Origin of the sequence: Mannheimia haemolytica (assembly GCF_004342115.1) — a bacterium.
In the GTDB taxonomy this organism is placed as follows: Bacteria; Pseudomonadota; Gammaproteobacteria; order Enterobacterales; family Pasteurellaceae; genus Mannheimia; species Mannheimia haemolytica.
The window spans coordinates 1-57,671 of sequence record NZ_SMAC01000005.1 but is presented as its reverse complement, the minus strand read 5'-3'; the positions used below and the strand labels follow the sequence as shown (position 1 = coordinate 57,671).

The window sequence follows — 57,671 nt, the reverse complement described above, 5'->3', positions numbered from 1 at the left end:
AATTTATTTACCGCTGATACCAATCTATTTGCGGAAATTAAGGCATTACACTCAAACAAAGCGTTACACTGTATCTTGATTGATGAGGCTCAGTTTTTAACTAAAACACAGGTTTATCAATTAAGTGATGTGGTCGATAAACTCAAAATTCCGGTGCTTTGCTACGGGCTACGCACCGATTTCCAAGCTGAATTATTTGAAGGTAGCAAATATTTGTTGGCTTGGGCAGATGAGCTGGAAGAACTCAAAACCATCTGTGATTGTGGCAAAAAAGCCCATTTCGTCGTTCGATTAAATGAAAAAGGCGAAGCCATTAAAGACGGTGAACAAATACAAATCGGCGGCAATGATAGATATCTCTCTGTTTGCCGTTATCATTACAAACAAAAGTTAGGTAAGCTATAAGCTACAAGAAGCAGCAAGCGGTTAAATTTTCGGGAATTTTTGCAAATTTTCAGCGAAATTTAACCGCTTTTTTGTGTTATTTACCTCTCTTTACTTTCCTGCAAACCGAATTTGCTCACTCATTTGTCTCATCACACTCGAAGTCTCGGCAAAAAACTGTTGGTAAGAGGGGCAAAGGTAGTTGTGGTTTTCGCTGTTTGCTTGGGGGACGATGCGGTGTTTGGGGCAGCCGCCGTGGCAAAGTATGCGGAATTTGCAGTTTAGGCAGGCTTGCGAGAGTTTTGCCTGTTTATTCTGCCCGAATTGGCGTTGGGCGGCTGATGAGACGATCTCTGCCAACTGCTGTTGGTTGAGGTTGCCGATGTGGTAATCGGGATAGACGAAATGGTCGCAACTGTACACATCGCCACAGGCTTCCACCACCAGCGAGCTGCCACAGGTCGGGCGGAATACACAGTTGTTGGAGGGATAGCCAAGCCATTGCCCGAGCAGGTTATCAAACTCGATCACAAAAATCTGCCCACGGTCAGGCAGCCATTCGTGAAAAACATCCACTAAAAATTGCCCGTAGCCTTGGGGCGGAACGGAAAAGGGTTGTAATTCCCCCTTGTGGCTTTCCACCACCGGAATGAACTGCATATAACGGCTACCGAGGGCTTTGAGGGCTTGATAGGTTTCTCTGCCCCGTTGCCAGTTGCGGTCGTTCACCACCGTGAGGGTGTTAAATTCCACGCCAACCTCTTTCAATAAATCGACCGCACTTTTCACCCGTTCAAAGGTCGGTTTACCGTTGGTGGAAATGCGGTAGCGGTCGTGAATGTCGCTCAGTCCGTCAATGGATAAGCCCACCAGAAAATGATTCTCTTTGAAAAAGCTCGCCCACTGACGGTTTAGGGCAATGCCGTTGGTTTGGATTGCGTTGGTGATCTGCTTGCCGTTTGCAAATTTTTGTTGATATTTGACCGCTTGTTTGTAGAAATCTAAGCCCAGCAGGGTCGGCTCGCCCCCCTGCCACACAAAATCCACCCGTTGGCTTTGGTTGGCTTCAATGTAATGACGAATGTAGTTTTGCAGCGTTTCATCGTTCATAAACTGCGATTTTTCTGGCGGAATGGTCTGTTCCTTGCTCAGATAAAAACAGTACTCGCACTGAATATTACAGTGAAAACTGCTGGGTTTTGCCATTAGGTGGAAGTAGGTGGTGGTCATTGTATCTCTAAATTGTAGGGGCGGACTTTATGTTCGCCCATTGTTTACATTAATTTTCGGGCGGGTATAAAACCCGCCCCTACAAACAATTATATCTCATCAATAATCCGATACACCCAATTTTCCAGTGGGTCGTTGAGGCGTTTCATTTCCTGTCGCATTTCTTCCAACATCTCTTTTTTCACGGCTCGGTAGGCTTCGTCATAAAAGAGGTTGTGCATCTCTTCGGGGTCTTTTCTGACATCGTAGAGTTCACAACGGTCGGTGGCGTTGAAGACTAATTTGTAATCCTTACGCCGCCACATTCGCTGTTCAAAATAGACAAAATGCCCTGCCAGTTGGCACAACAAGCCTTTACGGTCGTTGTTTTGGCTTTGTCTGGTTATCGGCAGAATACTCTCGCCTTGGAAAGCGGTCGGGATCGGTTGATTTGCTACATCATACACGGTGGAGGTGAGATCGTGCAAATAAACGAGGTTGTCATCGACTTCGTTCACCCTTGTAGAGTGTGGATCTTTGATAATCAGCGGAATGTTGTAGGTGGTTTCAAACATAAACTCGCCTTTTTCGATCATCTTATGCGCCCCCATCGCATCGCCGTGGTCGGCGGTAGCAACGAGGAAGGTATTTTCATAGAGATTGTTCTCTTCCAAGAAACGAAACAGCTCGCCAATGGCATCGTCAATCAGCGTGATGTAGCCCCAGAATTTAGAAATCACCTCTTTCCAACGATCTTCGCTCGCCTCCCACATTCCCCACATTTGTGAAATGGTGCGGAAGTGGTTCGGTTTGCCCTCAAGCGGTTTGAAGAAACTCTCGTCCAATACCACTTGGCTTGGGTCATACATTGAATAATACGGCTCCGGCACTACACACGGAGTGTGCGGCCCCCAGAAGTTGATCCACGCAAAGAACGGTTTTTTCTCATCAAGGGAGGCTTGAATGTATTTTTTCGCCTCGTCAATGATAAACCACTCTATTGTCTGCTCGCGACTGCCGGAAAGCAAACCACAGAGTTCCTGCACACGCAGGTGTGGATTGTCGCCAAAATAGGCTCGACTGACTTCAGGTGCGTCATAGCCTTTTTCCGCCAGCCATTCACGGTAGCGGTTGGAGTGCGTTGGCGGCTGATTGAACACGAGGTTTTTATACACTTGGCTACCCGGGTAGCCATAGCCGTCAAAGTTATGACCGGCGATGCCATAATCTTCGGGAACGGATTTTGTACCAACGTGCCATTTGCCGATCACAAAGGAGTTATAGCCCTCCACGCCGGCAATATTAGGGTTTTGTTGTGGAATTTCGCCTGTGCCGCCTTTTTCGCCGTTTTTGATAATCCCGTGGCTGGACGGCATTAAGCCGGTAAACAGCGAGGTGCGAGCCGGCCCGCAGACCGAAGCCGGCGTAAAGGCGTTGTTAAACCGAATGCCGTCTTTCGCCAAGCGATCCAAATTTGGGGTTTTCACCACCTGATGCCCGTAAGTGCCGAGCATATCTTTACGCACTTGATCTAACAAAATATAGATGATGTTATTCATAAATGACCTCTTTGTTAGGGCAAGAGCCCTGATGAAATAGTCTTCCAAATATACACTCCCCTCTTTAGAAAAGAGGGGAGTGTATATTTGGTTAATTCACAACCTTTTTACCTTTACATTTTGCAAAAAACACAACACAAACCACCGCTTGTAGCACCGCATACACCGCCAGCACCATCGCTGGGTTGCCGTCTGGCGAGGCTAAACCGAGCGGAGAAAGGAAAGCGTATAGCGTGAATAAGCCCAATACGATAGAAGCCACTGCCAGTGGGGCGTATTCCCAACCGGTTAAGTCCACATTAGCGTGGTTGATTTTGTTGTCTTCGTATGGGGTCGCACGTTTTAAGAAAGTGCCTAAAATCAGCATTAACGCCACATCGAACACGAACAAACCGGCTTGCACATACACGAAGTTGATTTTTACATCAAACACCCAAACGATGCAGAAGTAGAGAATAACGTGTGCGAGCAAGGCAATGCGTGCGGCTTTTCCTGAGACGGTTTTGTTGAATAACCCCACAGCGAAAAGTGCCACAATCGGAATGTTCACAAAACCGGCGAAGCGTTTGGTCAGCAAGAAAATACCGTCTGAACCGAACATCAGTAACGGTCCGAAGATCATCGTAATCACCGCCATTACCGCAGAGACTTTTTTCGCATAGCGGATAAGTTCCGCATCTGTGAACTGTTTTTTGCTGATAGACGGTAGCAAGTCTTTACAGTAAATGGTTGCCGCTGAGTTTAAGAACGAGTTGAAGGTACTCAAAATCGCCCCGAACAGTGCGGCAATAAAGAAGCCTTGTAGCACGGTTGGGAAAGTTTTATTCACCAATTCAGGGTAAGACACATCAATCGGTTTCAAGCCCTCACCTAAAATATGGAAGCTGAGTAAGCCCGGTAAGTTTAAGATAAGCGGTAGCAATAATAAGAACAGTGCCGCAATTAAGATCCCTTTTTGACCGGCTTTTAAGTCTCTCGCCCCCAAGGCACGTTGCACAATGGCTTGGTTGGTCGTCCAGTAGAAGAAATGCACCACCATAATACCGGTGAAAATGGTCGGCCACGGCACTGCATCGGTGGCACTACCCACCGCATTCCATTTTTCAACGTGAGTAGTGGTGATGATTTTCACCCCTTCTGCCATACTGCCATTACCTAAATAGATAAGTGCAAACACCGGCACTAATAATGCCCCAATGACTAACAAGACCGCATTCCAAGTGTCTGACACCGCCACCGCTTTTAAGCCACCGAAGATCGCATAAATCGCCCCAACAATACCAATCGCAATCACCGTGTAGGTAATCGCCGCCCCGTAGCTTAAGCCGAAAGCGGTTTCAAGGTTGAAGATTTTATTGAAGGCAATCGCACCGGTGTAAAGTGCGGTCGGAATGACGATGAAAAGATAGAACACCAAAAACAAGCCCGACATAATCAAACGGGTTTGGCGGTCGAAACGGTTTTCAAAGAACTCCGGAATGGTGGTGTAACCGTTGCGGATATATTTCGGCAACAGATAAAGTGCCAAGAAGCAAAGCGGAATGACCGCCGGCACAGTCCACGCAATAATCGAGAAATTACCGGCATAAGAGTTGGCATTCACGCCGATAAGTTGCTCGGTAGAAAGGGAAGTTAAGACCATTGAACAGCCGATAATCGTAGCACTCAAGCCACGCCCTGCCAAGAAATAACCTTTAGATGTTGAAAGATCGTCATTTCTGGTTTTTTGCCAGGATATATACCCGACTAGTCCAGTCACAACCAGAAAAGTAATTATTGTTAATAACATATTCTTCACCTCAATATGACTATATAAATGACATATCCCATTAGAGACGGCAATAGCATAAATCTTATTTTTAACGATAGAATATGATGTTTGTCATAATAGATATGTGATGGTGATCACAACTATGAATAATTTATGACAATTTAACTGATTTTCTTTAATTCCCGCCGTAACCGAATTGCTGTTTCGGTTTCACAACCTGCAAATTCAGCGATTTCACGGTTAGTCCAGTGATAATTGGGGTAACGTTGATGTAAATAGTGGATGCTGCTTATTACCCGCTCTTGCGTTTTTTGATAGGACACCATCGATAAACGATGTTCTGCATCTTGTAATTCTGTAGAGAGCTGTTTTAATAGGGAGATAATTAAGTCAGAATTGTTTGCCCAAAACTCCATAAAATTTAATGGGGTAATTCGTATCAGTTCTGCCGGCTGCAAAACTCGGGCTGAACAATGGTAAGTGCTGTTACCAAAAAAGGTCCGAAAACCAAAGTAATCACAGGCTTTATAAACCCTTACTAAGCTCTCTTTACCATTTTCCAGCATATGATACAGCCCTATCAAGCCACTCTTTAAAAAATAAAATTCTCTGGCGTGATAACCCTGAGAATAAATGACGACTCCTTTTTCTAGATCAGACATTACACTTAATTGGCAAGACATCAATTGTTCGGGGGTTGGCATATTGTTCATTGATTATCCTTATTATTTTATTTTTGCCATATATGATTGCGATCATAATCCTTTATTTAGAAAATTTTGCATACTTATCGCACTTTAGGAGATGGATTATGACAATGGCCGTGATAATTATTTTGATCATTTGTGGTGTTGTAGTCAATATCACTTCTGCACTATTTGGGATTGGCGGCGGTGTTTTAATGATGCCGATTTTACATTCACTGTTTCCTGAACTGCCTCTCCAAGTGATTTCCGCCTGCTCTCTTACCATTGTGATTGGTTCAGCCACTATCAATTTATGCTTATTCCACCATCAACAGATAAAAATCAATCGAAAAAATGTGTTGATTTGGTCACTTGCGATGATGTTAGGCGTACAAATTGGGTTTGAACTCAGTTTTCTTTTCTCTGATAACAGCATTATCGCTATCTTTATTCTAACCCTGCTGACACTTTCATTTAAAACCCTATTTCACAAACCAAGAGTTAAACCTAAACCAAAAGAAGCAGTATCTAATGCCACAATGTGCAGTTTAGGCGGTTTAATTGCAGGTATTACCGGCATTGGCGGCGGTTCGATTATGGCTCCGATTGTCACGCAAATACGCTCGGTTTCACCGAAACAGGTTGCAGTTTATACTAACTATATGATGGTGATTGGCGGAATCGGCAATTTATATGGCTACTTATCCCGCCCTTTTGTGTTGAATTCAACCTTAGCAACTTGGCAAATCGGCTATGTGAATTTTGCGATTGTCGGCATTGTGGTAATGAGTTCGCTTTTTACGGTCTATTTTTCAATGAAATTGCGCAATATTTTAAGCCCCGAATTAACCACGAAGCTACTAGGTATGATCTTATTTGGCATTGCTTGTTATACGGGGTTCTTGCAATACTTCTTTATTTAGCAAAAAGCGTAGTGTTATTGCTTATGCGGTAATTTTTCCCAAGTGACTTCATTACGCAAATACACCGGTTCTATTTCAAGGGCAGATAGAGTATTCCCTTTTAGGATTTCAGTTTCAGCAATCGAAAGCATATATCGACTGGAAGGCAAAGTGATATCGCTAATAACAAGCGGTAGATTTTGCTCAGAAAATTGCAAATATGCCGCCCAACCTGTGCCAACCACCACAGTCTCTTCACTTACTTGAAATTGGCCTATTGCAGCTTCGGGCGAACAGACTTGTTCAGCCACTACTTCATTCCATTCTGCACCCTTTCGTTCAAATTGAGCAAAGTAAACTTCATTCATTCGGGCATCAATTAAGGCAATTACCTTTGTTGCCCCTAATTTTTGATATGCCTCTTCTGCCATTGCTTTTAAGTTGGAAACAGCGACCACCGACAAATTCGCCCCCATCGCTAACCCTTGAGCCACACTTACACCTACTCTCACGCCGGTAAAACTGCCCGGACCACGTCCGAATACTAAATAATTTACTTCTTTGAGTTCGATATTGGCTTGATGAAGTAATTCATCGACCATCGGCAAAATTCGCTGGGTATGGGAACGAGGGCTGATTTCTTCTAAGAAAGTGATATTTCCGTTATGTTGTAACGCTACAGAGCAAGCCTCTGTGGCAGTATCTAAAGCAAGAATAGTAGATTTCATCATATTTTTAGTTTGAACAAATTGAATTTGCTTTAAGGTTAAACAAAGAAAGGGCGAATTGTATTCGCCCTCAATGAAAAGATTATTTTGCAAATTGTCGGCGTTTTTCGACCGCTTGTGCCAGTGCAAATAACGCTTTTTCGCTATCTTCCCAACCAATACAACCGTCTGTAATACTTTGTCCGTAAACTAACGCCTCTAAACCTTTGCCTTCAATTAAGTCTTGGCGACCTTCTACCAAGTGGCTTTCAATCATCACACCTGAAATAAAGTCTGATCCACCTGCAATTTGGTTGCACACATCAGCACAAACGTCCATTTGGCGTTTGAACTGCTTCTGGCTGTTAGCGTGGCTGAAATCGATCATCACGTGTGGACGTCCGCCGGATTTCTCAATCGCAGCACAAGCCGCTGCAACGGAGTCAGCATCGTAGTTGGTTGCGCTATCGCCACCACGCAAAATAATGTGACAGTCAGGATTTCCTGCTGTTGAAACAATCGCAGAATGCCCGAATTTAGTGACCGATAAGAAATGGTGTGGCGATTTTGCGGAAGAAATTGCATCTAATGCAATTTTCACACTACCATTCGTGCCGTTTTTAAAACCTACCGCACAGGATAAACCAGAGGCTAATTCACGGTGGACTTGAGATTCAGTCGTTCTCGCCCCAATTGCTCCCCAGCTCATAAAGTCAGCCACATATTGTGGTGTAATCATATCCAAAAACTCGCCGGCAGTCGGCACGCTTAAATCATTAATATCAGATAATACTTTACGGGCAATGCGTAAACCATCGTTTAAGGCAAAGGTTTCGTTCAAATAAGGGTCGTTAATTAAGCCTTTCCAACCAACGGTTGTACGGGGTTTTTCAAAATAGACACGCATCACCACTTCTAAGTTTTGGTTAATTTTCGGATCAGCACGCATTGCTTTAATTTTTTGTGCATATTCTAATGCCGCTTTCGGGTCGTGAATGGAGCAAGGTCCAATCACCACTAATAAGCGATCATCCGCACCGTGTAAAATTTTGTGGATTGATTGACGGGTTTTAGCAACGGTTTCCGCTGCAACATCACTTGCCGGATAGGCTTCCAGTAATGCAATAGGTGGTAGTAATTCTTCAATACTGGTAATTCTGACATCGTCATTTTTGATATAAGACATTGTGTTCACTCTCTAAATAAAATGAAAATAAAATCGTACTATCATAGTAGTACGATAATAAAAAGATTTCAAATAATTTAATTATTTTTTAATTAAATGTATTACAAACTGCAGGATTTCCTGTGGTTAAACCTTTTCTAAACCAAGCCAAACGCTGTGCAGATGAGCCGTGGGTGAAGCTATCCGGCACGACATAGCCACGACTTTGTTGCTGTAATCGGTCATCTCCAACTGCTTGGGCAGCATTAAAGGCTTCTTCCACATCGCCTTCCTCTAATCGGTTGGCTTTTGCGAGTTGGTGTCCCCAAACGCCGGCAAAACAGTCAGCTTGCAATTCTACATTGACTGAAATTTGGTTTGCTTCGGCTTTAGATGAGGCTTTCATTTGAGCCCGTTGGGTTTTGCTTGTTATGCCCAATAAATTTTGGACGTGGTGGCCAACCTCGTGTGCAATCACGTAAGAGAAGGCAAAATCGCCCGATGCTCTTAATTTTTTACGCATATCATCATAGAATGATAAATCTAAATAAACCTTTTGATCGACAGGGCAATAGAAAGGACCCATTGCAGATTGACCGGTGCCACAGGCAGTTTGAATTGCCCCACGGTAAAGCACCAAAGACGGCTCTTTATAAGTTAGACCATTTTGCTGGAAGTAGGAAGTCCAAATATTTTCTGTGGTCGTTAATACTTTAGCGGATAAGGTTCTTAGCTGTTTTTCTTCACTTTCATTTAATGCTGATGTCTGCTCCTCATATTCTACGCCACCGCCCATTAAACCTGTTAAGTCAACACCATAATAAGCTCCAACAAGCACGATAATAAAGGTTAATATTCCACCTTTCCCTCTACCAACCTTAGTTCTACCCACATTGTTGAATCTTCTGTCTTCAACATTTTTACTTTCTTTAATATCATCTAATCGCATATATTCAACCTTAAAAGATGTAAAAATTGCGTTAATTTTAGCCCAAAGACTAGCCTTATACTATGCTTATTTAGCATTAGATAAATACAAGCGGTTAGATTTTTGTCAAAATTTGCAAAATTTCACAGAAATCTAACCGCTTGTATGTGTTTTACCTCGCCAGCACTTCTCGTTTGCCACCTTTAAGTGGCTCAGAAACAATGCCTTGAGCTTCCATTTGATCCACAATTCTAGCCGCACGGTTAAAACCAAGCGAGAAGCGGCGTTGAATATTACTGATAGAGACCGAACCGGTTTCCGTGATATATTCAACAACCTCATCAAATAGCGGATCTAAATCGCCCGTTCCGCCATCGTTTTTGCCATCAGCCTCTTCCGAGCGGGATTCCACAATGCTTTCCAAGTAGTTTGGTTTTCTTCTTGCCCGCCAATTATCCGCCACGCGTTGCACTTCTTCGTCTTTCATAAACGCACCGTGTATCCGAATAATATCCGGGCTGCCAGCTCCTGAATAGAGCATATCGCCTCGCCCTAATAATGCCTCTGCTCCACCTGAATCTAAAATAGTTCTTGAGTCAATTTGGCTCGCTACTGTAAACGCAATCCGGCTTGGAATATTGGCTTTAATCACGCCGGTAATCACATCGGTTGACGGACGTTGGGTAGCAAGAATTAAGTGAATTCCCACCGCTCGGGCTTTTTGAGCAATTCGCATAATGTACTCTTCCACTTCTTTACCGGCAGACATCATTAAATCCGCAAACTCATCGACAATCAGCACAATATAGCTTAATTTTTGTAGCGGAGGCGGAAGGCTATCCATTGAATCGCCCGGTCGCCACGTTGGATCTGGAATCGGCAAATTCATCGCTGCCGCTTGGTCGATTTTCGCATTATAGCCTTCAATATTACGCACCTGTAAATGGCTTACCAGCAAATAACGGCGTTCCATTTCCTCCACCGCCCAGCGTAGTGCGTTGGCAGCTTTTTTCATATCGGTTACTACCGGCGTTAATAAGTGAGGAATATCGTTATAAATGGAAAGCTCCACCACTTTAGGGTCAATCATAATAAAGCGGACTTGTTCTGGTGTAAGTTTGAACAATAGACTTAAAATCATCGTATTCACCCCAACCGATTTACCCCCACCGGTCTGCCCTGCCACCAGTAAGTGTGGCATTTTCGCCATATCGACCACCACAGGCTCACCACTGATGTCTTTACCTAGTGCCATTGGCAATGTTGCAGTGGTATTGCGGAATTCATCGCTGTCTAGCACATCACGCAACCACACTGTTTCACGGTGTTTATTCGGAGTTTCAATACCCATATAAGGTTTGTTTGGGATAACTTCAGTAATCCTAATCGCTTTAAACATTAAGCCACGAGCTATATCGCTCGCTAAATTGGTAATTTTGGAGGCTTTTACCCCGGCAGCCGGTTGGATTTCATAACGGGTCACTACCGGACCGACCAATACATCTTCAACGGTAGCTTTTACGCCAAAGTTTGCTAATTCTGCTTCTAGCCGCACAGAGGTTTCTCGTATTTCCTGTTCGGTAATTTGCTGGCTTTGAATCGGTGCTTTATCCAACAAATCTAGCGTTGGCAATGGTGTTGTCGGTTTTTCGGTTATCACTTTTCGTTGTAACAACGGGTGAATTAACGTATCACCATAGCCTTTTGGATAGGCTGGCTGCTCAGACACATCTTTCATCGCCTTGGGCGGCGTTACCATAAATTCCGGTGTAATTTCACGCACATCGTCAATAGCTTCTTCAGTATCTTCAATATCATTATCAAGCTGAGTTTGAGGTAACATAGATTCTGCTATTTTCAGGTCTTCCAATGATGAACTGTTTTCGATTGTATCCACCTCGTTTTCGATAGCGGTATTTAAGCGAATGGTCGGCATTTGCAATACATTGGATTCTTCGTTTGGTAACTCATAGCCCGATGTAGCTTGTTCCGCAACTTGGTTAACCATATCAGGCTGTATTAAAATATTAATAGTCGGTAGCTCAAGATCTCTTTCAATTTCATACATTTCTCGGTTATCTATCTCTACATTTTCCGAGTGTCTTAAACCACCAATGTTTGGGCGTTTAAAGGCGGAGATATCGGTAAATTGCGGTTTATGGTCATCTACAACTTCCACCGCTTCATTTTCAGTTACAAGCGGTTGTTTTTGCTCAGTATTTTGCAAATGCTGAAGAGATTCAGCTGTTTTGCTCTCTTCTGATTTTGCCATTATCCACTCATAAAATTGCGTTAATATTGGCAATAATGATTGAACAGAGCAAAAATATAAGCCAGCTATAGTAAAAAGCATTGCAATCAATAAGGCACCAAATTGTCCGATAGTATCAGATAATATTGTCTCCCAAACTCCACCGACAAAGCCACCCGACAGATAATAAGCTGAGTTTGAAAAAAGCACGCTAAATAACCCGGCAAGACCGACCATCAATAATAAGAAACTGGCTAGGCGAATGAAGACAGTTTTCCATTTCATATCGACACTTAAACCCATTCCCAAGCTATAAATTGAGAAAATAATTAATGCAATAGGTACTAAAACTGCAACCTTACCAAACATTGCATAGAGCATATCAATACTCCAAGCACCAAAGTGACCTGTTTTATTCAAGGTTGTTTGTGTAATGCTGCTTGCAACAGACCAAGCATTATCTAATGGACTATAACTTGCCCAAGCAATTAGCAAATAAACGCCCAAAAAGCCGGTCAACAAAAGCATAAGTTTGATCAAGTTCTCTTTGCCTTTTAGGTGTGGTTTAAGTTGTTCAATCACCCAATTCTCCTTACTTTAACAACAAATAGTTGGTTTGTTTTACTTCTTCCATCACCACATAGGTTCGAGTGTCATTTACGCCGGGCAAACGAAGCAATGTTGTGCCTAATAACTTACGGTACGATGCCATATCCGCCACACGGGTTTTTAACAGATAATCAAAATCCCCCGATACCAGGTGGCATTCTTGAATTTCATCAAGTTGTTGAATCGCTTTATTAAATTCTTCAAATACATCAGGCTTACCACGCACCAAAGTAATTTCAACAATCACCAGTAAAGGGGCATCAAGTAATTCAGGGTTAAGTAAAGCTTTATAGCCCATAATTACGTTATTTTTTTCTAGCCGTTTTACCCGTTCTAAGCAGGGCGTTGGAGAAAGCCCAACTCGCTTTGATAATTCAATATTAGAAATTTTCCCGTTACGTTGTAGCTCGTTTAAGATTTTTAAATCAATCGCATCTAATGCTTTTGGTGGTTTTTTATTTTCCATATAAACTCCTTTTTAGGCAATTATACTGTACATAGTCTATGTAACCCGAATGAAATTTAAGATAAAACCGATAGCAGCTGTTCACCAAAAGGTTTTCGCCAACCGATTAATAATTCAGGAATTTTTTCTGATGGTTTTCCATCAATATACCATTTAAATAGCTGATTTAATTGACGTTTACTTGCAACCAATTCCGGTACGATATCAAGCGGTTGAATTTCTAATAATTTTTGCAACATCGCTTGCATATAATATTTATAACCCTTTTCATCCACCAAGCGCTGAATGAGTTCAGGATAATCATTCGATTCTATTGCTTTTCCTTGCTCAACCAACCATAGTATTTTTTTTCCGTGAATTCTGACTTCATTTGGGTGCATAAATTCTAACAGCGAAGAAGTGTGTTTAGGACAGCTTTTTGCGATTTGAACTAAACTTGCCTCCTTCACGACAAAATTTAAGGCAAGATTGCGCTTTTGTGCTTCTTCAATCCGCCATTTCGCTAATACTTGTAATATGGCTAACTCTTCCCGATTCAATCGCCAAGCATTGGCAATATTTTTATAGGCTTTTTCCTTATTGATAGGCTGTTTCGCTTTCTTCAACAAAGCGACACACTCCTCTGCTACAGCACTTTGCCAAGTGCTTTTTGTTAATGCTTGTGCCAATTTCTCATAAACTGGCAATAAATACCAAACATCAGCTGCCGCATATTGTAATTGTTCAGCGCTTAGCGGTCTGGCAAGCCAATCGGTTCGGGAAGCGCCTTTGTCTAGTTCAATATTTAAGTAGTGGGAAACCAATTTTGCAAACCCCATCGAAATACCAATGCCGGCAAAGGCTGCCATCACCTGAGTATCCAACATCGGCTCTGGCAATTGCTTAAATTGATACTCAAAAACTTCTAAATCCTCACTACAGGCATGTAATACTTTTATGATATTTTTATCGGCTAATAATGACACAAAAGGCGAGAAGTCAGAAATCGTATTTGGATCAATAAGGCTAACCTGTTGGCCATCAAAGAGTTGAATTAAACCCAATATCGGATAATAGGTACGTGTACGGATAAACTCTGTATCTAAGGCAACTACTTTTGTTTTTCTGGCCTGTTCACATACGGCCTCTAATTGCTCATTTGTTTCAACCCATTGGTAGTGAATCAAAGACTCCATATACTTTTCCTGAAATATTTAAACGTAAAAAATAATTATGTGATCTGTCTCTCATTATAAACAAAAAAAGATTGTTATTTTTTTCATATCAAAAAATAATTGTCATCTAAAAATTCTAACATAAGGATTTTAAATGTTTTCTGACAACAAAGCCCTTCATTTGGGTAAAATATACCATTTAATTGAGCAATTTGAACTCATTTCAAGAACAGATTTAGCTAAACTATCGGGGTTAGCCCCAGCTTCAGTAACAAATCTGACTAAAATACTAATAGATAACCACTTCATTTTAGAACGTACGGTTCAGACTACTTTATCCAGAGGTCGCCCCTCCGTTGGATTAGCTGTTTCTAATTTTTTTTGGCAACTACTTTGTGTTACTGTTTCATCTCATAAAATTGAAATTTCACTTTGTAAACTCAATGGTGCAGAAATTTATAAGCAAGATTATACAATCTCAGCAGAAAATTATCCTAGGCTAAATGATTTTATTCTTAACTTTATTACAAAGTTCCGCCAACTATATTGTGTCAATACTAGTCAGATCCTGGCTGTATCTATTAGTGTGATCGGTAAAATTAATGCAGAAAAAGACAGTATTACTCAATTGGGGAACAAAAATATATTCTGTAACATTACATCTAAACTCTCTCCACTGTTTCATTGTCCTATTTTATTAAGTGAACATTTTCAGCTGTGGTTGCTTGCAGAATCTACGGTTGGCTCATTAATTAACCAAGATAATGCTATTTTTCTACAATTAGATGATACTGTGAATCTAAGTGTATTGCTTAGTGGTAGTTTACTGTCTAAACACTCAAAGATGAATGTTGATAATATGCTTATGCCTAGATTTAGCCATCTCAGTGATGAAATATTCCCTGAACTAGATGAAATTCATCGCTATAAATTAGTCAATCAGGTGACGTTCCCAGCTATTGTGAGACTCATTGATCGTTATTTGCCTAATAATTTAAAAAGTCAGGAACAGAAAATCAGCTGGCTTTGTCAAAAAATTGATGAAAATCAACCGCTTGCATTAGCTATTTTATCGCATATTACCGATAATTTAGCTTATGCATTAATGAATTTAGTTAATATATTCTCTAGTGAAAAAATTATGCTAAACTCGCCATTGATCAAAATAAAAGAGCCGTTATTTACGCAAATTTCAGAAAAATTGCATAAAAATTTGTTACAAACAAACCTAAAAATCGATTTAGTTACCAGCCAATACGATTGGAATAGTCCATTAATTGCCTGTTCAGCAATAAAACAAGGAATTTATGACGGAAATTTGATCAAAGACAGAATAAATTGATCTATTTTTGGTTAAACTACCAGCCATATTTTCGAAAGGAGCCATTTATGCCCTCATTATTTATTACCGGAACAGACACCAACGTAGGGAAAACTGTGGTTACCCGAGCCATCATACAGACACTTACAAAACATAGTTTTCCTGTAATTGGCTATAAACCCATTGCTTGTGGCGGTGATGATTCATTACCCACAGAACCTACTCAATATGATTATGCTACTGAAGATAATTCAGACGTATTAACCATACTAGATAGCTGTCCAACTAATGTTAGCTATCGTGATATTAATAGCTATACTTTTATTCATTCCAGTACCCCTGTATTTGCAGCTTTAGATGCAGTTCATCATATTCAACTGGAAAAATTAAACACAGATTTAAAACGACTAGAAAATGCCTATCCAAATGTTGTCGTAGAAGGAACCTATGGCTGGCTAACTCCTATTAACAAGGATTACTATTTTGCTGATTGGGTAATGCAAAACAATATGCCGGTTGTTTTAGTGGTGGGAATTAAGGAAGGTTGTGTTAACCATGCACTACTTACTGCGAATGAAATTTTGCAGCGTGGTGTAAAATTAGTAGGTTGGGTCGCAAACAGAGTAAATCCAGGGCTACGGCATTATCACGAATTAATTGAACTACTGACACAAAAAATTAATGCGCCTTTACTTGGGCAAATTTCCTATATGGGTCACCCAGAGCATAAAGAACTTTCTTCTTATATTCAAAATCCAGAACCGTTGTTGGCCTATTTCAGTAAACCATAGTGTTTATCAGGCTTATAAAACTACAATAAGCTACAAATAAAACCCCATTTAAAAAGACTCTAACCGAATATTTTTAAATGGGGTTTCTTTTTGCCCATAGATAGTTTTTTTGTGTTTTTCTTGTCTGCGATAGCTCCCTTTCCCTTTACGATTTCTTTCTACACGTTGTCTAAAAAGTGGATCAGTCACTAATGCTTTTACTGCACTTTCTTTAATTTGACCTCGCTGGTGGAGGTAATCATTCTTTTGCTTACTCATTCTATTTTCCTCATATCAAAATGAGGTTGTATTCTGGCAAAATCTGTTGATGTTGTATATAAGAAAATGAAAAAATTGAGTATAATAACGAACATAGATCACAATACAAGCGGTCATATATTTAACGTATTTTGCAAATCCAGAGGTTTTTATGAAAAAAGAAGAAGTTGGTCATCATTTTTTAGCTCGTTTAGGCAAAACTCGTTTACGCCCCGGGGGGAAATTAGCAACTGATTGGTTAATTGCAAACGGGGATTTTGATAAAAATAAAAAAGTGCTCGAAGTTGCCTGTAACATGGGGACTACTGCAATCCAATTAGCTCAACAATTTGAATGCCAAATTGTTGGTATTGATTTAGACGAAGATGCGCTTGAAAAAGCACGTAAAAATATCAAAGAAAACCATGTTGAGCATTTAATTCAAGTACAGCGCGCCAACGCAACAAAACTGCCATTTGACGACGAAAGTTTTGATATTGTAATTAATGAAGCCATGCTGACAATGCTTCCTCTAGAAGCGAAAGAAAAGGCAATACGTGAATATTTTCGTGTATTAAAACCAAATGGCTTTTTATTAACGCACGATATTGTTATCCAAGATAAAGACTCCGATACTTTATTAGCCGAGTTGCGTGATGCAATCAATATCACTGTCTCTCCACTTGCTAAAGCAGACTGGAAATCATTATTCCAACGTTGTGGTTTCCGTAATGTTGATACCTTTTCCGGAGAAATGTCTCTACTTTCCCCTAAAGGTCTGATTCATGATGAAGGTGTTTTAGGCGCCATGAAAATTATCGGCAATGCATTAAAACCAGAAAATCGCGAAACCTTTAATAAAATGTACAAACTATTTAATGACCCGGACAAAAAGCTAGGGTTCATTGCAGTCTGTAGCCAGAAATAATTTTCATCGCATAATTTAAAGGCAATCCATATGTTTCAAATGTTGCAAGATTGGTATCGAAAAAAATTTACCGACCCGCAAATAGTTGTGCTGTTTAGTATTCTATTGATCGGTTTCGGTATTATCTATTTTTTTAGCGATCTGCTTATGCCCCTTCTGGTTGCACTTGTGTTTGCCTATTTATTGGAATGGCCAATCCGTTTTTTGTCGAGCAAACTCAAATTACCTCGAACTTTGAGTGTCATTCTAGTACTAGGAGGTTTCATCGCTTTATTATCTTTTTTAGGCGTAGTACTACTACCCAGCCTTTGGAATCAAGCAGTTACCTTTATTCAAGATTTACCTTCGATGTTTAATCTGCTCAATGCTTGGTTACAAGCCCTACCGGAGCATTACCCTGAATTAGTAGATTATGCGACCCTAGATTCCATTGTGAATACCGCTAAAAGTAATATTTTGAGTATGGGAGAATCACTTCTAACACTCTCGATTAACTCTATCATCAGCTTAGTTGGCTTAGGCATTTACACCTTCTTAGTCCCACTCATGGTCTTTTTCTTACTGAAAGATAAAATCGTTTTAATGCGTTCTTTTAGTAAAGTATTACCGCAAAACCGTCGACTTGCAACACGAGTATGGTTTGAAATGCAACAACAAATTGCCAACTATATTCGAGGTAAATTTTTAGAAATTCTAATTGTTGGGGTTGTCACTTATATTATTTTCCTCTTTTTTGATTTACGCTATCCGTTACTACTTTCTGTAGCGGTAGGGATTTCAGTGTTAGTTCCCTACATCGGTGCGGTTTTAGTCAGCATTCCGGTAATGTTAATTGCTCTATTCCAGTTCGGGTTATCGCCGGATTTCTACTATTTAATGCTCGCATTTATTATTAGTCAGTTGCTAGACGGAAATTTACTCGTACCCTTTTTATTTTCTGAAGCAGTAAATCTACACCCTCTGACAATTATTATTGCCGTACTCATCTTTGGTGGTTTATGGGGCTTTTGGGGAGTGTTTTTTGCGATTCCTTTAGCGACTTTGGTTAAAGCTGTATTACAAGCATTGCCTTCAGCCCAGTCAGATGCCATTATTTTAGAAAAATAAACGAAATCCCAAGATGGAAAATACAGATATTATTCCTTTTAAACCTACCCGACATCACTATTTAAACCAACTCAATGCAGTTGTTGCACTAGGTGGGGGCCACGGCTTAGGTCGATTGCTCTCCGCGCTCTCTTTTTTAAAGGAACGGCTTACCGGCATTGTTGCCACTACCGATAATGGAGGCTCAACCGGTAGAATACGTTCACAACAAGGGGTGATTGCTTGGGGAGATTTACGCAACTGTTTAAATCAAATTATCGTTAAACCAACGATAGCTTCTCGGTTGTTTGAGTATCGTTTTGCTGGCACAGGCGAACTCGCTGGACATAATCTAGGCAATTTAATTCTCACCGCCCTTGAAAATATGCAAATCCGACCGCTAGAAGGGATTAATTTGGTGCGAGAATTATTGCACGTAAGATCGCAACTTATCCCAATGTCTGAAATACCGGTGCATTTAATTGCACAGTTGCATTCAGGCGAATCAGTATTTGGTGAAGTGCAAATTGATTCTTTAGCAGAAACACCACAACATTTAGCGTTAGATACTATGGTTGTTGCTACACCAGAAGCCATTTCAGCTATTCAAAGTGCTGAGTTAATACTGCTAGGCCCAGGTAGCTTTTTTACCAGTATTATGCCGAATTTGCTGGTGGCAGGCATAGCAAACTCTATTGCTCAAAGCAAAGCCCGAGTAGTATTTATTGACAATATCGGACAAGAACATGGCCCAGCTGGGCAACTATCACTTAATCAGCGAATTGAATGGATGGAGAACTGTATCGGACAGGCTAGAATTAATGCGGTAATTACGACTGATGATGCCGGTTCTGAACTTCCCGAACATATTCAAATCTTGCGAAAAAACTTATCTGCGAATGACGTTTATTACCGACACGATCGCAATAAATTAAGTAAAGCAATTGATGAACTACTCGCTCAGAACATCTAAAAGCAAGCGGTAAAATTTTTAGAAAATTTTACCGCTTGTCTTTTAAGCTTTATTTCTTACGCTCAACCCATTTACCGTCTAGATAATCAACAATCCATTTGGTGGCTTTGCCGTTTTTCTCAGAAGTCACATATTGGCGTTTCTCTTTACGACTAAAACGGATAATTGCCTCGTTTCCTTCCGGATCTTGCTGCGGAGCATCGGCAAGATACTGCAATTTCTCCGGCAAACGTTCACGATATTGAGCTAACTCTACCACTTTTGGTGCACGGCTTTCACGCACTTTCGGGAAGTTATGAGCTGACATAAACACCCCACTTGCTCCGTCTCTTAATACAAAATAGGCATCGGCTTTTTCACATTTTAATTCAGGAAAAGCAATAGGATCTTCTTTTGGCGGAGCAACTTCCCCGTTTTTCAGAATTTTACGGGTGTTATCGCAGCTTGTGCAGCCCATATATTTGCCGAAACGACCCAGTTTTAAGTGCATATCTGAACCGCATTTATCGCATTCCACTACAGGTCCGTCATAGCCTTTAATTTTGAAGGAACCTTGCTCAATAATATGACCATCACAATTTGGATTATTACCACAAACGTGTAATTTACGTTCAGCATCAATCACATAACTATCCATTGCCGAATCGCATTTCGGGCAACGCTTGCGAGCCATTAGGGCTTTGGTTTCAGAATCCGAATCTAACACATTGAAAAATTCCGCCTCTGGAATTAAATTCATTGTCGTTTTGCAACGCTCTTTTGGCGGTAAAGCATAGCCGGTGCAACCTAAAAATACCCCTGTGGAAGCGGTGCGAATTGCCATTTTTCGTCCACAAGTCGGGCAATCAATATCGGTTGGCACAAGGCTGTTTGGTTTCATTCCGCCTTCAAGTTCATCTAATTCTGCTTGGCTCAACTCTTCAGAGAAATGTTTAAAGAAAGTATTCAACTCTTCTTTCCAATTTTTAGACCCCTCTGCAATTTGGTCGAGCACCTCTTCCATATTGGCAGTGAAATCATAATTCATTAAATCTTTGAATGATTCGTTGAGGCGATCCGTCACTACTTCACCGATTTTTTCCACATAAAAACGCTTGTTTTCGGTGCGAACATAGCCACGTTCTTGAATCGTCGAAATAATTGAAGCATAGGTTGAAGGGCGGCCAATTTTTCGCTCTTCTAACTCAGCAACCAAAGACGCCTCATTAAAACGTGCAGGCGGTTTAGTAAAATGCTGACTTGGCACAATTTCATCAAGCGTTAATTTTTGATGCAGTTCAACCGCCGGTAATTCCTGATCTTCCGGATTTTTGCCTTGCACCGGCAGTACTTTCGTCCAGCCGTCAAAACGCAGTACACGCCCGTTTGCTTTGAGTTCATAGTCTCCGGCAGACACTGTGACTGCGGTAGAATCATAACGAGCAGGCAACATTTGACACGCCAAGAAACGACGCCAAATTAAATCGTATAAACGCTCGGCATCTTTATCCATTCCTTTTAAATCCGCCATTTTGACATTCACATCCGACGGGCGAATGGCTTCGTGAGCTTCTTGGGCATTATCTTTACTGCGATACACATTTGCTTTTTCCGGCAAATAATTCGCCCCGAAATTATCCTGAATATAACCTCGAGCCATTGCTAATGCTTCACGGCTAAGGTTGGTTGAATCAGTACGCATATAGGTGATGTAACCCGCTTCATATAACCGTTGGGCTAACATCATCGTCTTTTTAACCCCAAAACCTAAACGAGTGCTAGCGGCACGTTGTAACGATGAGGTAATAAATGGTGCAGCAGCTCGAGAGCTGGTTTCTTTGGCTTCAATATTAGAAACAATAAAATCGCTCTGCTCCAAAGCACGCACTGCAACATTTGCTTCAGCCTCATTGCTTGCCGAGAATTTTTTACCTTTATAAGTAGTTAATTCAAGCGGTAATTTTTTACGATTAATTTGCGTATTGGCAAGAATAGTCCAAAACTCCTCGCTTTGGAACGCCTTGATTTCACGCTCACGCTCAACCAGTAATTTTACGGCAACCGATTGCACACGCCCTGCCGATAAACCACGAGCTACTTTTTTCCATAATAATGGCGACACCATAAAGCCCACTACACGGTCTAAAAAGCGGCGGGTTTGCTGGGAATTTACACGGTCAATATTGAGCGGTTGCGGATCGTCAAAAGCCTTTTTGATCGCATCTTTGGTGATTTCATTAAATACCACTCGGCTAAAACGGCTGTCATCACCACCAATGATTTCACGCAAATGCCACGCAATCGCCTCCCCTTCTCTATCCAAGTCGGTTGCCAGATAGATATGATCTGCTTTCTTTGCCAACGATTTTAGCTCGGAAACCACTTTCTCTTTATCCGGCATAATCTGATAGTTAGCTTTCCAGCCATTATAGGGGTCGATACCCATACGTTTAACCAATGCAACACGCTCTTTTTCTGCTTTGATTTTAGCTTTTTCGGCAGCGGTCAGCCCTTTGGTTGAAATCGGTTTCGCTTTTTCCGTTTTTTCATCACTACCACTTTTCGGTAAATCACGAATATGCCCCACACTCGATTTCACCACATAATTACTACCAAGATATTGGTTAATTTTTTTTGCCTTAGCCGGAGACTCCACAATAACTAGTGATTTTCCCATAATTTATTACCTAATTTTTAATAATTATTTTAAATTGTTTGAAATTATTTCTTTTTAAGTTGATTTTTTTATACACTATTTTTACGATAGCAAGCCTTAACACAAATTACAATATAAAGAAGAGAGAAAATGGATAAACTAAACGCAATCAGTTTATTTTGTAAAGTAATTGAAACCCAAAGTTTCACTCAAGCAGCACAACAAGCTCAAATTTCGTTACCCATGGCAAGTAAATTGGTGGCTCAGTTAGAAGAACATCTCAATGTGCGTTTACTACAACGAACCACTCGAAAAATTACGCCAACTGAGGCAGGGTTGCTCTACTATCAGCAATGCTTGCCTATTTTAAATGAACTAAAAGAGGCCGATGCCAGCGTAAGTAATATTAACTCAACGCTACAAGGGAAAATAACAATGTCTGTACCAATGGATTTTGGCTCTCGCTTCATTGCCCCTTACCTTGGGAAATTTATGGAAGATTACCCTAATTTAGCCCTTCATATTGAATTTAGTGACCGTCGGGTAGATGTGATTGCAGAAGGCTTTGATTTGGTGCTGCGTATTGGTAGCCTTGCAGATAGTTCCATTGTAGCGAAAAAAATTGCAGATTCCCATTTGGTTTTAGTTGCTTCTCCAGATTATTTAGCTCGATTTGGCGAACCTAAAGGCTTAGAAGCATTAGTGGAACGAGGCTGCCTACTCTATGAATACCATCCTCAATGGCAATTTTCTCAACAAGGACAAAAAATGCAAATTAAACCACAAGGTAAAATTTACAGTAACAATGGTTATGCGTTAGTACAAATGGCAAAAGCTGGTTTGGGCATCATTAACATTCCAAAGTTTTTAATAAAACACGAGCTAAAAAACGGAGAGTTGATTCCTATTATGCCTTTTTTGACACAGGAACCTCTACAAATCAGCTTACTCTATCCAAACCGTCGTTATCTCTCTCCTAAAGTGCGAATCCTAATTGATTTTTTCACACAACTGATGCAAGAGCAAAAAGAGTATATTTAACAAAAAAGAAGCAGTAATAAAACAACTGCTTCCTTTCTGAAATACGAAATTAGTTAATTATGCTTAATTTTCTCAAAATGAAAATCAAAAGAGCTGCCCCTAATACACCAAAAAAGATACCGACTATATTAAAGTCTCCGGCACTATAAGCGGAACCAATACCTAATACATCACCAAATACCCAGCGTCCAAGTGACGAACCCACAATACCAATAATAATATTTTTGCAAAGTCCGCCTTCACTTTTCATTACAGCCGAAGCTATCCAACCAATTATAGCGCCAACAATAATTGCAGCAATCCATCCCATAATATTCTCCTTAGCTGAGTTGAAATGAATTTTTACTCTACAAGATTATGACAAATAAAACAAATTTTTATTTTTTACACTAAAAAGTTTGTTTAGCTTCTTTGATTAATACCTCTGGTATAGTAATGCCCAATTCTTTTGCCGTTTTAGTATTAATTGAAAGCTCTAATTTGCTGACTTCTTGGATTGGAATTGTACCTGCTTTTTCCCCTTTTAATACACGAGCAGCAACTTTACCGGTTGCCACACCAATATCATATTGATTAACCGCATAAGCTGCCACTGCACCACGTTGTACTGTATCACGGTCAGCAGCAATCACCGGAATTTTTGCTTCTAAAGCCGCTTTATGTAAGGCTTCATAAGCCGAAACAACTGCATTATCTTCAGAAATATAAATAGCCTGCACTTTTCCGTTTAGGCTGCGAGCAGCAGTGCCAATATCGGCACTGCGTTGAACAGCAACCGGCACTATAGTAAAGCCCTGTTTTTGAGCCTCTTGTTTTAACTCTTCTAACACAATCGCAGAATTAACTTCACCTGCACTATACACATAACCAACAGCTTTCAAATCCGGTACTAATGTTTGAATTAATTTCACTTGTGGAGCCATCGCTTTGTGGTCTGAAATCCCCGTCACGTTAGTGCCACTTGGCTCCCACGATTTTACTAATTTTGCAGCAACCGGGTCTGTCACGCCTGAAAACACAATTGGGATAGAACGTGTTGCAGCAACAACAGGTTGTGCCGAAGGTGTGGTGAACGGGATAATAATATCTGCTTTATCCCCAACAAATTTACGCGCAATTTGTGCTGCTGTTGCAGTACTACCCTGTGCAGACTGATAGTCGATTTTAATGTTTTTACCATCAACAAACCCTTCTCGGGCTAATTCTTCAATCACACCTTTACGAATTGAATCTAATGCAGGGTGTTCCACAATCGCTGTAATTGCTACATTTTGAATTTTATCTTGAGCTAATGCCGCTACAGAAAGTGAACTTAACAAAGTCACTAATAAGGTTTTATGGAATTTCATTTTCTCTCCTTAAGATCATTACTGTACTATCACAACAGTACAAACACAAAACAAAGATAAGCAATTTTTAGTCGGAGTGCAAGTGGAATTTGATTATTTCCGTCACAAAACAAACAAGCGGTTAAATTTTGACTGATATTTGCAAATAATCAGAAAAATTTAACCGCTTGTAATGTGTTTTGATGAAATAGATCTCTTATTTCACCAACTTTAAGGTAGATGTTTTCTTCGCCTTGATTTTTTTAGGCTGCTCTACTGCTCTAACTCGAGCTTGATAAGCCTCTTCAGTGTAGTAGGCTTCTTCTTGGAACATAATACCATCACCGGTTTCTTGCGCATAAATCGCCACCATTGCCCCAAAAGGAATATAAATATCTCTTAACATTCCCTGAAAACGAGCGCTAAAGCTAATGTATTCATCAGCCACAATATACTGCCCGATGGAACGAGGCGAAATATTTAAAATAATCTTCCCTTCTTTGACAAACTCTACCGGCACATCTACGTCTGGAAATTCTGCATTCACTAATAAGTAAGGCGTGTTATCGCTATCAATAATCCAGTTATAGTAAGCATTATAAAGATAAGGTCTTAATGGTTTCATTAGTCTTTATCGTCCATTAAATGTTTTGGCGCTTCGCCGCCAACAGACTGGATAAAACTATCACGTTGGAATACACGGGTCATATACGCATTAATTGGTTTTGCCGTTGCACCGCTGAATTTAACGCCTAAGATTTGCATACGCCATAATAACGGTGCAATATAGCAATCAACCAAGCTGAAATCATCGCTCATAAAATAAGGTTTAGCGGCAAAAATAGGCGCTAATGCCAATACATCTTCTTTAAGCTGTGCTAACGCTTTCTTGCCTTCCGCTGATTCAGGATTTTTATTCACAATATCAATTTGCGAATACCAATCTTGTTCAATACGATACATATTTAAACGGCACTGACCACGAGAAACAGGGTAAACCGGCATTAATGGTGGGTGAGGGAAACGCTCATCTAAATATTCCATAATAATACGAGGGTTAAACAGCACTAATTCACGATCAACCAATGTAGGAATATTACCGTAAGGATTCAATTCTAATAAATCTTCAGAAATACTGCCTAGCATAACGTTCTCTATTTCATAAGGCACCCCTTTTTCTGCTAACACAATACGCACTTGGTGGCTGTAAATATCGTTTTTATCCGAAAAAAGAGTCATTACCGAACGTTTGTTTATACTACTCGTCATTTATATCTCCGATGATTAAATTTATAAAAAATAAAATGGTTGTCGATTATATCATATTTTAACCAGCAGATAACAGCCCTAAAAATTGCTTTTCACTTCTTAAATAGCTACGCAAACGTTTGCTTTGTATGCTATGATTACACTGTTTTACATTAGTATCATAAGGATTTAAAATGCCAAATAAAGCTGAAATTGCGATCGTAATGGGATCTAAGAGTGATTGGGCTACAATGTCTGAAGCAACCCAAATATTAGACCAGTTCGGTTTGAGCTATCACGTTGAAGTCGTCTCAGCACACCGCACACCGGACAAACTCTTTTCTTTTGCTGAAACTGCAGAGACTAACGGCTATAAAGTGATTATTGCCGGAGCCGGCGGTGCAGCTCACTTGCCCGGAATGATCGCTGCTAAAACCATTGTGCCGGTGTTAGGTGTGCCGGTAAAAAGCTCAATGTTAAGTGGTGTAGATAGCCTCTATTCGATTGTGCAAATGCCGAAAGGTATTCCGGTCGGTACGCTCGCAATCGGGCCGGCAGGTGCAGCAAATGCAGGCTTATTAGCCGCTCAAATTTTAGCAGCCTTTAACCCTGATATTGCAGAGAAACTGCGTATTTTCCGTCAAACCCAAACTCAGATGGTATTAGATAATCCTGATCCTCGTGTTGAATAACTATTGTATAAAAGATGTCTAAAAAATTATTAATCCTCCACACTGGTGGTACTATTTCAATGAAAGAAGGGGAAGACGGTAAGGTCTCCCCTTCCAATGAAAATCCTCTCTTGGCTGCCTTAGAACGTTTAAACCACCCAGCAAAATTGGTGCAAGAATCGTTATTTAATATTCCCTCTCCGCATATCAATATCGAGCATTGGCAACAGTTAAAAATGCGGATTGAAAAGGCAGTGAATGAGGAGAATGTCGATGGCATAGTAATCACCCACGGCACAGATACCTTGGAAGAAACCTCCTATTTTCTGGATTTAGCCCTCAGCGTAAATATACCGGTAGTAATTACCGGAGCAATGCGTTCCAGTAACGAACTGGGTGCTGATGGCTTAATCAATCTACAAAGTGCGATTTTAGTGGCGTTAAATGAAGAAAGCCGAGATAAAGGCGTGTTAGTGGTGATGAATGATGAAATCCACAATGCTAAATTTGTGACCAAAACCCACACCACTAATGTGGCGACTTTCCAAACCCCAACCTTTGGGCCTTGTGGCTTAGTAACGAAAGAATCTGTCATTTTTTTCCAAAAATTGACCACTTACGAACGTTATCCAATTCAACAAGTAACTAAAGCTAACGTGCAACTACTGAAAGCATACGCCGGAATGGATAGTTTTCTGCTGGAACAATTAGCGAAAAGCAAATGCGATGGTGTTGTGATTGAGGCATTGGGTGCAGGTAATTTACCCCCTAGTTGTCTGGCTGGTATTGAGGCTTTAGTGAATGCCAATATTCCAATTGTAATTGTTTCTCGGGCATTCAATGGTATTACCCAAGATGTCTATGATTATGTAGGCGGTGGAAAACAGTTAAAGCAAAAAGGCATTATTTTTACCAAAGGCTTAAGTGGGCAAAAAGCTCGCATTAAACTTATGGTCTTACTCAGCCAAACCTTAGACAAACCACTATCAGACTATTTCTAACCCATTGAGAACACCACGATGCAAAAAAGTGCAATCTACCCACCTGTGTATGTATTAGGCAACGGCCAGCTCGGGAGAATGCTACGCTACGCCGGAGCACCACTTGATATTGAAGTCAAACCGCTGGCTTTCGATGCCCCTGTGTTTGATATTGAGCCAAACAGCATTATTACCGCAGAAATCGAACGTTGGGCAGATACGCCTTTAACGCAATTACTCGGTAACCACCCGAATTTTGTGAACCTGAATGTGTTTGGGAAGTTAGCCGATCGTTTTACGCAAAAATCACTACTTGATGAACTCCATCTTGCGACTTCAAAATGGCAACTGCTAGAAAATGCCGAACATTGGCAAGATATTTTTCAGCATATTGGCGAAAAAGTAGTGGTTAAACGCCGAACCGGAGGATATGACGGACGTGGGCAATGGATTGTAACGCAAGACTCGATTCATCAAATTACACCTGAATTATTTGGCGAAGTGATTGCCGAAAAATTTATCCCGTTTGAGGGGGAAATTTCCATTGTTGGGGCGAGATTCCGTGACGGCTCAACCCGTTTCTACCCTATTTCTCACAATTTACAACAAAACGGCATTCTACGTTACTCCGTCTCCGATGTGAATTTACCGAACCAAGCCCTCTACCAGCAGCAAGCCGAACAGATGCTCGCTACGGTAATGCAAAAATTAGAGTATGTCGGCGTAATGGCAATGGAATGCTTTGTTGTGGGCGACAAGCTACTCATCAACGAGCTTGCCCCTCGAGTGCATAACAGCGGACACTGGACACAACTCGGCTGTGCCATCAGCCAATTTGAGTTACATTTACGGGCATTATTAGATCTACCTACGCCAGCACTCGACCAAATTGCCCCAAGCGTGATGGTTAATTTAATAGGCATTGAACATAACAAGCAGTGGCTAAGCCTCCCATTTAGCCAACTACATTGGTATGGCAAAGAAGTCCGAGCTGGTAGAAAAGTTGGGCATATCAACCTCACTCACGCCGATAAAAACGGCTTAATTGAACTACTGGAACAACTCAGACCGAGCCTAACGGAAGATTTCCATTCGGGATTAGATTGGGCAATCAATAAGCTCAAGTAAGCGGTCGGATTTTGTAACTTTTTTGCAAATCTGTTTACCCGATGGTGCGAGCTTCCTCGCTCGTACCAAACAAGCGGTCGACTTAGTGCTAAAATTTGCAAAATAATTCAACATAATGGCTACTTCCGGTCATCATCTTGATCTGAAAACCCCTCAGGGTGGATATGGCTATCAAAAAGCATTTTCTTCCTCCGAGAAAACAGATTTCTTCACAAGAATCTTAGAGCTGCTCTTTATTTGTTTCCTTAGGCAATAACTTCGAGCAAATGATAATAGAGAGCATCGCCCCAAATCCTGCACCTGAAATCTTCAGTGATTTATCATAAACTGCCGGCTCAAAATAAATAAATCCCAAAATCCAAATTAAAAAGAACCCCATATAAATCCAAAACACTTTATCTTCATTTTTCTGGGTATAACCTTTATAAACAATAACCGCACTACTTACCATCATCGGAATAATAAAAGTCAAAAACACATTATTGAACAGGGTACCAAATCGTTCAAACGGATTACTGTACTCCCGCATAATATGGTGGGCAATCCAGATAACCACCATAAAAACAAGTTGAGAGAAAATAACAATTTTGGCAAATAAGATTAATTTTGAAAATAATGAACGAGAAATCATATTTAAACCTCCAACAAATACGCCTTTAACTGCTGCAACTTATCCCTTACCGCAGCCGCTTTTTCAAATTCCAGATCTTTCGCAAAATCACGCATTTGTTGTTCCAGCGTTTTAAGCTCTTTTTCCAGTTCTTTACGGGATTTCGGCTTGTAGTCGGTTGCAGAATTTTCGGCTTTTTTGACCGCTTGTTTGCCCCGTTTTGGCTTGACGGATTGTCCGATGTCGAGCAATTCACCCACTTTTTTGTTCAACGCTTGTGGCGTGATGCCGTGTTCTTCGTTGTATTTCATCTGCTTTTCACGGCGGCGTTCGGTCTCAGTAATTGCTTTTTGCATTGAGTTGGTAATGCGGTCGCCGTATAAAATCGCTTTTCCGTTGAGGTTTCGGGCGGCACGTCCGATGGTCTGAATTAACGAGCGTTCGGAACGTAAAAATCCCTCTTTATCCGCATCAAGAATGGCAACCAGCGACACTTCGGGCATATCTAAGCCCTCACGCAATAAGTTGATCCCCACCAGCACATCAAACATTCCCATTCGTAAATCGTGGATAATTTCGACTCGTTCCACCGTGTCAATGTCGCTATGTAGATAACGAACTCGTACGCCATGTTCGTCCAAATAATCGGTGAGATCTTCCGCCATTTTTTTGGTGAGTGTTGTCACCAGCACCCGTTCGTCCACCGCCACTCGTTTGTGAATTTCAGACAGTAAATCGTCCACCTGCGTAGCAACGGGGCGAACTTCGATAATCGGATCGAGCAAGCCGGTTGGACGAACTACTTGATCCACCACATCGGGATTTTTCTCCAATTCATACGCCCCCGGTGTGGCAGAAACGTAAATCGTCTGTGGTGAAAGACGTTCAAACTCTTCAAATCTCAACGGGCGGTTATCCAGTGCAGACGGCAGACGGAAACCGTATTGCACCAATGTTTCTTTTCTCGCTCGGTCGCCTCGATACATTCCGCCAATTTGTGGCACAGTAACGTGGCTTTCATCAATCACCAAAATACCGTCCGCCGGCATATAATCAAACAGGGTCGGAGGGGCTTCGCCCTCTTTTCTGCCCGAGAGGTAGCGTGAGTAGTTTTCAATGCCTGAACAGTAGCCCAGCTCGTTCATCATCTCAATATCAAACTGCGTACGTTGGGCGATCCGCTGCTCTTCCAGCAATTTATTCTCTTTGATGAAATAGGTGCGACGGTCGGCAAGCTCGACCTTAATTTGCTCGATTGCCTCCAAAATCCGTTCCCGAGGAGTCACATAGTGGGTTTTCGGGTAAATGGTATAGCGAGGCACCTTGCCCAAGCTACGCCCTGTAAGCGGATCAAACAGCGACAGATTTTCGATTTCATCGTCAAACAGCTCTACCCTTAACGCTACTTCATCGCTTTCGGCAGGGTAAATATCAATCACATCGCCCCGCACTCGGAAAGTCGAACGTTGGAACGCCTGATCGTTGCGAGTATATTGCAATTCGGCAAGGCGAGAGAGAATTTCACGCTGCCCAATCATCGCCCCCACTTGCAAATGCAACATCATCTGCATATAAGCGTCCACATCACCCAAGCCGTAAATGGCAGAAACGGACGCCACTACAATCGTATCTCGGCGTTCCAAAAAGGATTTGGTTGCGGAAAGTCGCATTTGCTCGATCTGCTCATTGATAGAGGCATCTTTCTCGATAAAGGTATCGCTTGCCGGCACATAGGCTTCGGGCTGGTAGTAATCATAGTAAGAGACGAAATACTCCACCGCATTTTCCGGAAAGAACGCTTTCATCTCGGCATAAAGCTGGGCGGCAAGGGTTTTATTCGGGGCAAGCACCATCGCCGGGCGATTGAGCTTGGCAATCACATTAGCAATGGTAAAGGTTTTCCCCGAGCCGGTTACGCCAAGTAAGGTTTGATGTGCCAAGCCGTCATTTAAGCCTTCGGTCAATTTGGCAATCGCACTTGGTTGGTCGCCGGAGGGCTTGAAAGGAGAATGGAGGATAAAGGGTTTGCCTTGCTTGCTCATAGAAAATCCTGTCTTAAAAAATCGGTTTATTTTAGCACAAGCAAGCGGTCGTTTTTATCGGGATTTTTGCAAATTTATTGTAACTGCTTATATTGATCCATTCTTTGATCTAACACCCTAACAATAAAGATACCTTTTGGGATTGGTTTATAATAAATAGAATGTGAGCGGTGGTAATGACAGCGTAACAAAGGGCGAATAAAGTAACGCTAAATCTCGCTCTGCCCTAACAGAAAGTTTATACATTACGTTTTGCCTTTGCCTTGCTGATAATAGATTGAACGGTTTCCTCAGAAACACCGCTTTCTAAGCCTTCATCAATTAAGGCTCTTAGCTGAATTAGTTGCTGTTCTTGTGCTTCCAATATTTTTAATGCGGCACTGATGACCTCGTTGGTCGAACCATAACGCCCACTTTCAACCATTTGGTTCACAAATTGGCTTAATGGCTCAGCTAAAGTTACGCTGGTTGTTCTACTCATTACTATTCCTATCTTATTGATTATTGAGCAGATTGTAATGGCTCTAATTTAGATAAGCAAGCGGTCTATTTTTAGCAATAATTTGCAAAACAAAATGTGATTTACATCACAAAATCAGCATTATTTTTTGCGAATAATTCGCAATAAGGATATTATGTCGCAATATTTTTATTAAAAGGAAATTTCTATGCGTTTAACCAAACTTGCTTTTGCACTTTCTGGCTTTTTTGTGGCTACTCAAGCGGCAGCTTTAGACTTAACTAAGGAAACCGAGGCTTATAAACAATTTGTGGTAGAACAGATTGACCAACTGGTTACCGATACGGAAAAATTTGTCGGCTACTTAAACAAAGGCGATGTGCAAAAAGCGAAGAAAATTTACCCGCTTGCAAGAATGTATTTTGAACGTTCTGAACCGATTGCAGAAAGTTTTGGCGATTTAGACCCTCGTATTGATGCCCGTCTGGCAGATTTAGCCGAAGAAGGTAAAACCGAGAAAGATTGGTCAGGTTTCCATAAAATCGAGAAAGTATTGTGGCAGAAAAACACCACTAAAGGCACAAAAGCAACGGCAGAACAATTATTAAAAGATGTAAAAGAGCTGCGTGCGAAAATTCCCACTGCAGAAGTTACCCCTGAGCTGATGATTACCGGTGCGGTAGATTTATTAAACGAAGTTTCTACTACTAAAGTAACCGGTGAAGAAGAAATTTTCTCTAAAACCGACCTTTACGATTTTAAAGCCAATATTGAAGGTGCAGAAAAAATCTATGAGATTTTTAAAACGCAATTAGAGCAAATTGATGCCAAACTCTCAACAGAAATCGGCTCTCGTTTTGCGGCTGTCAATGCGCTGTTAGCAAAACACAATAAATCTAAAACCGGTTATGATTATGTGCCTTATAACAAACTGTCAAAAGCGGATATTAAAGCGTTAGCAGAGGCTGTAAACCAATTAGGCGAGCCGTTAGCTCAACTTGGCGTACTTTTAAATAAATAGTGGAGCAAAAATGATGGCAGAAACCACTTCTCGCCGTGATTTTTTAAAACATACCGCATTAGTAGGAGCAGGCTTATTGTCTGCTCCTGCTTTCGCTTTGGAATCACGACAAATATCTGAAAAATCTCAAAATCAATACGACTTTTACGGCAAACATCAAGCTGGTATTGTTAGCCCTGCACAAAAACATATCTACTTTTTAGTGCTGGATTTAGACACCACTGACATTGCCAAAGTAAAAACATTGTTTCAAAACTGGACGGAATATAGCCGTAACCTCACGCTTGGCAAAAATGTGAAACCTTATAGTGCTAATGCTTATGTTCCACCGGCGGATACCGGTGAGGCAGATAGCCTTTCGGCACAGAATCTCACTCTTACTTTTGGCGTCAGTGCCAATTTCTTTACAAAGCTCGGCATTGAAAAACATAAGCCGAAAGAACTGAATGATTTACCGCATTTCCCTCGTGATCAACTACAAGCAGAATACACCGGTGGCGATATTTGCATTCAAGCCTGTGCAGACGATCCGCAAGTGGCTTTCCACGCTGTGCGTAATTTGGTGCGTGTTGCCCGTGGTGAAATCAAAATGAAATGGTCGCAAATGGGGTTTAACTCCTTTGCCAATCAAGACACACCTCGTAACTTATTCGGTTTTAAAGACGGCACTGCCAACGCAGAAAGTTTAAAAGATCAGGAAAATACGGTATGGGTGCAACAAGAGGGCTGGCTCAAAGGCGGTTCTTATTTAGCCGTTCGCCGTGTTAAAATGTTCTTGGAAACTTGGGATCGCACCCATCTCCAATCCCAAGAAGAAACCTTCGGTCGTCACCGTGATTCCGGAGCCGGAATCGGGCATCAGCACGAATTTGATAAATTAGATTTAGCCCAAAAAGACGAAAAAGGCAATGCAGTAATTCCGGAAGTTTCACACGCTCATCTTGCCAATAAAACGGGGCTGAAAATCCTACGCCGTTCATTCTCCTATTCAAGCGGTATTGATGATAAAGGGCAATTTGATTCAGGGTTGTTGTTTGTCTCTTTCCAACAAAGTCCGGAGCAATTTATCAAAATCCAGAACGCTCTCGGCAATGTGGATAAAATGAATGAATACATCACTCATATCGGCAGTGGTTTATTTGCCTGTTTTGCCGGTGTGAAAGATGAAAATGACTACCTTGGCAAAGCGTTGTTTGATTTAATTTAGGGAAAAGGAAATGAAATTAAAAGCATTAGTGCTAATTCCGTTACTCTTTTCGAGTACAGGATTGCTTGCCAAAGTGAATGTCAGCCCCTTATTTGTTCAGCTTTCCGATGCAATGGCAGAGAGTAAAAAAGGGGAATTTGCAAAATCCAGCTAAAATTTGACCGCTTTACAGCACGATTTTGAGCAGATTAGCCAGCACGATTCCCTCGCCGGAGTTGAAGTACAGACCGCTCTGAAAAAAGCGATTGAAACACCCAATGCTGAAAACTTAGAGAGCCTTTCTAAAAAACTCTATGCGTTTGAAAAAGAACAAAACCCTAGCGGTTATGCTGAAAAACATCAGGATTTTGTGGCAAAAATGACGCCGCTTTATGCAGAACTTGCTCAAACCGTGCCAACTCAAGAAATCGCCAAAATCAAATGGGCGGCTTATCAGTTTGGTAAGAATTGGGTAAAACAGGAAAAAGCAGTACGGGAAATCAGTCTTCCCCATTATGGCAAATTTGAGCGTATTCTTGGTTTAATGCGAATTAATCTGAACGCTGAAAAGCCGGATATGGCAAAAATCAGTGAACTGGTTTCCGAACTAGGTGCGGTAATGGCAGACTTTAAGCAAGTTAAAGTGAAATAGTAAAAAATCGGGGCAAATTATTTGCCTCGATAACACTAAAATAACGTCCAAATCGGTTTACATTCTTGGGGTAATTCCAAACTTTTACCGAGCTCAATCCAGCCAGTTGGGTAGTGGAAATCAGAACCGACCGAGCCATATAAATCAAACTCTTTTGCCCAACGGGCAAGTAATTGCCGTTGATCAGGTGTTTGTCCGCAGCCTGATACTTCAATGCCATCGCCTCCGGCTTGTTTGAAATCTGCGATTAAACGGCGAATCCAACGAGCAGTCATTTTATAGCGTAGCGGGTGAGCAATCGAAATCACACCGCCTGAGGTGTGGGTAACATTCACCGCGTCTTCTAAACTACTCCATCTCGGTTTCACATAGGCAGGTTTCCCCATTCCCAGATAACGCTTAAAGGCGTGTTCAATATTGCGGACATAGCCTTGTTCATACAAAAAACGCCCATAATGTGCCCGAGTTACTTCCCCTGTTGCCAACGCTTTTGCCCCCTCATAGGCATTTGCAATCCCGACTTTTGCTAATTTTTCACCAATTTCGACCGCTCTCTCTTCCCTTAATTGGGCTTGGTTATCCAAAAACTTCACCAGCTCCTCGTTGTTTTCATCAATATTCAACGCCGCAAGATGAATACTTTTTTCTTGCCATAAAATCGAAATTTCCACCCCAGAGATAAGCTCAAGCGGTTGATTTTGGGCAAAATTTTTCGCTTCTTGAATGCCCGAAATCGTATCGTGATCAGTTAAAGCTAGCATTGTTACCCCTTGCTCTACCGCACGTTGTACCAATTCAGTGGGAGAAAGCACGCCATCAGAGGCGGTACTGTGGGCGTGTAAATCATATTTCATGTTATTTATCCTTAAATTAAGCCGGCAGTCCTGAAAAATTGGCGATAGGCTTCGGTTTTGTTGGCTAAGCTGAGTGGATAAGCCCTCGACGTCGAAGGCAGGCGATATAAATAAAGTTCTCTTGTGGCGGAATAAGGATAGACCACCCATTCGTTGGTTTTCGGAGCTTTGTGTTTTTCCGGCAATAAACCGAGCAACGTATCGGTTGCCAAACCACCTGTGGTAAATAGCCATTTCAGTTTGGGTAATTTGAGCAACAGTTCGTCCATATCGATAGGATCAACAATTTTTAAATCTTTATCTGAAGCGTTTCCTTTTAAACGAATCGCTGTTTTTGCCGAAGAACAGAGCGCAATGCCCTTTTCTCGCAAAAACTCCTCAATCCGAATCGGATCAAAGCGTTTTTCTTCACCGACTCGAAAATAGTTAGGGTCAGCATAAAAAATATTGCCCATAATTCGCCACATATCATTTTGAAAATTCGGGTAATGAAATTCCATACAACGCTTTTCCGATGTAGGTGGAAAAGTGCCGACCATTACCACCGTTGCTTGTTCAGGTAAAATAGGGTCAAACGGGTGCTGTTCTAGCGGTAAATTATCCATTGTCATTTAATCAACTCTTTTAACATCTTGAGCTTTTCGGTTTTATCTAGGGGCTGTTCCGCTACTCTGTTAAGCTCGCTCAGCAATTTTTCATCTTTTGCAACATTTTGACGATAAATGACCGCTTGTTGTTGCGAAATCTGCTCGGCGTAAGCGGTCAAATTTTCTAATAATTTTACCTTTTCCGGGTTGTCGTGATGTTGTTGGAACAAGTCGTCAATCGATTGGGCGAACTGCTCTGCTTTTGCCTCAATTTGCTGGTTGCAATGTTTCTGCCATTTGATCTGCTCGGCTCGACTGAGTGTTTGTGGATAGTGCCTTGCTCGGTAATGGAATAGTAACGCCTCTACTCGAGGGTCTTCAAATTTCAAGCCGTGGTTGGCTAAATCTTCAGGCGGTAGCGTGCGTAAAATCGCCATATTATTTTTATCCGCAGGCGAGAAAAAGCCGTCATACAAAGTGGTTTCTACATTGGTCGAAGGCTCAAACGTGCGTTCTTCATTAAAAATTTCAATCACTTTTTCCCGAATCAGCGATTTCTGTGCTTTTAAAGTTTTCAAATTTTCCAAACATAAAGCTCTGTCTATGCCTAAACGTTCTGCATTTTCAGGCAGTAAGGTTTTTGCCGGTGCTAAAATCGGGCATTTATTAATATGCACTAATTTTAACGGCACAGATAACTCATTTTCGGCTAATTCATCTCGTTTGGTGTATAAACGCTGACGTAAAACCTCTGCATTTTCAGTCAATAAGCCATTCATATCGCCCGATAAATCACACACAATTACGGCATTTTGATTAGTTGAGTGCCAAGCCAGTGGCACAACCCAAGCGGTATTTCCTCGATAGTTGCCCAGCATACCGGAAACGTGCACAAGCGGTGTCATTTCACCAGTGTCAATTAACTTCTCTACTTCTTTTTTACTGCGTAAATTAAAGAAAAAATCGAACAACTTTGGCTGTTTTTGCTTAATTAATTTTGCCATTGCGATGGTGGCATACACATCAGACATCGCATCGTGTGCATTTTCATGGGCAATGCCATTGGCTTTGGTGAGGTTTTCCAATTTAAAACTTGGCATACCGGTTTCATCTGTTGGCCATTCAATACCATCAGGTCTTAACGCATAACAGGCACGGACTAAATCTAACAAGTCCCAACGAGAATTTCCGTTTTTCCAGCTATATTCGTAAGGATCGTAAAAATTGCGGAAGAAGGTATAACGGGTCATCTCATCATCATAACGAATATTGTTATAACCGATAGTACAAGTATTCGCTCGGCTAAATTCAGCGTGAATTCGGGCTGCAAATTCCGGCTCAGATACACCTTCAGCGTTACATTGTTGCGGTGTAATCCCGGTAACCATCACCGCTTCGGGGCTGGGTAAATAATCCGGCGTTTGCTTACAAAAAAACATTACCGGTTCACCGATAATATTAAAATCCGCATCGGTTCGAATACCGGCAAATTGTGCCGGACGATCTAACGCCGGACTCACGCCGAAACTTTCATAATCGTAAAAGAAAAAAGAGAATTTATCGCTCATTCGTTCAATTTGTTAGAAAAAATTGGGCTGATTGTAGCACAGTAAGGCAGAAAGGAGGGAATACAAGCGGTCAATTTCCGTTAGAAATTTGCAAATGCTAAAATAAAAAAAAGCCCCTAATCAAAAAAAGCGAAAAGGGGCGGAGGTCTTACCTAAGGAAATATGAAAAAAACTTGCATAAATCTGTTACATATACTCAGACTGCCTAACTGAACGAAAGTTCATTAAAAAATAAAAAATTTTTTAACACCAAGCAAAATCAGATTTAACTACTTGCAATGCTTATATAGACTCACAAATTTGCAAATAATTCCGTAAAATTATTATATTTCCCCCTATTTTCTTGTAGAATACGGAACGTTTCTTATATTAAAACTCACAATAAAGAATTTGAGGTATTCAATGTCTAAATTTCCAACAGTTTCGGAAATCCTATCCGGCAAGATAGCGGTAGGTGAAGAAGCGACAGTGCGTGGTTGGGTGCGTACCCGCCGTGATTCAAAAGCCGGTTTATCTTTCTTGAGCGTTTACGATGGTTCTTGCTTTGACCCAATTCAAGCGATTATTAATAACGATCTACCAAATTATAATGCCGAAGTATTACGTTTAACCGCAGGTTGCTCTGTGGTGGTGACCGGTAAAGTTGTGGAATCCCCTGCTGAAGGTCAAGCCGTTGAATTACAAGCAAGTAAAGTGGAAGTGCTTGGTTGGGTGGAAGATCCTGATACCTACCCAATGGCAGCGAAACGCCACTCTATCGAATATCTGCGTGAAGTCGCTCACTTACGCCCTCGTACGAACTTAATCGGTGCAGTTGCTCGTGTTCGTCACTGTTTAGCTCAAGCTATCCACCGTTTCTTCCACGAGCAAGGTTTCTATTGGGTAGCAACACCTGTAATTACCGCCTCAGATACTGAAGGTGCAGGTGAAATGTTCCGTGTTTCTACGCTGGATTTAGAAAATCTACCTCGTGGCGAAAACGGCAAAGTGGATTTTAACCAAGATTTCTTCGGTAAAGAATCGTTCTTAACCGTATCCGGCCAGTTAAATGCGGAAACCTATGCGTGTGCCTTAAGTAAAGTTTATACTTTCGGTCCGACATTCCGTGCAGAAAACTCAAACACAACTCGCCATCTTGCAGAATTCTGGATGATGGAGCCGGAAGTTGCCTTTGCCGACTTAAACGACAATGCAAAATTAGCCGAAGATATGCTGAAATATGTGTTTAAAGCGGTGCTTGCAGAACGTAAAGATGATATGGAATTTTTCGTTAAACACGTTGATAAAGAAGCGATTAGTCGTTTAGAAAACTTTATCAATTCGCCATTTGCTCAAGTAGATTACACCGATGCGATTGAGATCTTATTGAAATCCGGCAAAGAATTTGAATTCCCGGTGTCTTGGGGAATCGATCTTTCCTCTGAACACGAGCGTTTCTTAGCCGAAGAACACTTTAAATCGCCGGTGGTCGTGAAAAGCTATCCAAAAGACATTAAAGCCTTCTATATGCGTTTAAATGATGACGGCAAAACGGTTGCCGCAATGGACGTTTTAGCTCCGGGAATCGGTGAAATTATCGGTGGTTCTCAACGTGAAGAACGTTTAGAAGTGTTAGATCAGCGTATGAATGAAATGGGCTTAAACCCTGAAGATTACTGGTGGTATCGTGATTTGCGTAAATACGGTACAGTGCCACACTCAGGTTTCGGTTTAGGTTTCGAGCGTTTAATCGTGTATGTAACCGGGTTACAAAACATTCGTGATGTAATCCCATTCCCACGTGCTCCACGCAATGCGAACTTCTAATTTGCAAAAAAGTAAGAGAATTTAACCGCTTGCAACAAGCGGTTAAAAAAGGCGAAAATTTTACCATTTTCGCCTTTTGTTTCTTGATTTCTGTTTAAGCTAACCTTTCAAAATTTTATTTGGCTCTTTCGCTATTTCTCTTGCCAGCTTTGGCACAAGATAGCCTGAAGTGATACGCTGTAATTCTCGGTAAATCTCACCAGCCTGTTCATCTTCAATATAGAAATGGCTCGCCCCTGCCACTTTATCAAATAAATGCAAATAGTAAGGCAAAATCCCATATTCAAAAAGTTTATCACTTAACCTTTTTAAGGTTTGAGCATTATCGTTTACACCTTTTAACATCACCGATTGATTCAGCAATACAACGCCGGCTTTTTTCAGTTGAGCCATTTTGTTTGCAAAAACAGCATCAATTTCATTGGCGTGATTAATATGGGTAACCAACACGACATTCAAGCGAGATTTTGATAACCGTTCACATAATTCTGTCGTAATTCGATTGGGAATAACGACCGGCAAGCGTGAATGAATACGCAGGGTTTTGATATGCGAAATCTGCTCTAATTGCGTTAATATCCAATCTAAGTCCTGATCTTTTGCCATCAGCGGATCACCACCGGACAGAATCACTTCCTCCAGCTCGGGATGCTCAGCAATATAAGTTAGTCCCTGTTGCCACACAGCTTTACCGCTTTTCACTTCCTCATAAGGGAAATGACGGCGAAAACAGTAGCGGCAGTTAATCGCACAACTGTTTTTTAGCATAAATAACAAACGGTTATGGTATTTATGTAAAATATTCGGTGCTGGGCTTTGTTGCTCTTCCAATGGATCTACCACAAACCCTTCTGCCTCAATAAATTCCGCCTGTAAAGACATTGCTTGCAAAAAAAGCGGATCGTTTGGGTTACCCTTTTCCATTTTTTCGGCGAACATTCTTGGCACTCGAAGAGCAAATAATTTACGGGCAGCTATATCGCCCTCAAAATCATTTGGATTGAGTTCAAGAAATTGTAATAAGTCGATAGGGTTATTAAAGGCTTGAGCCAACTCGGTTAGCCAACGCGGTTTGATTTGAATTGGTTGCATTGAATATTGTAGATACAAGGGGCAGGTTTTTGCCTGCCCGCAAATAAAAATAATTATGGAATTAAGTTACATTGTAATGGCGTGCCATTTGGATTAACCATTACAGTTGGTGAGGTTTGTACACCTTGTGCAGCGACTAGGTATTGCACGCCTGAAATACAATAACGGCGATAACCATCGGTTTTTTCTACTAAAAACGGATCGATTTGACCGCCAATACTCTTAAATTCTGCAATAGCAGGAACTGCTCCAGTTGCAACATTTTGTGCAGAATTGACCGCTTGTGCATTTGCATCCGCAGGCTGGCTAGGCTGATTTGCATGTGCATTTGATGACATCATATCACCTAAAATATAACCGGCTGCTGCCCCCATCGCTACATTTGCCATCGTGCTGCCTTGACGCACTTGTGGCTGGGCAGTTGCACTGTTTGGCGTATTGGCAAAAGTAGCATCTTTTTGTTGCGTTTGCTGATTTGTGGTTGATTTTTGAGAAGCTACCGGCTTAGTTGCTACCGCTTTTGACGGGCTAACTGAACGGAAGCTCCCACCGCCACGTTTTGCCTCTGCCACGGTTGCAACAGAAACGGCTAAAATCGCAGAAAGAGTAATCAGTTTTTTCATTCGCATTCCTTATCAATAAAGTTTGAAAAATTATAGCAAAAATCGCAAGAGATCTTTCGCTAATTTTGTGAATTTAGGTTATTATATGGCTCTTTTTGACAAACCCAATAGGGTTGGGTTCAAAATTTGTTAATTTATTGTTATTTTTTAAATAATTGAGGAAATAATGGCTAGCTACAGCACTAACGACTTTAAAAAAGGTTTAAAATTTATTCAAGATGGCGAACCTTGTGTAATTGTTGAAAACGAATTCGTAAAACCGGGTAAAGGTCAAGCATTTACCCGTACTAAAATCCGTAAATTAATCTCTGGCAAAGTATTAGAGATCAACTTCAAATCAGGCACTTCGGTTGAAGCAGCAGATGTAGTAGATTCTAACTACAACTACTCTTACAGCGATGGTGATTTCTGGTACTTTATGCACCCTGAAACCTTTGAACAAATCTCGGTAGATGAAAAAGCGTTAGGCGACAACGTAAAATGGTTAGTTGATAATGCAGAATGTATCGTGACTTTATGGAACGGTTCAGCAATTGCAGTCACACCACCAAACTTCGTTGAGTTAGAAATCGTCGAAACCGACCCGGGCTTAAAAGGCGATACTGCAGGTACAGGCGGTAAACCGGCAACATTAAGCACCGGTGCTGTGGTAAACGTGCCTTTATTCGTTCAAATCGGTGAAGTTATCCGTGTGGATACCCGTTCAGGCGAATATGTTTCTCGTGTGAAATAATTTAGCTTCTCTACAAGTGGTCGTTTTTTGGTCAATTTTTTGCTAAAAACGACCGCTCATTTTTACCTATCCTCTCAGCACATCAATTAACGCTTTCAGCAAAGGCGAATTTTGGCGACGGTTGGGGTAATAGAGATGATAGCCCTCATACTGCATTGCCCAGTCGGTTAAAATCGGCACGAGGCTGCCGTTATCCAGCTCGGTTTGAATGCTGTCTTGCGGACTCCAAAGAATGCCTAAACCTTGTTTGGCATAGTGTTGCAGCAAGAAGCCGTTATTGGCAGTAAGATTGCCCTGCGGTTGAAATTTAACGATTTTCTTGGTGATGGGATCCCGAAATTCCCACGCCAGAATGCCGCCCAATGTCGCAAGACGATGTTTGAGACAATGATGTTCGGTTAAATCAAAGGGCGTTTTCGGCGTGCCGTGCTGTGCCAAATAGTTGGGGCTGGCAGCTGCGGTCATTTTCACATCGGGCGAAATGCGTAGTGCAATCATATCTTTCGCCACATCTGCCCCAAGCCGAATACCGGCATCAAAACGCTCGGCGACAATATCTACAAAGCGATCTTCCGCCACTAGCTCCAATGCTACTTCAGGGTAACGTTTGACAAACTCAGCGAATTTATCTGCCAGCACATCACGGAAAACGTGTTCATTACCGTTAATTCTCAGCCCGCCTTTTAACGCATTGCGAAACTCACTCAGCCCATTTACTTCTTGGTCGATTTCATCAAACAGCGGTAACAGCCGTTGATACAGCCTCTCCCCTGCCTCGGTGGTTGAAATGCTACGAGTGGTGCGATGAAACAGCTTGATTTGCAACCGTTCTTCAATCCCCCGAATGCTGTGCGACAACGCCGACTGCGACACGCCCATCTGTGCTGCTGCTTTGGTAAAACTGCTCGTTTGTGCTACCAACAAAAAAGCTCTTAAATCGTTGAGGTTTTCTTTCATTTAACCACCTTATTAATGAATTTTTCTCATTACTTCAAGCGATTTTACCCTACTAATCAAATGCAATCTACACCGCTATACTGACTTCATTCAATGGAGAACAGCAATGAAACAGATCTTAATTTTAGGAGCAAGCGGTAGCCTAGCGAATGTCGTGATTCCTGAACTGCTAAAAGACAATAATGTGCAATTAACCCTTTTTGCCCGTCGTCCGCAATCAGTAGCGAAATTTGAAACTGAACGCGTCAAAATTGTGCAAGGCGATGTGTTGGATTTCCACGCATTAACCCAAGCAATGCAAGGCGTTGATGCCGTTTACGCTGGACTTGCCGGCGACTTAAAAGCGATGGCGGGAAATGTGGTGAACGCAATGAATGAAGCTCAGGTAAAACGCTTGGTTTGGATTAGCTCAATGGGGATTTATGGCGAAACCGGCGAAGATCACGGGGCAATTTTAGAGCCTTACCGCCAATCGGCAGCCGTGATTGAAGCCAGCGAGTTGGATTATACCGTTGTCCGCCCGGGCTGGTTTACCAACGGTTCGGAAGTGCAATATCAGCTGACTCACAAAGGCGAACCGTTCAAAGGACACAGCGTTTCCCGCAAATCCATTGCCGATTTTGTGGCTCGCATTTTGCGTGAAAACAGCGAAATCCGTGAAAGTGTTGGTATTGCAGCCTAACAAGCGGTGAAAAACCAAAGAAAATTTGCAAAAATCAGAAGGAAAACACAATGAACTTACAACAAATCCAAGATCGTTTAGCACTAAAAGATTTAGTAGATACATTCTCTAACCTTGCCGATGAAAAAAAGGTTGCCGAGCAGATGCCGCTTTTCACGCAAGATGCCGTCGTAAACACCTACATCGGCGGAAAATTGGTGTTTGAAATGCACGGCGTGGCAGAAATCGAACAGGTGTTTACCACCTTTTTAACCCCGTTTCACAGCGTTTATCATTTAAACGGTCAGCATACCGTGACTTTTATTGATGAAAATAACGCCACAGCGATCAACTATTGTGCGGTGAAACTGGTAGAAACCAAAGAGGGCAAAGAGATCTTGCACGATCACAGCGTGCGTTATGCCGATACCTATGTTAAACAAGAGGGTAAATGGCGGATTGCCAAACGGATTGCGAATTTTATGATCAGCGAAAGCCGTGAAATCAGGCAATAACAAGCGGTTAAATTTAGCTAAAAATTTGCAATTCCATTGCATCTTACTAAAACAGCAAAATTCTTTGGAGGAAACCGAGGAATTTTGCTTTAGTCTTTAAGTCTGTTTCAATTAAGTGTAGAATAATCCGTTATTTTTATTGATACATTTAGAGAGAACTATGAGCGAAGAAATTTTAACGGCAGAAACTGGCACTCGAGCCAATTTTATTACCCATATTATTGATGAAGATTTAGCAAGCGGAAAGCACAACAATGTTTACACTCGTTTTCCACCTGAACCAAACGGTTATTTGCATATCGGACACGCTAAATCTATCTGTTTAAATTTTGGTATCGCTCAAGATTATAACGGTTTATGTAACTTGCGTTTTGATGATACCAACCCGGTTAAAGAAGACGTGGAATATGTAGATTCAATTAAGCAAGATGTGGAGTGGCTAGGTTTTAAATGGGAGGGTGAGCCTCGTTATGCCTCAGACTATTTTGACCAGCTTTATGGCTATGCGATTGAGTTAATCAACAAAGGATTAGCCTATGTTGATGAATTATCGCCTGATGAAATGCGTGAATACCGTGGTACTTTAACCGAGCCGGGCAAAAACAGCCCTTACCGTGATCGTAGCGTGGAAGAAAACTTAGCGTTATTCGAAAAAATGAAAAACGGAGAGTTTGCGGAAGGGAAAGCCTGCTTGAGAGCAAAAATTGATATGGCGTCCCCGTTTATTGTGATGCGAGATCCGGTGCTTTACCGTGTGAAATTTGCTCACCATCATCAAACCGGTGATAAATGGTGCATCTACCCGATGTACGATTTTACCCACTGCATTTCCGATGCGATTGAGCGAATCACTCACTCGCTATGTACGCTAGAGTTCCAAGATAACCGCCGCTTATATGATTGGGTGCTGGACAATATTTCGATTGAAAGACCGTTACCGCACCAATACGAATTTTCACGTTTAAATTTAGAAGGTACTTTAACCTCTAAGCGTAAATTATTAAAATTAGTCACAGACGGCATTGTTGATGGTTGGAATGACCCTCGTATGCCAACCATTTCCGGCTTACGTCGCCGTGGTTATACCCCAGCGTCTTTACGTGAATTTTGTCGCCGTATTGGGGTAACCAAGCAAGATAACGTGGTGGAATACTCTGCCCTTGAAGCGTGCATTCGTGAAGACTTAAATGAAAACGCACCACGCGCGATGGCGGTGATTAACCCGGTTCGAGTGGTGATTGAAAACTTCGGTGAAAAGGAAATATTAAAAGCCCCTAATCACCCAAATCGTCCAGAGCTTGGCGAGCGTGATTTACCGTTCACCCGTGAGATTTATATTGATGAAGCCGACTTCCGTGAAGAAGCCAATAAGCAATATAAACGTTTAGTCTTAGGCAAAGAAGTTCGTTTACGCAATGCCTATGTGATTAAAGCTGAGCGTGTGGAAAAAGATGCAAGCGGTCGAATTTCAACTATTTTTTGCACATACGACCCGGATACATTGGGCAAAAATCCGGCTGATGGTCGCAAAGTAAAAGGCGTGATTCATTGGGTATCTGCTGAAGATAACAAACCGGCAGAGTTCCGCATTTACGACCGCCTATTTACAGTACCAAACCCGGGGGCGGAAGAAGACATCAATGCGGTGCTAAATCCTGAATCATTAGTGGTTAAGCATGGTTTTGTTGAGTCAAGTTTAGCTCACGCCAAACCGGAACAAGGCTACCAATTCGAGCGTGAAGGTTACTACTGCTTAGACAGCAAAGATGGTTCGGCAGACAACCTTGTATTTAACTTAACTGTCAGCTTAAAAGAAAGCGTAGCGTTCTAATCTAACTCTCTTCATTCAAATACCAGCAAATATGCTGGTATTTTTTTTACTCTCAAAACGACTCATCAAGCATAAAAAAAGCCCCAATTCTTGGGGCCACTCGGAAAGCAAATTTATGTGTTAGGTTGCTAGGTACAACACTTATTCTTGTTGCCTTAAGGTTAAGCGAATTTGCCGGCAGTTTCAAACAAAATCTCTCAAAAATACAGACCAATGTTTAAATTTGTGATCTCAGTCACAAAATCCACCTTCTCTAATTGAAACGTTTCATTTTAAATTTTAAGATTAAAAATGAAACGTTTCAATTATTTTGAGATGGTCGCCAAACTATATTAAGGAGTTACTATGAAAGTAATCAAAACAGTAGCAACCACCTTGCTACTATCTTTATTCTCACTATCTAGTTTTGCGGACTCCGCAACACAGAAGATTTTGGATAATTTCCAACAATACCCTTTCTCTCAAATTACCGTCACCCACCGAGCGCAAGCCGGTGTAGAAAGCCGTATTTTCCCAGAGAACTCTCTAGCTGCCATTAATTTAGCGATTAATCGGGGCGTAGGCATCATTGAAATCGATCCTCGTTTAACCGCTGATGGTCACTACGTTTTATTACACGATGAAACGCTGGATAGAACCACTAACGTAGAAGAGGTCTTTCCACAATATAAAGAGAAAGACGGTCAATATGCCGGTCAGGTTTTGCTTTCTAAGCTCACGTTAGAGCAGGTAAAACAATTAAAATTGACAGACGGTTTTGATGGGCAAATTCATCAAGTGCCAACCCTAAAAGAAGTGCTTGCCGCTGCAAAAGGCAGAGTATTTCTTGATTTGGATTTGAAAGAAATTGATGTAGAGAAACTGTCTGCGTTAATTAAGGAATTCGGCAATGATAATTTACTGGCTTACAACAGCAATGCTGAGCTTTTAAAACAAGTTACAGATAAAACCGGAGTAATTCCTCTGCCAATTAATACCCCGATTACCAAAGATGGCGATCCGATTGCAGACTTCCACAAATTCCAAAAAATGTGGGGGGACGATTTCAAAATTATGCATACTTTTATGTCTGATGTAACCCCTGAATTAGTGGCATTAGCTGATAAGCACAAAGTGCGTCTTTGGATCAATACACTCAATGATGCCGATGGGGCTGCCGAAAGATTTGATTATTCCTTATGGAAAAGTTATCTAGGCTCTGGAGCAAACGTATTCCAATCCGACTTTTCTATAGAATTAACCCGTTTTATTGAATTGCGTAATTCTTGCTTAACCTTGAAAAATGTACAAGGTTGTGAAGTATTTACCGAACATTAATCTTTAACCGATAATTTGGAGTTTATATGGCTGGCTTCTTTGATATTAAAAAAATCCCACCAATAGGTTTGACCACAGCACAACAACGTAAGCTATGGCTACGTCAGTTCTTGAAAGCCTTTATGGTGGTATTCTTAGCTTATATGGCGATGTATTTAATTCGCAATAACTTTAAAGCTGCACAACCTTTCTTAAAAGAACAATATGGTATGTCCACTCTTGAGTTGGGCTATATCGGCTTGGCTTTCTCGATTGTATATGGGATTGGTAAAACAGCGTTAGGCTACTTTATTGACGGCAAAAATACCAAACGCATTATTTCTGCCTTATTAATTGGATCATCTATTGCTGTTATGCTAATGGGTTTTATCTTAAGTGCCTTTGGTTCGGTTGTAGGTGTATTCATTGTGTTATGGGGATTGAACGGGGTGTTCCAATCTGCCGGAGGCCCTGCTTCCTATAGCACAATTTATCGTTGGGTACCAAGAACAAGACGTGCAACCGCAATGGGTTTACGGAATAGCTCGCATAATATCGGTGGTGCTATTGCCGGTGGTTTAGCCCTATGGGGAGCCAATACTTTCTTTGCCGGTAACATTGCAGGTATGTTTATTTTCCCTGCGGTGATCGCACTTATCATTGGTATTGTTGGCTTGTATTGGGGTAAAGATGACCCGGAAGAGTTAGGCTGGAATCGCAGTGAAGAAATCTTTGAAGAGCCAATCGAAGAAGAAAATGCGGCAGCCGAAACAATGACAAAATGGGAAATCTTTAAAAAATACCTGTTGTCTAACCCTTGGGTTTGGGTGCTTTGTGTGGCAAATGTTTTCGGTTATATTTTACGAATCGGGATTGATAACTGGGCACCACTCTACGTTCGTGAAACCTTACACTTCAATGATTTCGATGCAGTAAACACTATCTTATGGTTTGAAGCCGGAGCATTCATCGGTAGCTTATTCTGGGGAACATTAGCCGACTTCTTCAAAGGTCGTACTGCCGCAGTAGGTACAGTCTGCCTAGCGATTGTGTTCTTTGTGATCGATTTCTACCGAGACGGCACAAGTGTAATGGCTGTAAATATCGCATTATTTGCCTTAGGTGCGATGATCTTCGGTACTTTAACCTTAATCCCACTTTCAATTATTAACTTAGCACCGAAAAGAGGGGTAAGCGTTGCAAACGGTATGGCAGGTACATTTGGTTACTTATTTGGCGATTCCACCGCAAAAGTCGGTTTAGCGTTAATTGCAGATCCAAAACGTGAAGGTTTAACCGTATTCGGACATAATTTACACGGTTGGCGTGATGTATTCATCGTCTTTAACATCTCTTGCGTGATTGCCGTGGTACTTTTATTCCTTGTTGCTCTTGTTGAAGAACGTAAAATCCGTAGTATTCAAAAAGCAAAAGAATTAGGATTAAAAGTCGCAAAAGTAGATTAATTGCAAATTTTCAATGAAAAATGACCGCTTGTTTAGGCAAGCGGTCTGTTCCGTCTATTATAATCAGGATATGTTTATGCAATTCGATATTAATGAACACCCTCATCGCCGTTATAATCCGTTGAAAGATGAGTGGATTTTAGTCTCTCCACACCGAGCCAAACGCCCTTGGAGCGGGCAGGTGGATAAAGCACCGACTGATGAATTACCGAGTTATGATCCCACTTGTTTTTTATGCCCGAATAACAACCGAGTTTCAGGGGAGCAAAATCCGGACTATAAAGGCACCTTTGTATTCAGCAATGATTTTGCCGCCTTAATGCCGGATTCGCCCAACTCGCCGGAAACATCTCACCCACTCCTTAAGATTCAAGGTGTTCAAGGGCTGGCGAGAGTCATCTGCTTTTCGCCTGATCACAGCAAAACCTTGCCTGAATTACCTATTACCGCAATTAAAGGCATTGTTGATACTTGGAATGAGCAGCTTGAAGAATTAAGCAAAGATTATGTATGGGTGCAAGTATTTGAAAATAAAGGGGCAATGATGGGCTGTTCCCAGCCTCACCCACACGGGCAAATTTGGGCAAATTCTTTTTTACCTAACGAAATTGAGAAAAAAGATAAAAATTTAGTTCGCTATTATCAGAAAAATGGCTCAAATCTTTTGCTAGATTATGCTCAGCTTGAGATGAATGATGGTCAAAGAACGGTGATCGAAACAGAACATTGGATCGCAGTTGTACCCTATTGGGCTACGTGGTCGTTTGAAACAATGCTAATGCCGAAAAAACGCCATATTAAAAGAATGAATGAACTTACCGAGTCAGAAAAACAGGATTTAACTTATGCGATTAAATTACTCACGACTCGTTATGATAACTTATTTGAATGCTCTTTCCCTTATTCTATGGGGTGGCATTTTGCTCCATTCTTTAAAGATGGACGAGATATTGAACATTGGCAACTGCACGCTACATTCTATCCGCCACTGCTCCGCTCTGCGACAGTGCGTAAATTTATGGTAGGTTATGAAATGTTAGCCGAAACCCAAAGAGACCTCACACCTGAGCAAGCTGCACAGCGTTTAGCCTCTTTGAGCGATGTTCACTATAAGCAAAAAGAAAATTAATTTTTCAACACGGAATATATTTAGATAACAATTTTAGCCACTAAATATATTCCTCCTTTAGAAAATACGGTTGATATGTTCAATGTTTCAAGACTTTTAATTATGATGTTTCTGCAATACTTCACCCAAGGGGCGTGGAATATGACCATTGGGGCGGTATTAGCAGATTATGGAATGAAAAACAGCATTGGTTCTACCTATGCTTTACTTGGACTTGCAACCCTTATTTCACCGCTATTTATTGGAATGATCGCCGATAGATTTTTGGCAGCACAGAAAACTATCGCTATTCTACACCTACTGAACAGTGTGATTTTGTATCAAATTCCCTCAACTATATTACATAATGAATATTCTCAATTCTTTATGCTGATTTTTATAGTGGGATTGCTCTATTACCCCACAACCGCACTTTCTAATAGCATTACATTTCAGCATTTATCTGACAGTAGAAATTTTCCATTCATTCGTATTTTTGGCAATATTGGCTTTATTACTGCCGGACTTATTATGGGCTATTTCAATATTTTTGACCAAGTGATCGTTTTTGAAATAGCAGCATTCTCATCGTTGATATGTGGCTTATATTGTTTCACCTTACCGAATACACCGCCGGCTGCCCGTCATAGCGTAATAAACTGGAAAACCTTATTATGTCTAGACGCATTTATTCTATTCCGAGATAAGTTCTTTACCATTTTTATGGCGGTAACGATGTTATTAATGCTGACTAAAACCTCTTATAGTGCTTATATTTCGGTTTATCTGCAAGACTTTCAGCTCAATGCCGCCAATATGATGCAAATAGCAGTTATATCAGAAGTTATTTTTATGCTATTGCTTAGCTTAAGTATCAAGAAATTTGGCTTTAAATGGGTAATGGGGATGGGCATTATTGCTTGGTTTATTCGCACTTATTTACTGTCGATTGCCGCAACTGCTACAACACCGCTAACTTACATCGTTATAAGCTTGGCATTACAAGGAGTATGTTGGACATTCTTCTTTGCCACAGGCGATGTCTATATTAATACAAGGCAAATGATCATATTCGAACGCAAGCACAAAGTTTACGCTTCATGCTTTCTAACGATATTGGAGTGTTGGTTGCCTCTTATATTATCGGCATTATCTATAATAATGTTATCACGCAGCATCAACTGCCTCTCATTGCTGAGCAATGGTCAGAATTTTGGTTATATCCAAGTGCGATTGCATTGGTTGCCGGTATTTTATTTTTAACGCTATTTAAAAATGAAAAGGCGACCTAATAGCAAGCTGTTTTATTCATAGCTGGCTTAACCTTGCATTAATCAAGTTCACCACCTCAACTTCATTCATATCAGTGGTTAAATACACATTAACAACACCACCTATAATATTTTCAGCTTGTCTTAAATTAATCGCTTCTTGACGACTATTACTATTCTCTCTTACACCGCTGAAATCGCCTTTTAATGCTAAAGGTAACCAAGGCAAATACTTAGTTATATTCTGATTTTCTACAATATCTCTTTTAGCTGAACTGCCCCCTAACTGAACATATTGTTCTTGGGTGGTATTGTCTAAAAACCAATTAAAAAATGTTTCACAGGCTGCTATTTTCTGTGTTTGTTTCATTATGGCTAATGAGCCGCCCCCCATTAATGCTCGATTATTCGGTAATGTAGAAACGCCAAGTGGCAACATTAACCCTTTATGTGATAATGGTAAGAAATGGTTCATATACACAATAAGCATTGGAATTTCGCCTAAATTAAACAATTCAACCGCATCTTTCCACCAGCCTTGCTCCAATAATTTCGCTGACTGATAAAAGGCTTTAAGTTGTTTTAACGCTTTTTTAGCCGACTGCATTTCTAACTTCAGTACATTTTCCATAAAAATAGAATCTGATAACGCATAATAACGCATTAAAAATTCAGAGGCTAATGTTCCCTCATCATTGACAATTAACGCAGAGCCATATTTTACGCCGAACTCTTCAGGCAAATGATTTTTAAAGAAATCAGACAGTTGGTTAAATTGCTCGAAATTATTTGGCAAAGATAATTCTTTTTTGTTTTTTTCATAAAACAATCTTTTTACTTTAACATCATTAAAAATATCGTCTCGATAGAATAACATCTGTATGCTTGGGTCAAACGGAATAGCATAGAGTTTATCTTGAAACAGACAAAAGCGTTCAATAATACTTGCGGAAAAACATAATTCTAGGTGTTCTCTTCCTATACTATTAAGGGGTAAGAAATATTTTTCCGCAAAATAAGGCAGACTTTCCATATCAATTCGCACCAGATCATATTTTTTCTCTACTTGATCATTTTCCAGCACCGCAGGAATTTGCTCAAATGAGTATGTATCAATATTGACTTGAATCCCGGTAAGCATTTCAAAATAAGGTAATAATTTTCTAAGAGATTCTGTTGATGGTGTCTGGACTGCAAGTAAATTAATTTCTTGATGAGGTAGTGTATTATTTGAGCTTTCTATAATATTTGGAAACCCAAAGTGATGCTCTTTTATGATAGCATTGTCTTCTCGAAGAATAGATAAGATCTGATTAGAAATAAAATCGTAATCTAATCTATATTGAAAAAATCGGTCATCATTATTAAAGCTATTTTTATAGCAGGTGTATATTTTAGGTGGTATCTTATTTGATAAACAAAATGAACTATATAAGATTTTAGCAGAATTAAATGAAGGCACAATAATGCCATCAAACCGATGAATGCTTTGAGCCAATTCAAACGATAATTTATGAATGGATTCCTTTTGGGTGAAAAACAATATTTTAATATTATTTTTTTGACTATAACTTGCCAAATAATCGCATACTGTTCCACCCCAATCACAATTATTATCTTTAATGAAGGCAATATTTTCTAGATGATGAGCTTTCATATGCTTTATAAGATCACCAATCACAGGAAGATAATCAAAACCAATAAAATGTTTTGCATTTTTAAGGTAACGATAAACAAAAATAAATTTATCTTGGTCTTTTACTTCATCGTAATAATAGTCTGCATTATTTAGGCAACTATCTAAAATAATACGCAAATAGTTATCTTGCTTTATATTTTGAATAATTTGTTTTTCTCTATCTTCTCGATTATGCGTTAAATAAAGAATGAGAGATAAATCATTTTGCGTACAAATTAAATCAAGATTTTCATATAAACAGGCATATTTCAGCTCTGTAATATTGGGCAATATAATAGCAATTTTATTACTTGTGCCACTTTTTAACGTAGAGGCTTGAATATTTTTACGATAACCCAACTTTTCAACGGCAGCTTGTACTTTTTCTATTTTAGCTAAGCTAACATTACTTTTTCCGTTTAATACATTCGATACTGTTCCTAACGAAACATTTGCTTCCTTTGCGATATCTTTCATCGTAATGATCATATACTGCCCTTTCACATACTGCTAAAACTGAGATTGGCATAGATTTTACCATAATTGGCAAATGAAATACGATTTCAATTTAGCTTGTCTCTAGCTACAACCTAAAATAAAAAAACTGCCTCGATATATCGAGGCAGTTCTTGAATAATAGGGATAATAAATTAAACAATACCCTGTTCTAACATCGCATTTGCCACTTTTTTGAAACCAGCAATATTCGCACCGTTTACATAGTTTACGAAACCATCTGCTTCAGTACCATTTTCTACGCAGTTTTCGTGAATTGCTTTCATAATGTTGAATAAACGCTGATCTACTTCTTCACGACTCCAAGATAGACGAATTGCATTTTGGCTCATTTCTAAACCTGAGGTTGCCACACCACCTGCGTTAGCCGCTTTACCCGGAGCATAAAGGATTTTCGCACCGATAAAGACTTCAACACCACCTAATGTGGTTGGCATATTTGCACCTTCTGCCACACAAATACAGCCGTTTTTCACTAATTCTTTAGCATCTTCGGTATCTAATTCGTTTTGGGTTGCACAAGGTAAAGCGATGTCACATTTCACACCCCACGGTTTTTGACCGTCAAAGTATTTTAAGCCTTGTTCTGTTGCATACACAGATAAGCGTTCACGGCGTTCGTTTTTCAACTCTAATAATGCTTGTAATTGTGCCTCTGTCATACCGGATTCAGGGAATAAGACATAACCGTTAGAATCTGAAACCGTTAATACTTTACCGCCTTTTTGAATCACTTTTTCAGCTGCATATTGTGCCACGTTACCCGAACCGGAAATTACCACTGATTTTCCTTCGATCTGCTGACCTTTAGTCGCTAACATAGACTCTGCAAAATACACCGCACCATAACCAGTTGCTTCCGGACGAATTAAGCTACCACCCCAAGTCAGCGATTTACCGGTTAATACTGAAGTAAATTCATTGCGTAATTTTTTGTATTGACCGAACATATAGCCGATTTCACGACCTCCCACGCCGATATCGCCTGCAGGAACGTCAGTATCAGCACCAATGTGGCGATATAATTCGCTCATAAACGCTTGGCAGAAACGCATTACTTCGGCATCAGATTTGCCTTTCGGGTCAAAGTCTGAACCACCTTTACCACCGCCCATTGGCAATGTCGTTAACGCATTTTTGAATACTTGCTCAAAGGCTAAGAATTTTAATACGCCTAAATCAACGGTTGGGTGGAAACGAATACCGCCTTTGTATGGACCGATTGCTGAGTTCATTTGTACACGGTAACCACGGTTTACTTGCACTTGACCTTTATCATCAACCCAAGTGACACGGAAGCTAATTACACGCTCAGGCTCAACAATACGCCCTAATAAACCTTGCTGGGTATATTTCGGATTTTTAGCTAAGAAAGGGGCAAGGCTACCGAACACTTCTTCAACCGCTTGATGGAAAGGGGCTTGGTTCGGATCACGTTGTTTGATTTTTTGGAAAAGGGCGTTTAAATCGCTCATATTATACTCCTGAATAAATTGATGATGTTGTGTATTTAAGATGAGCGAAGTCTAGCAAGCAATTTTAGCTTTGAAAAGATAGATTAGAAAAATTTATCATTAAAATAAGAAAAATTAAGTTTAAATGCTTATTTTTTATTCAAAAAAATAAGCCCACTTTTAAAAGTGGGCTTTTCGAACCAGCAAATCGTCCTATTTTTGTTCTGCATTCGCATTGCTGTCATCAATTTTTGATACTAACCCTTTAGCATCAAAATAAATAAACAGATTGCGTTGTTCAGGATCTTTATAACCTTCACGTTTAATAAACACATAATCCCAACGGTGGGTTTCAAAAATGTTCTTTAACATTGGTGTACCAAGCAAATATTCAACTTGTTCCGCTGTCATACCGACTTTAAGTTGAGCAATTTTATCTTGTTCTAAGTAATTGCCTTGCGGTACATCAATACGGTACACCACTTTCTCAACGGTTGAACAAGCCGTTACACCCAGTGCAAGCAACATTGCAGCTAAAAGAGATTTCATTTTCATAATTGACCTTTTGATAATCCAAAATTCAGATAACGAGATAATACCTAAACTGATAAAAATTTTCCATTATTTGTTACGTTCCAGCTGGTCACGCAGATTTGCCGGTAATCCTTTGATTGTCAGTGTGTCGTTTAGTTCATCCCAAATTAAACGCTCTCCTAATAATTCTGCGTTAAAGCTAATCGTTACTCCTTTGCCCGAACCGGAAAATTTCGTCAGGGTTTTAAGGGCATTTCGCATAGGCGGAATATTCTCTTCCAAGCCGTATTCTTGCTCTTGCGTAAATTGGGCAAAATCGATTTCATTCAGTGTTGGCAATGCGTTGGAAAGCTCATTTAACGCAATTTCCTCTCCACTATTTATCTGCCCTTTACAATATTCAAACACCTGCTTTTTCACTTCTCGAGTTTGAGGGGCAGATAACTCCCCTTGCTCACAATAATCGCTCACCGCTTGCAACAAGGTTTGATTTTGCAATTGTGGATTAAACCCTTCTTCCGCACTTAAAAAATCCATAAAGAAATCGGCAATTTTACGCCCTACTCTGCCTTTCACAAAAGTTAAATAGCGATTTGACGTTGCGTCAAGTTTCAGTTCAGTTAAATTAATGCGGCAGGCAATATCATATTGTGCAATTTCGAGATATTGCGTGCGTTTAATCTCTAACTGCTCATCAACCAGCATTGAATTACGGCTATCAATCAACGCAATAAACAAATATTCGGTAGCTAAAAAAGTGTAACGACACAAAATAAAAGTGCCACCATCGGCAAACGGATATTTAATCAGCTCTGCTGCAAGCATTTTGGCACAGCTATGGCTAAAAGGTAAAAAATCGGTTTCTTGCTCCAACAAGCGGTTGAGCTGTTGAGCGAAAACCGACTCCGGTTTAAATATACCGTAAGCCTTTGCTTTACTTTGATAGGCTTGATGTAATTGCAACATCATTTGATCGACTTCAGGGGAAATTGCCAATAAATTTTCTCGCAAAAACGTATTAAGCTCCGGGTTCTCGCCCTCTGTTTTTTGTAATTGATGTAACACGATTTCAGAAACATTAATGCTCATTAATTCACTTCTCTTTATTCCAAATAATAAGAAAAGATATTATCATTAATCCGTTTATTTTTCATTAAGAGGAACACAAGATGACAGTTATCCACACAGAAAATGCACCGGCAGCGATTGGGCCTTATGTGCAAGCAGTTGATTTAGGCAATATGGTTTTAACTTCTGGGCAAATTCCCGTGAATCCTGAAACCGGCGAAATCCCGAGTGATATTGTGCAACAAACCCGCCAATCTCTGAACAACGTGAAAGCCATTATCGAACAAGCCGGCTTAACCGTTGCCGATATTGTAAAGACCACCGTATTTGTCAAAGATCTTAACGACTTCGCAAAGGTAAATGCGGAATACCAAGCCTTCTTCCAAGAAAACGAACACCCTAATTTTCCGGCTCGTTCTTGCGTAGAAGTGGCTCGTTTACCAAAAGATGTTGGCATTGAGATCGAAGCGATTGCAGTACGCCGATAACAAGCGGTCATTTTCTTGAGATTTTTTGCAAATGGATAAAATTATTCCAAATTGGAATGTGCCTAAACATATTCACGCACTGACGACCTTAAGAACAGGCGGAGTAAGCAAACCGCCTTTTGACAGTTTCAACTTAGGTGATCACGTTAATGACGAGCCACAAGATATCGCTCAAAATCGTGCTTTATTGGTTGAGAAATTTCAATTACCACAAGCTCCGCTGTTTTTAACCCAAACTCACAGCACCCGAGTGATTGAACTTCCCTATTCAGGTGATAATATTAAAGCCGATGCGATTTACACCAATCAACCAAACCAAGTCTGCTTAGTGATGACTGCAGATTGTTTGCCGGTATTATTTGCCAGCCAAGACGGGTCGGAAATTGCGGCGGCACACGCCGGCTGGCGTGGGTTATGCGATGGCATATTAGAGGCGACGGTAGAGAAATTCAACTGCCCGCCACACGAAATATCAGCTTGGCTAGGGCCGGCTATCGGACCGAATGCTTTTCAAGTCGGGAGTGAAGTGGCAGACCAATTCTGTGCTTTTGACCCAAGAGCGAAAGAAGCCTTTATTGAAGACAGCACTACAAGCGGTAAATTTTTAGGAAATCTTTACCAAATTGCCACCCAACGTCTGAATAAATTAGGCATTACCGCCATTTCAGGCGGTGAATATTGCACCTACAGCCAACCAGAACTGTTTTTTTCCTACCGCCGAGACAAACAAACCGGGCGAATGGCAACCTTAATTTGGCGAACAGAATAACCCTATTTTCTCTCGTTCAATAATTAACCGAGTAATCTTCTGCCTCTAGACGACTACTCGGTTTTTCTCTATAATTCCAACCACTTTTCAAATCCCCCCATAGCTCAGTGGTTAGAGCAGGCGACTCATAATCGCTTGGTCGCTGGTTCAAGTCCGGCTGGGGGGACCATTTAAGCGTTGCATATTGTCTTTCATTGTCTCAAATTTACTATAAAATCAAGAACTTAGATTATTTTATAGTCTCTTATTGTCTTCTTTAGTTGCATTGTATCTTAGCGTTTATGATCCCTAAAATGATCCCTATTTTGAAAACGGGAAAATTTAGGGATCATAAACTTCGATAAACCCTTATATATCAAGGATTAGAAGAAATGACTGCAACTAAAAAAACACTTTCAGACACATTACTAAAAAATCTTAAATATTCCCCAAATGCGAAGCCTATCGCAGACAGTAACGGGCTATTTATTCTTGCACAGAAAAAAGCGAAAGTATGGATTTATAGCTATATCAGCCCCAAAACAGGCAAGCGAAGCACAAAAAATAGAATCGGTAGCTATCCGCAAATGAGCTTAGTGGAACAATCCCCACAGGTATTTGAACAAATCGCACGTCTTTAAAATATTAAATTAAGAGAAAGCACTATTTGCGATGTAGCAGGAGATAA

The 57,671-nt window shown here is 40.8% G+C and carries 55 protein-coding genes, 1 tRNA gene and 1 pseudogene (1 of these 57 running past the window's edge); 28 read left to right on the top strand and 29 right to left on the bottom strand.

The features are described 5' to 3' along the window. On the top strand, positions 1 to 405 hold the 3' portion of the coding sequence (locus EDC41_RS02680; RefSeq protein ID WP_006249014.1) for a thymidine kinase. 177 nt of this gene lie to the left of the window's left edge; the window shows 405 of its 582 coding nt (coding positions 178–582); the start codon falls outside the window, past its left edge; it ends in the stop codon at positions 403 to 405. Positions 406 to 495: 90 nt separating this feature from the next. On the opposite strand, the gene EDC41_RS02675 is transcribed toward EDC41_RS02680, so the two are convergent. From EDC41_RS02675 to EDC41_RS02660, 4 genes are all read right to left on the bottom strand, one after another. Continuing rightward, positions 496 to 1,614 carry an anaerobic sulfatase maturase gene (locus EDC41_RS02675; protein WP_006249015.1) on the bottom strand — a complete coding sequence of 373 codons (1,119 nt, stop codon included), beginning with the start codon at positions 1,612 to 1,614 and terminating at the stop codon, positions 496 to 498. An 89-nt stretch (positions 1,615 to 1,703) separates the two neighbouring features. Next, entirely contained in the window at positions 1,704 to 3,152 is a 1,449-nt protein-coding gene (locus tag EDC41_RS02670) for a sulfatase family protein (RefSeq protein WP_006252343.1), read from the bottom strand. Positions 3,153 to 3,243: 91 nt separating this feature from the next. Next, entirely contained in the window at positions 3,244 to 4,941 is a 1,698-nt protein-coding gene (locus EDC41_RS02665) for a solute:sodium symporter family transporter (protein WP_006252344.1), read from the bottom strand. Between the two features lie 143 nt (positions 4,942 to 5,084). Beyond that, positions 5,085 to 5,636: a Crp/Fnr family transcriptional regulator gene (locus tag EDC41_RS02660; RefSeq protein WP_006252345.1), complete on the bottom strand. Its 552-nt coding sequence runs from the start codon at positions 5,634 to 5,636 to the stop codon at positions 5,085 to 5,087. A 98-nt stretch (positions 5,637 to 5,734) separates the two neighbouring features. Here EDC41_RS02660 and EDC41_RS02655 point away from each other — a divergent pair, with 98 nt between their 5' ends. Then, positions 5,735 to 6,532: a sulfite exporter TauE/SafE family protein gene (locus EDC41_RS02655; protein ID WP_020824062.1), complete on the top strand. Its 798-nt coding sequence runs from the start codon at positions 5,735 to 5,737 to the stop codon at positions 6,530 to 6,532. 14 nt (positions 6,533 to 6,546) lie between these two features. Here the strand turns inward: EDC41_RS02655 and tsaB are convergent, their stop codons facing one another. The 6 genes from tsaB to rnd form a co-directional block, all read right to left on the bottom strand. Next, the gene (tsaB, locus tag EDC41_RS02650; protein WP_032844422.1) at positions 6,547 to 7,239 is read right to left on the bottom strand and encodes a tRNA (adenosine(37)-N6)-threonylcarbamoyltransferase complex dimerization subunit type 1 TsaB; all 693 of its coding nucleotides are present in this window, start codon (positions 7,237 to 7,239) and stop codon (positions 6,547 to 6,549) included. An 82-nt stretch (positions 7,240 to 7,321) separates the two neighbouring features. Beyond that, the gene (gene aroG / locus EDC41_RS02645) at positions 7,322 to 8,404 is read right to left on the bottom strand and encodes a 3-deoxy-7-phosphoheptulonate synthase AroG (protein ID WP_006252619.1); all 1,083 of its coding nucleotides are present in this window, start codon (positions 8,402 to 8,404) and stop codon (positions 7,322 to 7,324) included. An 88-nt stretch (positions 8,405 to 8,492) separates the two neighbouring features. After that, positions 8,493 to 9,332 (bottom strand): KPN_02809 family neutral zinc metallopeptidase, encoded by an 840-nt coding sequence (gene ypfJ / locus EDC41_RS02640; RefSeq protein ID WP_006249022.1) that lies wholly within the window; start codon positions 9,330 to 9,332, stop codon positions 8,493 to 8,495. Positions 9,333 to 9,483: 151 nt separating this feature from the next. Next, complete coding sequence (locus EDC41_RS02635) at positions 9,484 to 12,144, bottom strand: DNA translocase FtsK (RefSeq protein ID WP_006252618.1); 2,661 nt, start codon at positions 12,142 to 12,144, stop codon at positions 9,484 to 9,486. A 10-nt stretch (positions 12,145 to 12,154) separates the two neighbouring features. Beyond that, positions 12,155 to 12,637 carry a leucine-responsive transcriptional regulator Lrp gene (lrp, locus tag EDC41_RS02630; protein WP_006251058.1) on the bottom strand — a complete coding sequence of 161 codons (483 nt, stop codon included), beginning with the start codon at positions 12,635 to 12,637 and terminating at the stop codon, positions 12,155 to 12,157. Positions 12,638 to 12,693: 56 nt separating this feature from the next. After that, positions 12,694 to 13,812 carry a ribonuclease D gene (gene rnd / locus EDC41_RS02625; RefSeq protein WP_006249025.1) on the bottom strand — a complete coding sequence of 373 codons (1,119 nt, stop codon included), beginning with the start codon at positions 13,810 to 13,812 and terminating at the stop codon, positions 12,694 to 12,696. 133 nt (positions 13,813 to 13,945) lie between these two features. Between rnd and EDC41_RS02620 the strand changes: the two genes are divergently transcribed. After that, positions 13,946 to 15,133, top strand: coding sequence for an ROK family protein (locus EDC41_RS02620; protein WP_006251057.1), 1,188 nt, complete (start codon positions 13,946 to 13,948; stop codon positions 15,131 to 15,133). 47 nt (positions 15,134 to 15,180) lie between these two features. Continuing rightward, entirely contained in the window at positions 15,181 to 15,903 is a 723-nt protein-coding gene (gene bioD / locus EDC41_RS02615; RefSeq protein WP_006251056.1) for a dethiobiotin synthase, read from the top strand. 48 nt (positions 15,904 to 15,951) lie between these two features. Here the strand turns inward: bioD and EDC41_RS02610 are convergent, their stop codons facing one another. Next, on the bottom strand, positions 15,952 to 16,161 hold the full coding sequence (locus EDC41_RS02610) for an alternative ribosome-rescue factor A (RefSeq protein WP_006249028.1): 210 nt from the start codon (positions 16,159 to 16,161) through the stop codon (positions 15,952 to 15,954). 151 nt (positions 16,162 to 16,312) lie between these two features. Between EDC41_RS02610 and EDC41_RS02605 the strand changes: the two genes are divergently transcribed. The 3 genes from EDC41_RS02605 to EDC41_RS02595 are packed head-to-tail and all read left to right on the top strand — an operon-like array spanning position 16,313 to position 19,127. Further along, positions 16,313 to 17,068 carry a class I SAM-dependent methyltransferase gene (locus tag EDC41_RS02605; RefSeq protein WP_006249029.1) on the top strand — a complete coding sequence of 252 codons (756 nt, stop codon included), beginning with the start codon at positions 16,313 to 16,315 and terminating at the stop codon, positions 17,066 to 17,068. Between the two features lie 30 nt (positions 17,069 to 17,098). After that, positions 17,099 to 18,175 (top strand): AI-2E family transporter, encoded by a 1,077-nt coding sequence (locus EDC41_RS02600; RefSeq protein ID WP_006249030.1) that lies wholly within the window; start codon positions 17,099 to 17,101, stop codon positions 18,173 to 18,175. Between the two features lie 13 nt (positions 18,176 to 18,188). Further along, complete coding sequence (locus EDC41_RS02595; protein WP_006249031.1) at positions 18,189 to 19,127, top strand: gluconeogenesis factor YvcK family protein; 939 nt, start codon at positions 18,189 to 18,191, stop codon at positions 19,125 to 19,127. A gap of 49 nt (positions 19,128 to 19,176) precedes the next feature. Here EDC41_RS02595 and topA read toward each other — a convergent pair whose 3' ends face one another. Next, complete coding sequence (gene topA, locus EDC41_RS02590; RefSeq protein ID WP_006251055.1) at positions 19,177 to 21,783, bottom strand: type I DNA topoisomerase; 2,607 nt, start codon at positions 21,781 to 21,783, stop codon at positions 19,177 to 19,179. A gap of 129 nt (positions 21,784 to 21,912) precedes the next feature. Between topA and EDC41_RS02585 the strand changes: the two genes are divergently transcribed. Next, a complete protein-coding gene (locus EDC41_RS02585) occupies positions 21,913 to 22,803 on the top strand; it encodes a LysR family transcriptional regulator (RefSeq protein WP_006251054.1) in 891 nt (296 codons plus the stop codon). A 49-nt stretch (positions 22,804 to 22,852) separates the two neighbouring features. On the opposite strand, the gene EDC41_RS02580 is transcribed toward EDC41_RS02585, so the two are convergent. The 4 genes from EDC41_RS02580 to sspA form a co-directional block, all read right to left on the bottom strand. Then, on the bottom strand, positions 22,853 to 23,113 hold the full coding sequence (locus tag EDC41_RS02580) for a GlsB/YeaQ/YmgE family stress response membrane protein (protein ID WP_006251053.1): 261 nt from the start codon (positions 23,111 to 23,113) through the stop codon (positions 22,853 to 22,855). A 79-nt stretch (positions 23,114 to 23,192) separates the two neighbouring features. Further along, entirely contained in the window at positions 23,193 to 24,152 is a 960-nt protein-coding gene (locus tag EDC41_RS02575; RefSeq protein ID WP_115262409.1) for an ABC transporter substrate-binding protein, read from the bottom strand. A gap of 196 nt (positions 24,153 to 24,348) precedes the next feature. Beyond that, positions 24,349 to 24,756 (bottom strand): ClpXP protease specificity-enhancing factor, encoded by a 408-nt coding sequence (locus tag EDC41_RS02570; RefSeq protein WP_006251052.1) that lies wholly within the window; start codon positions 24,754 to 24,756, stop codon positions 24,349 to 24,351. Then, a complete protein-coding gene (sspA, locus tag EDC41_RS02565; protein WP_020824060.1) occupies positions 24,756 to 25,400 on the bottom strand; it encodes a stringent starvation protein SspA in 645 nt (214 codons plus the stop codon). The genes EDC41_RS02570 and sspA overlap by 1 nt, the downstream gene beginning before the upstream one ends. Before the next feature lie 173 nt (positions 25,401 to 25,573). On the opposite strand from sspA, the gene purE reads away from it, so the two are divergent. From purE to purK, 3 genes are read left to right on the top strand one after another with little or no spacing between them, the layout of a single operon-like run. Next, positions 25,574 to 26,071 carry a 5-(carboxyamino)imidazole ribonucleotide mutase gene (gene purE, locus EDC41_RS02560; RefSeq protein WP_006249370.1) on the top strand — a complete coding sequence of 166 codons (498 nt, stop codon included), beginning with the start codon at positions 25,574 to 25,576 and terminating at the stop codon, positions 26,069 to 26,071. A gap of 14 nt (positions 26,072 to 26,085) precedes the next feature. Beyond that, a complete protein-coding gene (locus EDC41_RS02555) occupies positions 26,086 to 27,051 on the top strand; it encodes an asparaginase (protein ID WP_006251050.1) in 966 nt (321 codons plus the stop codon). 18 nt (positions 27,052 to 27,069) lie between these two features. Further along, positions 27,070 to 28,158 (top strand): 5-(carboxyamino)imidazole ribonucleotide synthase, encoded by a 1,089-nt coding sequence (purK, locus tag EDC41_RS02550; RefSeq protein WP_006251049.1) that lies wholly within the window; start codon positions 27,070 to 27,072, stop codon positions 28,156 to 28,158. Between the two features lie 220 nt (positions 28,159 to 28,378). Here purK and EDC41_RS02545 read toward each other — a convergent pair whose 3' ends face one another. The 3 genes from EDC41_RS02545 to EDC41_RS02535 all read right to left on the bottom strand — a co-directional run bounded on the left by EDC41_RS02545 (position 28,379) and on the right by EDC41_RS02535 (position 31,291). Further along, on the bottom strand, positions 28,379 to 28,789 hold the full coding sequence (locus EDC41_RS02545; protein ID WP_006249373.1) for a hypothetical protein: 411 nt from the start codon (positions 28,787 to 28,789) through the stop codon (positions 28,379 to 28,381). A 2-nt stretch (positions 28,790 to 28,791) separates the two neighbouring features. Then, a complete protein-coding gene (gene uvrB / locus EDC41_RS02540) occupies positions 28,792 to 30,810 on the bottom strand; it encodes an excinuclease ABC subunit UvrB (RefSeq protein ID WP_006252614.1) in 2,019 nt (672 codons plus the stop codon). A 238-nt stretch (positions 30,811 to 31,048) separates the two neighbouring features. Then, positions 31,049 to 31,291 (bottom strand): type II toxin-antitoxin system ParD family antitoxin, encoded by a 243-nt coding sequence (locus EDC41_RS02535; protein ID WP_006250727.1) that lies wholly within the window; start codon positions 31,289 to 31,291, stop codon positions 31,049 to 31,051. A gap of 187 nt (positions 31,292 to 31,478) precedes the next feature. Between EDC41_RS02535 and efeO the strand changes: the two genes are divergently transcribed. Genes efeO through EDC41_RS13495 form a run of 4 tightly spaced genes read left to right on the top strand, consistent with a single transcriptional unit; the run spans position 31,479 to position 34,129 of the window. Then, complete coding sequence (gene efeO / locus EDC41_RS02530; protein ID WP_006250728.1) at positions 31,479 to 32,291, top strand: iron uptake system protein EfeO; 813 nt, start codon at positions 31,479 to 31,481, stop codon at positions 32,289 to 32,291. A 10-nt stretch (positions 32,292 to 32,301) separates the two neighbouring features. Continuing rightward, the gene (efeB, locus tag EDC41_RS02525) at positions 32,302 to 33,498 is read left to right on the top strand and encodes an iron uptake transporter deferrochelatase/peroxidase subunit (RefSeq protein WP_006252612.1); all 1,197 of its coding nucleotides are present in this window, start codon (positions 32,302 to 32,304) and stop codon (positions 33,496 to 33,498) included. A 10-nt stretch (positions 33,499 to 33,508) separates the two neighbouring features. Beyond that, positions 33,509 to 33,652, top strand: a complete 144-nt coding sequence (locus tag EDC41_RS13500) for a hypothetical protein (protein ID WP_006250731.1) — start codon at positions 33,509 to 33,511, stop codon at positions 33,650 to 33,652. Between the two features lie 3 nt (positions 33,653 to 33,655). Beyond that, entirely contained in the window at positions 33,656 to 34,129 is a 474-nt protein-coding gene (locus EDC41_RS13495) for a hypothetical protein (RefSeq protein ID WP_006250732.1), read from the top strand. Between the two features lie 35 nt (positions 34,130 to 34,164). On the opposite strand, the gene EDC41_RS02510 is transcribed toward EDC41_RS13495, so the two are convergent. From EDC41_RS02510 to sbcB, 3 genes are read right to left on the bottom strand one after another with little or no spacing between them, the layout of a single operon-like run. Further along, positions 34,165 to 34,983: a PHP domain-containing protein gene (locus EDC41_RS02510; RefSeq protein WP_006249382.1), complete on the bottom strand. Its 819-nt coding sequence runs from the start codon at positions 34,981 to 34,983 to the stop codon at positions 34,165 to 34,167. An 11-nt stretch (positions 34,984 to 34,994) separates the two neighbouring features. After that, entirely contained in the window at positions 34,995 to 35,594 is a 600-nt protein-coding gene (locus EDC41_RS02505) for a DNA glycosylase (RefSeq protein ID WP_020824058.1), read from the bottom strand. After that, positions 35,591 to 37,138, bottom strand: a complete 1,548-nt coding sequence (sbcB, locus tag EDC41_RS02500; protein WP_006250734.1) for an exodeoxyribonuclease I — start codon at positions 37,136 to 37,138, stop codon at positions 35,591 to 35,593. The genes EDC41_RS02505 and sbcB overlap by 4 nt, the downstream gene beginning before the upstream one ends. Positions 37,139 to 37,540: 402 nt before the next feature. Between sbcB and asnS the strand changes: the two genes are divergently transcribed. Continuing rightward, a complete protein-coding gene (asnS, locus tag EDC41_RS02495; protein ID WP_006250735.1) occupies positions 37,541 to 38,944 on the top strand; it encodes an asparagine--tRNA ligase in 1,404 nt (467 codons plus the stop codon). A 99-nt stretch (positions 38,945 to 39,043) separates the two neighbouring features. Here asnS and epmB read toward each other — a convergent pair whose 3' ends face one another. Both epmB and EDC41_RS02485 read right to left on the bottom strand, forming a co-directional pair. After that, a complete protein-coding gene (gene epmB, locus EDC41_RS02490; protein WP_006250736.1) occupies positions 39,044 to 40,036 on the bottom strand; it encodes an EF-P beta-lysylation protein EpmB in 993 nt (330 codons plus the stop codon). A 53-nt stretch (positions 40,037 to 40,089) separates the two neighbouring features. After that, positions 40,090 to 40,659 carry a hypothetical protein gene (locus EDC41_RS02485; protein ID WP_006250737.1) on the bottom strand — a complete coding sequence of 190 codons (570 nt, stop codon included), beginning with the start codon at positions 40,657 to 40,659 and terminating at the stop codon, positions 40,090 to 40,092. Between the two features lie 166 nt (positions 40,660 to 40,825). On the opposite strand from EDC41_RS02485, the gene efp reads away from it, so the two are divergent. Beyond that, the gene (gene efp / locus EDC41_RS02480; RefSeq protein ID WP_006250738.1) at positions 40,826 to 41,392 is read left to right on the top strand and encodes an elongation factor P; all 567 of its coding nucleotides are present in this window, start codon (positions 40,826 to 40,828) and stop codon (positions 41,390 to 41,392) included. Between the two features lie 66 nt (positions 41,393 to 41,458). Here the strand turns inward: efp and EDC41_RS02475 are convergent, their stop codons facing one another. Next, positions 41,459 to 42,349, bottom strand: a complete 891-nt coding sequence (locus tag EDC41_RS02475) for a LysR family transcriptional regulator (protein ID WP_006250739.1) — start codon at positions 42,347 to 42,349, stop codon at positions 41,459 to 41,461. Between the two features lie 106 nt (positions 42,350 to 42,455). Between EDC41_RS02475 and EDC41_RS02470 the strand changes: the two genes are divergently transcribed. The 7 genes and pseudogenes from EDC41_RS02470 to EDC41_RS02440 all read left to right on the top strand — a co-directional run bounded on the left by EDC41_RS02470 (position 42,456) and on the right by EDC41_RS02440 (position 50,518). Beyond that, on the top strand, positions 42,456 to 43,031 hold the full coding sequence (locus EDC41_RS02470) for an NAD(P)H-binding protein (RefSeq protein WP_006250301.1): 576 nt from the start codon (positions 42,456 to 42,458) through the stop codon (positions 43,029 to 43,031). A gap of 50 nt (positions 43,032 to 43,081) precedes the next feature. Beyond that, entirely contained in the window at positions 43,082 to 43,525 is a 444-nt protein-coding gene (locus EDC41_RS02465) for a nuclear transport factor 2 family protein (RefSeq protein WP_006250740.1), read from the top strand. 160 nt (positions 43,526 to 43,685) lie between these two features. Further along, a complete protein-coding gene (gene glnS / locus EDC41_RS02460) occupies positions 43,686 to 45,356 on the top strand; it encodes a glutamine--tRNA ligase (protein WP_006250741.1) in 1,671 nt (556 codons plus the stop codon). Positions 45,357 to 45,701: 345 nt separating this feature from the next. Continuing rightward, positions 45,702 to 46,673: a glycerophosphodiester phosphodiesterase family protein gene (locus tag EDC41_RS02455; RefSeq protein ID WP_006250742.1), complete on the top strand. Its 972-nt coding sequence runs from the start codon at positions 45,702 to 45,704 to the stop codon at positions 46,671 to 46,673. Between the two features lie 26 nt (positions 46,674 to 46,699). Continuing rightward, entirely contained in the window at positions 46,700 to 48,118 is a 1,419-nt protein-coding gene (gene uhpT, locus EDC41_RS02450) for a hexose-6-phosphate:phosphate antiporter (protein WP_006250743.1), read from the top strand. 70 nt (positions 48,119 to 48,188) lie between these two features. Beyond that, positions 48,189 to 49,247, top strand: coding sequence for a UDP-glucose--hexose-1-phosphate uridylyltransferase (locus tag EDC41_RS02445; RefSeq protein ID WP_032844412.1), 1,059 nt, complete (start codon positions 48,189 to 48,191; stop codon positions 49,245 to 49,247). 75 nt (positions 49,248 to 49,322) lie between these two features. Further along, a pseudogene (locus EDC41_RS02440) lies at positions 49,323 to 50,518 on the top strand (MFS transporter). Between the two features lie 16 nt (positions 50,519 to 50,534). Here the strand turns inward: EDC41_RS02440 and EDC41_RS02435 are convergent. The 4 genes from EDC41_RS02435 to yejK form a co-directional block, all read right to left on the bottom strand. After that, entirely contained in the window at positions 50,535 to 52,664 is a 2,130-nt protein-coding gene (locus EDC41_RS02435) for an extracellular solute-binding protein (RefSeq protein ID WP_080551161.1), read from the bottom strand. Between the two features lie 161 nt (positions 52,665 to 52,825). Then, positions 52,826 to 54,166, bottom strand: coding sequence for an NADP-specific glutamate dehydrogenase (gdhA, locus tag EDC41_RS02430; RefSeq protein WP_006250748.1), 1,341 nt, complete (start codon positions 54,164 to 54,166; stop codon positions 52,826 to 52,828). Between the two features lie 192 nt (positions 54,167 to 54,358). Then, on the bottom strand, positions 54,359 to 54,700 hold the full coding sequence (gene bamE, locus EDC41_RS02425; RefSeq protein WP_006249037.1) for an outer membrane protein assembly factor BamE: 342 nt from the start codon (positions 54,698 to 54,700) through the stop codon (positions 54,359 to 54,361). Between the two features lie 66 nt (positions 54,701 to 54,766). After that, positions 54,767 to 55,768, bottom strand: a complete 1,002-nt coding sequence (gene yejK / locus EDC41_RS02420) for a nucleoid-associated protein YejK (protein ID WP_006249038.1) — start codon at positions 55,766 to 55,768, stop codon at positions 54,767 to 54,769. An 80-nt stretch (positions 55,769 to 55,848) separates the two neighbouring features. Here yejK and EDC41_RS02415 point away from each other — a divergent pair, with 80 nt between their 5' ends. From EDC41_RS02415 to EDC41_RS02400, 4 genes are all read left to right on the top strand, one after another. Then, the gene (locus EDC41_RS02415) at positions 55,849 to 56,235 is read left to right on the top strand and encodes a RidA family protein (RefSeq protein ID WP_006249039.1); all 387 of its coding nucleotides are present in this window, start codon (positions 55,849 to 55,851) and stop codon (positions 56,233 to 56,235) included. A 31-nt stretch (positions 56,236 to 56,266) separates the two neighbouring features. Then, a complete protein-coding gene (gene pgeF, locus EDC41_RS02410) occupies positions 56,267 to 57,004 on the top strand; it encodes a peptidoglycan editing factor PgeF (RefSeq protein WP_006250749.1) in 738 nt (245 codons plus the stop codon). Between the two features lie 93 nt (positions 57,005 to 57,097). Further along, positions 57,098 to 57,173 (top strand) — tRNA-Ile (locus EDC41_RS02405). Positions 57,174 to 57,375: 202 nt separating this feature from the next. Continuing rightward, positions 57,376 to 57,624 (top strand): Arm DNA-binding domain-containing protein, encoded by a 249-nt coding sequence (locus EDC41_RS02400; RefSeq protein WP_006250244.1) that lies wholly within the window; start codon positions 57,376 to 57,378, stop codon positions 57,622 to 57,624. Positions 57,625 to 57,671 lie beyond the last annotated feature (47 nt).

Bases quoted from the DNA above. Each gene is read 5' to 3' on its own strand.
- EDC41_RS02675 (WP_006249015.1), bottom strand. From the start codon at position 1,614: ATGACCACCACCTACTTCCACCTAATGGCAAAACCCAGCAGTTTTCAC.
- EDC41_RS02670 (WP_006252343.1), bottom strand. From the start codon at position 3,152: ATGAATAACATCATCTATATTTTGTTAGATCAAGTGCGTAAAGATATG.
- EDC41_RS02665 (WP_006252344.1), bottom strand. From the start codon at position 4,941: ATGTTATTAACAATAATTACTTTTCTGGTTGTGACTGGACTAGTCGGG.
- EDC41_RS02660 (WP_006252345.1), bottom strand. From the start codon at position 5,636: ATGAACAATATGCCAACCCCCGAACAATTGATGTCTTGCCAATTAAGT.
- EDC41_RS02655 (WP_020824062.1), top strand. From the start codon at position 5,735: ATGACAATGGCCGTGATAATTATTTTGATCATTTGTGGTGTTGTAGTC.
- tsaB (WP_032844422.1), bottom strand. From the start codon at position 7,239: ATGAAATCTACTATTCTTGCTTTAGATACTGCCACAGAGGCTTGCTCT.
- aroG (WP_006252619.1), bottom strand. From the start codon at position 8,404: ATGTCTTATATCAAAAATGACGATGTCAGAATTACCAGTATTGAAGAA.
- ypfJ (WP_006249022.1), bottom strand. From the start codon at position 9,332: ATGCGATTAGATGATATTAAAGAAAGTAAAAATGTTGAAGACAGAAGA.
- lrp (WP_006251058.1), bottom strand. From the start codon at position 12,637: ATGGAAAATAAAAAACCACCAAAAGCATTAGATGCGATTGATTTAAAA.
- rnd (WP_006249025.1), bottom strand. From the start codon at position 13,812: ATGGAGTCTTTGATTCACTACCAATGGGTTGAAACAAATGAGCAATTA.
- EDC41_RS02620 (WP_006251057.1), top strand. From the start codon at position 13,946: ATGTTTTCTGACAACAAAGCCCTTCATTTGGGTAAAATATACCATTTA.
- bioD (WP_006251056.1), top strand. From the start codon at position 15,181: ATGCCCTCATTATTTATTACCGGAACAGACACCAACGTAGGGAAAACT.
- EDC41_RS02610 (WP_006249028.1), bottom strand. From the start codon at position 16,161: ATGAGTAAGCAAAAGAATGATTACCTCCACCAGCGAGGTCAAATTAAA.
- EDC41_RS02605 (WP_006249029.1), top strand. From the start codon at position 16,313: ATGAAAAAAGAAGAAGTTGGTCATCATTTTTTAGCTCGTTTAGGCAAA.
- EDC41_RS02600 (WP_006249030.1), top strand. From the start codon at position 17,099: ATGTTTCAAATGTTGCAAGATTGGTATCGAAAAAAATTTACCGACCCG.
- EDC41_RS02595 (WP_006249031.1), top strand. From the start codon at position 18,189: ATGGAAAATACAGATATTATTCCTTTTAAACCTACCCGACATCACTAT.
- topA (WP_006251055.1), bottom strand. From the start codon at position 21,783: ATGGGAAAATCACTAGTTATTGTGGAGTCTCCGGCTAAGGCAAAAAAA.
- EDC41_RS02585 (WP_006251054.1), top strand. From the start codon at position 21,913: ATGGATAAACTAAACGCAATCAGTTTATTTTGTAAAGTAATTGAAACC.
- EDC41_RS02580 (WP_006251053.1), bottom strand. From the start codon at position 23,113: ATGGGATGGATTGCTGCAATTATTGTTGGCGCTATAATTGGTTGGATA.
- EDC41_RS02575 (WP_115262409.1), bottom strand. From the start codon at position 24,152: ATGAAATTCCATAAAACCTTATTAGTGACTTTGTTAAGTTCACTTTCT.
- EDC41_RS02570 (WP_006251052.1), bottom strand. From the start codon at position 24,756: ATGAAACCATTAAGACCTTATCTTTATAATGCTTACTATAACTGGATT.
- sspA (WP_020824060.1), bottom strand. From the start codon at position 25,400: ATGACGAGTAGTATAAACAAACGTTCGGTAATGACTCTTTTTTCGGAT.
- purE (WP_006249370.1), top strand. From the start codon at position 25,574: ATGCCAAATAAAGCTGAAATTGCGATCGTAATGGGATCTAAGAGTGAT.
- EDC41_RS02555 (WP_006251050.1), top strand. From the start codon at position 26,086: ATGTCTAAAAAATTATTAATCCTCCACACTGGTGGTACTATTTCAATG.
- purK (WP_006251049.1), top strand. From the start codon at position 27,070: ATGCAAAAAAGTGCAATCTACCCACCTGTGTATGTATTAGGCAACGGC.
- EDC41_RS02545 (WP_006249373.1), bottom strand. From the start codon at position 28,789: ATGATTTCTCGTTCATTATTTTCAAAATTAATCTTATTTGCCAAAATT.
- uvrB (WP_006252614.1), bottom strand. From the start codon at position 30,810: ATGAGCAAGCAAGGCAAACCCTTTATCCTCCATTCTCCTTTCAAGCCC.
- EDC41_RS02535 (WP_006250727.1), bottom strand. From the start codon at position 31,291: ATGAGTAGAACAACCAGCGTAACTTTAGCTGAGCCATTAAGCCAATTT.
- efeO (WP_006250728.1), top strand. From the start codon at position 31,479: ATGCGTTTAACCAAACTTGCTTTTGCACTTTCTGGCTTTTTTGTGGCT.
- efeB (WP_006252612.1), top strand. From the start codon at position 32,302: ATGATGGCAGAAACCACTTCTCGCCGTGATTTTTTAAAACATACCGCA.
- EDC41_RS13500 (WP_006250731.1), top strand. From the start codon at position 33,509: ATGAAATTAAAAGCATTAGTGCTAATTCCGTTACTCTTTTCGAGTACA.
- EDC41_RS02510 (WP_006249382.1), bottom strand. From the start codon at position 34,983: ATGAAATATGATTTACACGCCCACAGTACCGCCTCTGATGGCGTGCTT.
- EDC41_RS02505 (WP_020824058.1), bottom strand. From the start codon at position 35,594: ATGACAATGGATAATTTACCGCTAGAACAGCACCCGTTTGACCCTATT.
- sbcB (WP_006250734.1), bottom strand. From the start codon at position 37,138: ATGAGCGATAAATTCTCTTTTTTCTTTTACGATTATGAAAGTTTCGGC.
- asnS (WP_006250735.1), top strand. From the start codon at position 37,541: ATGTCTAAATTTCCAACAGTTTCGGAAATCCTATCCGGCAAGATAGCG.
- epmB (WP_006250736.1), bottom strand. From the start codon at position 40,036: ATGCAACCAATTCAAATCAAACCGCGTTGGCTAACCGAGTTGGCTCAA.
- EDC41_RS02485 (WP_006250737.1), bottom strand. From the start codon at position 40,659: ATGAAAAAACTGATTACTCTTTCTGCGATTTTAGCCGTTTCTGTTGCA.
- efp (WP_006250738.1), top strand. From the start codon at position 40,826: ATGGCTAGCTACAGCACTAACGACTTTAAAAAAGGTTTAAAATTTATT.
- EDC41_RS02475 (WP_006250739.1), bottom strand. From the start codon at position 42,349: ATGAAAGAAAACCTCAACGATTTAAGAGCTTTTTTGTTGGTAGCACAA.
- EDC41_RS02470 (WP_006250301.1), top strand. From the start codon at position 42,456: ATGAAACAGATCTTAATTTTAGGAGCAAGCGGTAGCCTAGCGAATGTC.
- EDC41_RS02465 (WP_006250740.1), top strand. From the start codon at position 43,082: ATGAACTTACAACAAATCCAAGATCGTTTAGCACTAAAAGATTTAGTA.
- glnS (WP_006250741.1), top strand. From the start codon at position 43,686: ATGAGCGAAGAAATTTTAACGGCAGAAACTGGCACTCGAGCCAATTTT.
- EDC41_RS02455 (WP_006250742.1), top strand. From the start codon at position 45,702: ATGAAAGTAATCAAAACAGTAGCAACCACCTTGCTACTATCTTTATTC.
- uhpT (WP_006250743.1), top strand. From the start codon at position 46,700: ATGGCTGGCTTCTTTGATATTAAAAAAATCCCACCAATAGGTTTGACC.
- EDC41_RS02445 (WP_032844412.1), top strand. From the start codon at position 48,189: ATGTTTATGCAATTCGATATTAATGAACACCCTCATCGCCGTTATAAT.
- EDC41_RS02435 (WP_080551161.1), bottom strand. From the start codon at position 52,664: ATGATCATTACGATGAAAGATATCGCAAAGGAAGCAAATGTTTCGTTA.
- gdhA (WP_006250748.1), bottom strand. From the start codon at position 54,166: ATGAGCGATTTAAACGCCCTTTTCCAAAAAATCAAACAACGTGATCCG.
- bamE (WP_006249037.1), bottom strand. From the start codon at position 54,700: ATGAAAATGAAATCTCTTTTAGCTGCAATGTTGCTTGCACTGGGTGTA.
- yejK (WP_006249038.1), bottom strand. From the start codon at position 55,768: ATGAGCATTAATGTTTCTGAAATCGTGTTACATCAATTACAAAAAACA.
- EDC41_RS02415 (WP_006249039.1), top strand. From the start codon at position 55,849: ATGACAGTTATCCACACAGAAAATGCACCGGCAGCGATTGGGCCTTAT.
- pgeF (WP_006250749.1), top strand. From the start codon at position 56,267: ATGGATAAAATTATTCCAAATTGGAATGTGCCTAAACATATTCACGCA.
- EDC41_RS02400 (WP_006250244.1), top strand. From the start codon at position 57,376: ATGACTGCAACTAAAAAAACACTTTCAGACACATTACTAAAAAATCTT.